Annotated in this window: 52 protein-coding genes and 5 pseudogenes; 28 read left to right on the top strand and 29 right to left on the bottom strand. The window is 70.1% G+C overall.

Features of this window, described 5'->3' with window-relative positions; all coding sequences use genetic code 11:
* The 5 genes from AC2VOR_RS05865 to AC2VOR_RS05845 all read left to right on the top strand — a co-directional run.
* Positions 1-326 (top strand): AMP-binding enzyme (locus AC2VOR_RS05865; protein WP_486963362.1); only part of this gene is annotated, 326 nt, incomplete at its 5' end.
* On the top strand, positions 326-1471 hold the full coding sequence (locus AC2VOR_RS05860; RefSeq protein ID WP_369736729.1) for an acyl-CoA dehydrogenase family protein: 1146 nt from the start codon (positions 326-328) through the stop codon (positions 1469-1471). The genes AC2VOR_RS05865 and AC2VOR_RS05860, both read left to right, overlap by 1 nt.
* Positions 1468-2409 carry an acyl-CoA dehydrogenase family protein gene (locus AC2VOR_RS05855; RefSeq protein ID WP_369736728.1) on the top strand — a complete coding sequence of 314 codons (942 nt, stop codon included), beginning with the start codon at positions 1468-1470 and terminating at the stop codon, positions 2407-2409. Before AC2VOR_RS05860 ends, AC2VOR_RS05855 begins: the two co-directional genes overlap by 4 nt.
* Positions 2410-2419: 10 nt before the next feature.
* The gene (ipdE2, locus tag AC2VOR_RS05850) at positions 2420-3352 is read left to right on the top strand and encodes an acyl-CoA dehydrogenase IpdE2 (RefSeq protein WP_486963365.1); all 933 of its coding nucleotides are present in this window, start codon (positions 2420-2422) and stop codon (positions 3350-3352) included.
* 44 nt (positions 3353-3396) lie between these two features.
* Positions 3397-4515, top strand: a complete 1119-nt coding sequence (locus tag AC2VOR_RS05845; RefSeq protein WP_486963364.1) for a pyridoxal phosphate-dependent aminotransferase — start codon at positions 3397-3399, stop codon at positions 4513-4515.
* A 109-nt stretch (positions 4516-4624) separates the two neighbouring features.
* On the opposite strand, the gene AC2VOR_RS05840 is transcribed toward AC2VOR_RS05845, so the two are convergent.
* Positions 4625-5446: an arylamine N-acetyltransferase family protein gene (locus AC2VOR_RS05840; RefSeq protein WP_369736727.1), complete on the bottom strand. Its 822-nt coding sequence runs from the start codon at positions 5444-5446 to the stop codon at positions 4625-4627.
* 85 nt (positions 5447-5531) lie between these two features.
* Between AC2VOR_RS05840 and AC2VOR_RS05835 the strand changes: the two genes are divergently transcribed.
* Positions 5532-6143 (top strand): mycothiol-dependent nitroreductase Rv2466c family protein, encoded by a 612-nt coding sequence (locus AC2VOR_RS05835; protein WP_486963361.1) that lies wholly within the window; start codon positions 5532-5534, stop codon positions 6141-6143.
* Between the two features lie 236 nt (positions 6144-6379).
* Here the strand turns inward: AC2VOR_RS05835 and AC2VOR_RS05830 are convergent, their stop codons facing one another.
* A complete protein-coding gene (locus AC2VOR_RS05830; RefSeq protein WP_369736725.1) occupies positions 6380-7183 on the bottom strand; it encodes a manganese catalase family protein in 804 nt (267 codons plus the stop codon).
* A gap of 152 nt (positions 7184-7335) precedes the next feature.
* Here AC2VOR_RS05830 and AC2VOR_RS05825 point away from each other — a divergent pair, with 152 nt between their 5' ends.
* Entirely contained in the window at positions 7336-7884 is a 549-nt protein-coding gene (locus tag AC2VOR_RS05825; RefSeq protein WP_369736724.1) for a redoxin family protein, read from the top strand.
* Complete coding sequence (locus tag AC2VOR_RS05820; protein WP_486963360.1) at positions 7881-8792, top strand: cytochrome c biogenesis CcdA family protein; 912 nt, start codon at positions 7881-7883, stop codon at positions 8790-8792. The genes AC2VOR_RS05825 and AC2VOR_RS05820 overlap by 4 nt, the downstream gene beginning before the upstream one ends.
* On the opposite strand, the gene AC2VOR_RS05815 is transcribed toward AC2VOR_RS05820, so the two are convergent.
* The 7 genes from AC2VOR_RS05815 to hsaA form a co-directional block, all read right to left on the bottom strand.
* Positions 8755-9690: a M56 family metallopeptidase gene (locus tag AC2VOR_RS05815; RefSeq protein WP_369736722.1), complete on the bottom strand. Its 936-nt coding sequence runs from the start codon at positions 9688-9690 to the stop codon at positions 8755-8757. The genes AC2VOR_RS05820 and AC2VOR_RS05815 overlap by 38 nt on opposite strands.
* On the bottom strand, positions 9687-10064 hold the full coding sequence (locus AC2VOR_RS05810) for a BlaI/MecI/CopY family transcriptional regulator (RefSeq protein ID WP_486963359.1): 378 nt from the start codon (positions 10062-10064) through the stop codon (positions 9687-9689). Before AC2VOR_RS05810 ends, AC2VOR_RS05815 begins: the two co-directional genes overlap by 4 nt.
* Before the next feature lie 11 nt (positions 10065-10075).
* The gene (locus tag AC2VOR_RS05805) at positions 10076-10567 is read right to left on the bottom strand and encodes a CHAD domain-containing protein (RefSeq protein WP_486963363.1); all 492 of its coding nucleotides are present in this window, start codon (positions 10565-10567) and stop codon (positions 10076-10078) included.
* A 147-nt stretch (positions 10568-10714) separates the two neighbouring features.
* A complete protein-coding gene (gene hsaB / locus AC2VOR_RS05800) occupies positions 10715-11278 on the bottom strand; it encodes a 3-hydroxy-9,10-secoandrosta-1,3,5(10)-triene-9,17-dione monooxygenase reductase subunit (RefSeq protein WP_486963358.1) in 564 nt (187 codons plus the stop codon).
* Between the two features lie 13 nt (positions 11279-11291).
* The gene (hsaC, locus tag AC2VOR_RS05795; protein ID WP_369736719.1) at positions 11292-12194 is read right to left on the bottom strand and encodes an iron-dependent extradiol dioxygenase HsaC; all 903 of its coding nucleotides are present in this window, start codon (positions 12192-12194) and stop codon (positions 11292-11294) included.
* Entirely contained in the window at positions 12191-13066 is an 876-nt protein-coding gene (gene hsaD, locus AC2VOR_RS05790; protein ID WP_369736718.1) for a 4,5:9,10-diseco-3-hydroxy-5,9,17-trioxoandrosta-1(10),2-diene-4-oate hydrolase, read from the bottom strand. The genes hsaC and hsaD overlap by 4 nt, the downstream gene beginning before the upstream one ends.
* Before the next feature lie 3 nt (positions 13067-13069).
* Positions 13070-14254 carry a 3-hydroxy-9,10-secoandrosta-1,3,5(10)-triene-9,17-dione monooxygenase oxygenase subunit gene (gene hsaA, locus AC2VOR_RS05785; protein WP_369736717.1) on the bottom strand — a complete coding sequence of 395 codons (1185 nt, stop codon included), beginning with the start codon at positions 14252-14254 and terminating at the stop codon, positions 13070-13072.
* Between the two features lie 156 nt (positions 14255-14410).
* Between hsaA and AC2VOR_RS05780 the strand changes: the two genes are divergently transcribed.
* Both AC2VOR_RS05780 and AC2VOR_RS05775 read left to right on the top strand, forming a co-directional pair.
* On the top strand, positions 14411-15484 hold the full coding sequence (locus AC2VOR_RS05780; RefSeq protein WP_369736716.1) for a 2Fe-2S iron-sulfur cluster-binding protein: 1074 nt from the start codon (positions 14411-14413) through the stop codon (positions 15482-15484).
* Positions 15485-15533: 49 nt separating this feature from the next.
* Complete coding sequence (locus tag AC2VOR_RS05775; RefSeq protein ID WP_369736715.1) at positions 15534-16076, top strand: hypothetical protein; 543 nt, start codon at positions 15534-15536, stop codon at positions 16074-16076.
* Positions 16077-16139: 63 nt separating this feature from the next.
* On the opposite strand, the gene AC2VOR_RS05770 is transcribed toward AC2VOR_RS05775, so the two are convergent.
* A complete protein-coding gene (locus tag AC2VOR_RS05770) occupies positions 16140-16961 on the bottom strand; it encodes a slipin family protein (RefSeq protein ID WP_369741404.1) in 822 nt (273 codons plus the stop codon).
* Between the two features lie 94 nt (positions 16962-17055).
* Positions 17056-19172, bottom strand: a pseudogene (locus tag AC2VOR_RS05765) (acyl-CoA dehydrogenase family protein).
* 324 nt (positions 19173-19496) lie between these two features.
* Here AC2VOR_RS05765 and kstR point away from each other — a divergent pair.
* Positions 19497-20099, top strand: a complete 603-nt coding sequence (gene kstR, locus AC2VOR_RS05760; RefSeq protein WP_369741403.1) for a cholesterol catabolism transcriptional regulator KstR — start codon at positions 19497-19499, stop codon at positions 20097-20099.
* Here the strand turns inward: kstR and AC2VOR_RS05755 are convergent.
* The gene (locus AC2VOR_RS05755) at positions 20096-21175 is read right to left on the bottom strand and encodes an Rv3575c family transcriptional regulator (protein WP_486963357.1); all 1080 of its coding nucleotides are present in this window, start codon (positions 21173-21175) and stop codon (positions 20096-20098) included. The two genes, kstR and AC2VOR_RS05755, sit on opposite strands and share 4 nt — an antisense overlap.
* A 161-nt stretch (positions 21176-21336) precedes the next feature.
* On the opposite strand from AC2VOR_RS05755, the gene AC2VOR_RS05750 reads away from it, so the two are divergent.
* From AC2VOR_RS05750 to AC2VOR_RS05725, 6 genes are read left to right on the top strand one after another with little or no spacing between them, the layout of a single operon-like run.
* Positions 21337-22245 (top strand): metal ABC transporter solute-binding protein, Zn/Mn family, encoded by a 909-nt coding sequence (locus AC2VOR_RS05750; protein ID WP_486963356.1) that lies wholly within the window; start codon positions 21337-21339, stop codon positions 22243-22245.
* Entirely contained in the window at positions 22242-23066 is an 825-nt protein-coding gene (locus AC2VOR_RS05745; protein WP_369736711.1) for a metal ABC transporter ATP-binding protein, read from the top strand. The genes AC2VOR_RS05750 and AC2VOR_RS05745 overlap by 4 nt, the downstream gene beginning before the upstream one ends.
* On the top strand, positions 23063-23926 hold the full coding sequence (locus tag AC2VOR_RS05740) for a metal ABC transporter permease (protein ID WP_369736710.1): 864 nt from the start codon (positions 23063-23065) through the stop codon (positions 23924-23926). The genes AC2VOR_RS05745 and AC2VOR_RS05740 overlap by 4 nt, the downstream gene beginning before the upstream one ends.
* Before the next feature lie 9 nt (positions 23927-23935).
* Entirely contained in the window at positions 23936-24694 is a 759-nt protein-coding gene (locus AC2VOR_RS05735; RefSeq protein WP_369736709.1) for a LamB/YcsF family protein, read from the top strand.
* Positions 24694-25608 (top strand): MBL fold metallo-hydrolase, encoded by a 915-nt coding sequence (locus AC2VOR_RS05730; RefSeq protein ID WP_486963355.1) that lies wholly within the window; start codon positions 24694-24696, stop codon positions 25606-25608. Before AC2VOR_RS05735 ends, AC2VOR_RS05730 begins: the two co-directional genes overlap by 1 nt.
* A 13-nt stretch (positions 25609-25621) precedes the next feature.
* A complete protein-coding gene (locus AC2VOR_RS05725) occupies positions 25622-26863 on the top strand; it encodes an SLC13 family permease (RefSeq protein ID WP_369736707.1) in 1242 nt (413 codons plus the stop codon).
* On the opposite strand, the gene AC2VOR_RS05720 is transcribed toward AC2VOR_RS05725, so the two are convergent.
* The 6 genes and pseudogenes from AC2VOR_RS05720 to carD form a co-directional block, all read right to left on the bottom strand.
* Complete coding sequence (locus AC2VOR_RS05720) at positions 26860-27798, bottom strand: glycerophosphodiester phosphodiesterase (protein ID WP_407685781.1); 939 nt, start codon at positions 27796-27798, stop codon at positions 26860-26862. The two genes, AC2VOR_RS05725 and AC2VOR_RS05720, sit on opposite strands and share 4 nt — an antisense overlap.
* Before the next feature lie 57 nt (positions 27799-27855).
* Positions 27856-28820: pseudogene (gene rlmB, locus AC2VOR_RS05715) on the bottom strand (23S rRNA (guanosine(2251)-2'-O)-methyltransferase RlmB); the annotation flags it as partial.
* Entirely contained in the window at positions 28821-30230 is a 1410-nt protein-coding gene (gene cysS, locus AC2VOR_RS05710; RefSeq protein ID WP_369736706.1) for a cysteine--tRNA ligase, read from the bottom strand. It lies immediately after the preceding pseudogene.
* 49 nt (positions 30231-30279) lie between these two features.
* A complete protein-coding gene (ispF, locus tag AC2VOR_RS05705; protein ID WP_369736705.1) occupies positions 30280-30759 on the bottom strand; it encodes a 2-C-methyl-D-erythritol 2,4-cyclodiphosphate synthase in 480 nt (159 codons plus the stop codon).
* Positions 30756-31448, bottom strand: coding sequence for a 2-C-methyl-D-erythritol 4-phosphate cytidylyltransferase (ispD, locus tag AC2VOR_RS05700; protein WP_369741401.1), 693 nt, complete (start codon positions 31446-31448; stop codon positions 30756-30758). Before ispD ends, ispF begins: the two co-directional genes overlap by 4 nt.
* The gene (gene carD / locus AC2VOR_RS05695; RefSeq protein WP_007166539.1) at positions 31445-31933 is read right to left on the bottom strand and encodes an RNA polymerase-binding transcription factor CarD; all 489 of its coding nucleotides are present in this window, start codon (positions 31931-31933) and stop codon (positions 31445-31447) included. The genes ispD and carD overlap by 4 nt, the downstream gene beginning before the upstream one ends.
* A 307-nt stretch (positions 31934-32240) precedes the next feature.
* On the opposite strand from carD, the gene AC2VOR_RS05690 reads away from it, so the two are divergent.
* From AC2VOR_RS05690 to disA, 3 genes are read left to right on the top strand one after another with little or no spacing between them, the layout of a single operon-like run.
* Entirely contained in the window at positions 32241-32774 is a 534-nt protein-coding gene (locus AC2VOR_RS05690) for a copper chaperone PCu(A)C domain-containing protein (RefSeq protein WP_369736704.1), read from the top strand.
* A gap of 59 nt (positions 32775-32833) precedes the next feature.
* On the top strand, positions 32834-34246 hold the full coding sequence (gene radA / locus AC2VOR_RS05685) for a DNA repair protein RadA (RefSeq protein WP_369736703.1): 1413 nt from the start codon (positions 32834-32836) through the stop codon (positions 34244-34246).
* A 27-nt stretch (positions 34247-34273) separates the two neighbouring features.
* On the top strand, positions 34274-35347 hold the full coding sequence (gene disA / locus AC2VOR_RS05680) for a DNA integrity scanning diadenylate cyclase DisA (RefSeq protein WP_369736702.1): 1074 nt from the start codon (positions 34274-34276) through the stop codon (positions 35345-35347).
* Between the two features lie 4 nt (positions 35348-35351).
* On the opposite strand, the gene AC2VOR_RS05675 is transcribed toward disA, so the two are convergent.
* Complete coding sequence (locus tag AC2VOR_RS05675) at positions 35352-36158, bottom strand: hypothetical protein (RefSeq protein WP_486963354.1); 807 nt, start codon at positions 36156-36158, stop codon at positions 35352-35354.
* 125 nt (positions 36159-36283) lie between these two features.
* Complete coding sequence (locus AC2VOR_RS05670; protein WP_369736700.1) at positions 36284-36901, bottom strand: carbonic anhydrase; 618 nt, start codon at positions 36899-36901, stop codon at positions 36284-36286.
* Here AC2VOR_RS05670 and AC2VOR_RS05665 point away from each other — a divergent pair.
* Positions 36900-37811, top strand: a complete 912-nt coding sequence (locus tag AC2VOR_RS05665) for an HhH-GPD family protein (protein WP_369736699.1) — start codon at positions 36900-36902, stop codon at positions 37809-37811. The two genes, AC2VOR_RS05670 and AC2VOR_RS05665, sit on opposite strands and share 2 nt — an antisense overlap.
* Before the next feature lie 3 nt (positions 37812-37814).
* Here AC2VOR_RS05665 and AC2VOR_RS05660 read toward each other — a convergent pair.
* From AC2VOR_RS05660 to AC2VOR_RS05645, 4 genes and pseudogenes are all read right to left on the bottom strand, one after another.
* Positions 37815-38108: pseudogene (locus AC2VOR_RS05660) on the bottom strand (formate hydrogenase); the annotation flags it as partial.
* 123 nt (positions 38109-38231) lie between these two features.
* Positions 38232-38432 (bottom strand): hypothetical protein, encoded by a 201-nt coding sequence (locus AC2VOR_RS05655; RefSeq protein ID WP_486963353.1) that lies wholly within the window; start codon positions 38430-38432, stop codon positions 38232-38234.
* Positions 38429-38908, bottom strand: a pseudogene (locus AC2VOR_RS05650) (NADH-quinone oxidoreductase subunit B family protein). The gene AC2VOR_RS05655 and the pseudogene AC2VOR_RS05650 overlap by 4 nt, the downstream one beginning before the upstream one ends.
* A gap of 5 nt (positions 38909-38913) precedes the next feature.
* Positions 38914-39245, bottom strand: a pseudogene (locus AC2VOR_RS05645) (ArsR/SmtB family transcription factor).
* A 58-nt stretch (positions 39246-39303) separates the two neighbouring features.
* On the opposite strand from AC2VOR_RS05645, the gene AC2VOR_RS05640 reads away from it, so the two are divergent.
* Genes AC2VOR_RS05640 through AC2VOR_RS05620 form a run of 5 tightly spaced genes read left to right on the top strand, consistent with a single transcriptional unit; the run spans position 39304 to position 45289 of the window.
* Positions 39304-40851: a proton-conducting transporter transmembrane domain-containing protein gene (locus tag AC2VOR_RS05640; protein ID WP_369736697.1), complete on the top strand. Its 1548-nt coding sequence runs from the start codon at positions 39304-39306 to the stop codon at positions 40849-40851.
* The gene (locus AC2VOR_RS05635; RefSeq protein ID WP_486963352.1) at positions 40848-43445 is read left to right on the top strand and encodes a DUF2309 domain-containing protein; all 2598 of its coding nucleotides are present in this window, start codon (positions 40848-40850) and stop codon (positions 43443-43445) included. The genes AC2VOR_RS05640 and AC2VOR_RS05635 overlap by 4 nt, the downstream gene beginning before the upstream one ends.
* Positions 43436-43759, top strand: coding sequence for a P-II family nitrogen regulator (locus AC2VOR_RS05630; protein ID WP_369736695.1), 324 nt, complete (start codon positions 43436-43438; stop codon positions 43757-43759). Before AC2VOR_RS05635 ends, AC2VOR_RS05630 begins: the two co-directional genes overlap by 10 nt.
* A 25-nt stretch (positions 43760-43784) precedes the next feature.
* Positions 43785-44417, top strand: a complete 633-nt coding sequence (locus tag AC2VOR_RS05625; protein ID WP_369736694.1) for a carbonic anhydrase — start codon at positions 43785-43787, stop codon at positions 44415-44417.
* Between the two features lie 8 nt (positions 44418-44425).
* Positions 44426-45289: a DUF6671 family protein gene (locus AC2VOR_RS05620; RefSeq protein WP_369736693.1), complete on the top strand. Its 864-nt coding sequence runs from the start codon at positions 44426-44428 to the stop codon at positions 45287-45289.
* Between the two features lie 7 nt (positions 45290-45296).
* On the opposite strand, the gene AC2VOR_RS05615 is transcribed toward AC2VOR_RS05620, so the two are convergent.
* The gene (locus tag AC2VOR_RS05615; RefSeq protein WP_369736692.1) at positions 45297-45620 is read right to left on the bottom strand and encodes a helix-turn-helix transcriptional regulator; all 324 of its coding nucleotides are present in this window, start codon (positions 45618-45620) and stop codon (positions 45297-45299) included.
* A gap of 75 nt (positions 45621-45695) precedes the next feature.
* On the bottom strand, positions 45696-46466 hold the full coding sequence (locus tag AC2VOR_RS05610) for an alpha/beta fold hydrolase (protein WP_369736691.1): 771 nt from the start codon (positions 46464-46466) through the stop codon (positions 45696-45698).
* A 61-nt stretch (positions 46467-46527) separates the two neighbouring features.
* On the opposite strand from AC2VOR_RS05610, the gene mhuD reads away from it, so the two are divergent.
* Positions 46528-46848, top strand: coding sequence for a mycobilin-forming heme oxygenase MhuD (gene mhuD, locus AC2VOR_RS05605; RefSeq protein ID WP_369736690.1), 321 nt, complete (start codon positions 46528-46530; stop codon positions 46846-46848).
* Positions 46823-48187, top strand: coding sequence for a serine hydrolase (locus AC2VOR_RS05600; RefSeq protein ID WP_369736689.1), 1365 nt, complete (start codon positions 46823-46825; stop codon positions 48185-48187). Before mhuD ends, AC2VOR_RS05600 begins: the two co-directional genes overlap by 26 nt.
* A gap of 24 nt (positions 48188-48211) precedes the next feature.
* Here the strand turns inward: AC2VOR_RS05600 and AC2VOR_RS05595 are convergent, their stop codons facing one another.
* The 3 genes from AC2VOR_RS05595 to lsr2 form a co-directional block, all read right to left on the bottom strand.
* Positions 48212-48583: a YbjQ family protein gene (locus tag AC2VOR_RS05595; protein ID WP_369736688.1), complete on the bottom strand. Its 372-nt coding sequence runs from the start codon at positions 48581-48583 to the stop codon at positions 48212-48214.
* 73 nt (positions 48584-48656) lie between these two features.
* Entirely contained in the window at positions 48657-51203 is a 2547-nt protein-coding gene (clpC1, locus tag AC2VOR_RS05590) for an ATP-dependent protease ATP-binding subunit ClpC (RefSeq protein ID WP_369736687.1), read from the bottom strand.
* Positions 51204-51489: 286 nt separating this feature from the next.
* On the bottom strand, positions 51490-51822 hold a 333-nt coding region (lsr2, locus tag AC2VOR_RS05585; protein ID WP_486963351.1), incomplete at its 5' end, for a histone-like nucleoid-structuring protein Lsr2.

The following is a 51822-nucleotide window of genomic DNA, read 5'->3' as shown; positions in this document are numbered from 1 at the left end:
ACCTGCGCATCACCGACCGGCTCAAGGACATGTACATCTGCGGCGGTTTCAACGTCTACCCCGCCGAGGTCGAGCAGGTGCTCGCCCGGCTGGACGGGGTGGCCGACGCCGCGGTGATCGGGGTTCCCGACGAGCGCCTCGGCGAGGTCGGGCGCGCATTCCTGGTGACCCGGCCCGGCGCCGGGCTCGACGAGGAATCGGTGATCGCCTACAGCCGCGCACATCTGGCGAACTTCAAGGCCCCACGATCGGTGCGGTTCGTCGACGCGCTGCCGCGCAACGCGGGGGGCAAGGTGGTCAAATCACAACTGCGGGAGCTGGCCTGATGGATCTGGACCTGGACGAACAGACACTGGCCTTCCAGGCCGAGGTGCGGGAATTCCTGTCGGACAACGCCGATTCCATCCCGACGAAGTCCTACGACAACGCCGAAGGCTTCGCCCAGCACCGGCGTTGGGACCGGGTGCTTTTCGATGCCGGCCTGTCGGTGATCACCTGGCCGCAGCAGTACGGGGGCCGCGACGCGCCACTGCTGCACTGGGTGGTGTTCGAGGAGGAGTACTTCCGCGCCGGGGCGCCCGGCCGGGCCAGCGCCAACGGCACCTCGATGCTGGCCCCGACGCTGTTCGCGCACGGAACCTCTGAGCAGCTCGACCGCATACTGCCGAAAATGGCCAGCGGCGAACAGATCTGGGCGCAGGCCTGGTCGGAACCCGAATCCGGGAGCGATCTGGCGTCGTTGCGCTCAACCGCGACCCGCACCGACGGCGGCTGGCTGCTGAACGGGCAGAAGATCTGGAGCTCGCGGGCACCATTCGCCGAGATGGGATTCGGGCTGTTCCGGTCCGACCCCGCAGCCGAGCGGCACCACGGACTGACGTACTTCATGTTCGACCTCAAGGCCAACGGCGTCACCGTGCGCCCGATCGCCCAGCTCGGAGGCGACACCGGCTTCGGCGAGATCTTCCTCGACGACGTCTTCGTGCCCGACGCCGACGTGATCGGCACCCCGAACGACGGCTGGCGCGCGGCGATGAGCACCACCAGCAACGAACGCGGGATGTCGCTGCGCAGCCCGGCGCGCTTCGTGGCGGCGGCCGAGCGGTTGGTGCGGCTCTGGCGGGATCGCGGGTCCCCGCCCGCGTTCGCCGACCGGGTCGCCGACGCGTGGATCGACGCGCAGGCCTACCGGCTACAGACGTTCGGCACGGTGACGCGGCTGGCCGCCGGCGGCGAGCTCGGCGCGGAATCCTCGGTGACCAAGGTGTTCTGGTCCGACCTCGACGTGGCCCTACACCAGACCGCGCTCGACCTGCTGGCGGCCGACGGCGAGCTCGCCGGCCCCTGGACCGACGGGCTGCTGTTCGCGCTGGGCGGCCCGATCTACGCCGGCACCAACGAGATCCAGCGCAACATCATCTCCGAGCGGCTGCTGGGCCTGCCCCGGGAGAAGTCTGGGGGCAGGAAGTGAAATTCGCGCTCGACGATCAACAGCGGGACTTCGCGGCCAGCATCGACGCGGCGCTCGGCGCGGCGGACCTGCCCGGCGCGGTGCGGGCGTGGTCCGCCGGTGACTTCGCGCCCGGGCGCAAGGTGTGGCAGCGGCTGGCCGACCTCGGCGTCACCGCGCTGGCCGTGCCGGAACGGTTCGACGGCGTGGGCGCCCACCCGGTGGACCTGGTGGTCGCGCTCGAACGCCTCGGACGCTGGTGCGTTCCCGGGCCGGTGGCCGAATCCATCGCCGTCGCACCGGTTTTACTCGCAAACGACGAACGCTGTGCCGCCCTCGCATCGGGTGAGCTGATCGCCACCGTGGCGCTGCCGCCGCACGCCCCGCGGGCAGTCGATGCCGACGCGGCCGGGCTGGTGCTGCTGGCCAGCGCCAACGGCGTCAGCGAAGCCGAGGCGGGCGAGCGCCACGAGTCCGTCGATCCCAGCCGGCACCTTCACGAGGTGACGGCGACAGGCGCGGTCTGGCAGGCAGACGTCGCGCGGGCCTGCGAGTTCGGGGCGCTGGCCACCGCCGCACAGCTGGTCGGTGCCGCCGAGGCGCTGCTGCAGGCCGCCGTCGACTACGCCAAGCAGCGGGCCCAGTTCGGCAGGGTGATCGGGTCCTATCAGGCGATCAAGCACAAGCTCGCCGACGTGCACATCGCGGTCGAACTGGCCCGCCCGCTGGTGTACGGCGCGGCCTTGTCGCTGGAGCCCCGCGACGTCAGCGCGGCCAAAGCCGCCGCCGCCGAGGCGGGCCTGCTGGCGGCGCGCTCGGCGCTGCAGACCCACGGCGCCATCGGGTTCACGCAGGAGCACGACCTGTCGTTGTGGCTGCTGCGCGTGCAGGCGCTGCGATCGGCATGGGGGGACCCCCAGGCGCACCGACGGCGAGTGCTGGAGGCCCTCAGTGAGTGAAGAACGCGAAATGCTGCGCCAGAGCGTCGCCGCCCTGGTGGCCAAGCATGCCGGCCCGGCCGCGGTGCGCGCGGCGATGGAGTCCGAGCGCGGGTACGACGAGTCGCTGTGGCGGCTGCTGTGCGAGCAGGTGGGTGCCGCCGCCTTGGTGATACCCGAGGAGTTGGGCGGTGCCGGCGGTGAATTGGCCGATGCGGCAGCGGTGTTACAGGAGCTGGGGCGGGCGCTGGTGCCCTCGCCGCTGCTGGGCACCACCCTGGCCGAGCTGGCGCTGCTGGCCGCGCCCGAACCGGACACCGACACCCTCGAACGCCTCGCCGCGGGCGACTCGATCGGAGCGGTGGCATTCGACGCCGACTACGTGGTCAACGGCGACATCGCCGACGTCGTGGTGGCCGCGGTCGACGGGCAGCTGAGCCGGTGGACGCGATTCACCGCCCAGCCCGTCGCCACCATGGACCCCACCCGCCGGCTGGCCCGGATCCGGCCCGACCAGACCGAGGGCATCGGCCCCGACCCCGGCCTCGCTGACAGCGCGGCCGTGCTGCTGGCGGCCGAGCAGGTCGGCGCGGCCGAGCGCTGCCTGGAACTCACCGTCGACTACGCCAAGAACCGGGTGCAGTTCGGCCGGCCGATCGGCAGCTTCCAGGCTCTCAAACATCGCATGGCCGACCTGTACGTCGCCGTCTCCGCGGCGAAGGCCGTGGTGTCCGAAGCGTGCGCCGACCCCACGCCCACCAACGCCGCCACCGCACGGCTGGCCGCCACCGACGCGCTGCAAGCCGTGGCCGCCGAGGGAATCCAGCTGCACGGCGGCATCGCCATCACCTGGGAACACGACATGCACCTGTATTTCAAACGCGCGCACGGCAGCGCGCACCTGCTCGCTTCGACGCGAGAGTTGCTGCGCCGACTGGAATCCGAGGTGCTGACGACCTCGTGAACGGTCACGTCTCGCTGCGCGCCGGCATCCCGCCGTTCTATGTGATGGACGTGTGGCTGGCCGCCGCCGAGCGCCAGCGCAGCCACGGCGACCTGGTGAACCTCTCGGCGGGTCAGCCCAGCGTGGGCGCTCCCGAGCCGGTGCGCGCGGCCGCGGCCGCCGCCCTGCACCTCAACCAGCTCGGCTACACCGTGGCGTTGGGCGTGCCCGAGCTGCGCGCCGCGATCGCCGCGGACTACCGGCGCCGGCACGGGATCGACGTCGAGCCCGACGCGGTCGTCGTCACCACCGGCTCCTCGGGCGGGTTTCTGCTCGCCTTCCTGTCGTGCTTCGACGTGGGCGACCGGGTGGCGCTGGCCAGTCCCGGTTATCCGTGCTACCGAAACATACTGTCCGCGTTGGGTTGTGAGGTGGTGGACATCGCCTGCGGACCGCAGACCCGCTTCCAGCCCACCGCACAGATGCTCGCCGAGCTCGACCCGCCGGTGCAGGGCGTGATCGTGGCGAGCCCGGCCAACCCGACCGGGACGGTCCTCCCGCCGGACGAACTGGCCGCCATCGCTTCCTGGTGCGAGGCCTCCGGGGCCCGGCTGATCAGCGACGAAGTCTACCACGGCCTGGTCTACGATGGGGCGCCGCAGACCAGCTGCGCGTGGCAGACATCGCGAGATGCCTTGGTGGTCAACAGCTTTTCCAAATACTTCGCGATGACGGGCTGGCGGCTCGGCTGGTTGCTGGTGCCGACCGAGCTGCGCCGCGCGGTGGACTGCCTCACCGGCAACTTCACGATCTGCCCGCCGGTGCTGTCCCAGCTCGCCGCGGTCGCCGCGTTCACCCCCGAGGCGATTGCCGAGGCCGACGGCCACCTGCGGCAGTACGCGGTCAACCGGTCGCTGCTGCTCGACGGACTGCGCCGGATCGGTCTCGACCGGCTGGCGCCCACCGACGGTGCGTTCTACGTCTACGCCGACGTCTCGGACTTCACCGCGGACTCGCTCGGGTTCTGCTCGGAGCTGTTGGCCGACACCGGCGTTGCGATCGCTCCCGGCATCGACTTCGACACCGCGCGCGGCAATTCGTTCGTCCGGCTGTCGTTCGCCGGACCCTCGAGCGACATAGAAGAGGCGCTGCGGCGCATGGGCCCCTGGCTAGCCGCGCGCTAGCCGCCGAGGAGCGTGTCGAGCCTCCGTCGAGATCGACGTTTTGCAGGGAAAGTTCGAGAAGGGCACTGCAGAAGGTCGATCTCGCGCACCGACGCGTCCGTGCCCGCTGTCAGCCGCCGAGGAGCCTGTCGATGCGCGCCTGAAGCGCGGCGCGCTCGCCCACGTGGATGCCGAACCGGTCGCCCAGGGCGTCGACGACGGCGGCCGCGTCGGGCAGGAGGCGTTTCTCGCTGCCGTCGGCCCGGTGCCAGGTGAGCTCGCGGCCGGCCAGGTTGACCCGGCCGTCGTCGGTGACCAGTGCGGCCATCAGGCCGGTCACGAAGATCGACGACGGGTGCGTCGAGACGAACCAGCTGCCCACCTGCAGGTCGACATCCGGCTCGGTCCGCGTGGTGAACTCGTAGAGCGGTTGCCATTCGCCGCGCACCATGGCCTGCAACAACAGCCCGTCGCCGCGGTCCTCCAGCCGGTAGGGCTCGTGCGTGGTCTGCTGGACGCTGCCGGTCTCGATGCGCAGGGGCGAGGGCGGCGTGAGGCCGCCGAAGCCGACATCGACCAGATAGGCCCCGCGGGCACCGGGGAACCGCACCGCCAGCAGGGTGTGCGTCCGCGTCGGGAAGGGCGCATCGGGCGGGCGCATCCAGAGCACCCGGGCGCCCAGGCGCCGCACCCGGAAGCCGAGTTCGGCCAGCACGTATCCCATCAGCCCGTTCTGCTCGTAGCAGTAGCCGCCCCGCCGCCGGCGGACCAGCTTGTCGTAGAGGGACGCCGCGCTCAGGTCGTCGACGGGCACCCCCAGCAACGGGTCGAGGTTCTCGAACGGAATCGCCCTCGCGTGGGCCGACACCAGCTCCTGCAGCACCTGCAGGCCCGGCTCGGCGGGGCCGCAATAGCCGACGCGGGCGAAATACCCGTTCAGATCCAGAGTCATACAGCCATTCTGCTGCCGGTCCCGGCCGCCGCGCGCCCGCGGAGCCGCTTCGACAGGTCATACCCGCGGGGGTATTATCGCGAACATGCCTGACGTCGACCTCTACCTGGATCCGGTGTGCCCGTTCTCCTGGGTCACCTCGCGCTGGCTGCTCGATGCCGCGCACGCCACCCACACACCGGTCACCCTGCGCCAGATGAGCCTGGCCGTTCTCAACGAGGGCAAGGAACTCGAGGGCAAGCAAAAGCGCATGATGGAACGGTCACGACGGCTGGGGCGCCTGTTCGCCGCGGTCGTCGGCAAGCACGGACAGGACGCGTTCGCGCGCCTCTACGACTCGCTGGGCGCCCAGATCCATGTGCGCGAGGACGAGCTGACCGGCGGCGAGATCAGGGAGATACTGGCCAAGTGCGGACTTCAGGAATCGCTCGCCGACGCGCTCGACGACAGCGGTTTCGACGCGGACGTCAAACGTAGCCACCAAGCCGCCCAGGACACACTCGGCGGCTCCGCCGGCAGCCCGATCATCGTGGTGGACGGCCGCGGGTTCCACGGCCCGGTCATGACACGGATCCCCGGCAACGAGGACGGCGTCCGCCTGCTCGAAGCGGTGCTCATCGCCGCGCAGACACCCGAATTCGCAACACTGCAACGGCCCGTGCAGGGGCCGCCGACGCTCGAGGAGGAGCCCCGCTGATGTGTCACCCCGTCAAATGCCGCACCTGCGGGAAAACGACATGGTCCGGGTGCGGAGCGCACGTGGAGCAGGTCCGCCGGACCGTGCCGGCGGCGCAGTGGTGCCCGGGCCATCCCAAGGAGCCCGGGCAACGCTGGTGGCAGCGCGGCCGGAGCTGACCGGAACATGCGGCGAGCGGCCCCCTCCGACGACCGCCCGCCGCATGTCGTCGCCGGGTTTTCGCGGCTTTTCGGGGGCTATTTGACCTGCTGAGCGGAGGCGTGCTGAACCGGGTCCTGGTCCAGGGTGAAGCCCCAGGAGCTGTTGGACTCGGCGTGCTCGAAGCCCTCGCGGGTTCCCCCGCCGTTGCTGCCCGACTCGCCGAACGTGCCGGAGTCGGCGACGTAGGCGTGCCCCAGCTTCTCGTCGCCGGGCAGCTTTCCGGGCGGGAAGTTGTCCTCGATGGCCGACAGCGCGGCCTCGAACATCTTCTGGTGGGCGATCTCGCGGGTCATCAGGAAGTTCAGCGTGTCCTTGGCGCCGCTGTCGTCGGTGAGCTTGATCAGCCGCTCGTAGACGATCTTCGCCCGCGCCTCCGCGGCGATGTCGGAGCGCAGATCGGTGGCCGGCGAGCCGAGGGTGTCGATGTATGCGGCGGTGAATGGCGCCCCCTGCGAATCGGTGAGCCGCGGCCCGCCCCCGCCCAGCACGTTCGCCCCGCTGTTGAGCGCGACGGTCGCGGAATCGGGCATCTTGCCGTCCAGCAGCTCACCGAGGTAGGTGCCCTCGACCTGGTCGACCAGCTCCGAGGGCGAACCCTTCAGCAGCATCGAAAGCATCTGGGCCACCATCTCGAGGTGCGAGAGCTCCTCGGTGGCGATGTCGAGCAGCATGCTGCGCCGCGGTCCGTGCGGCTCGTTCCAGCCCTGCAGGAAGTAGCGCATCGCCGCCGCGAGCTCCCCGTTGGGGCCGCCGAACTGTTCCAGCAGGAGCTTGGCGAACGCCGGGTCCGGGTCGTCGACCCGGACGGTGTACATCATCTTCGTGTTGTGCAGAAACATCGAGCACTCCTCAACAGCTCAGCGGAGACGGGTGGGTCCGATAGCCCGTGGGCTGTGAGGGCAGTACCCGATGTGGGGCGCCTCAATCCGGGCACGACACGTACTATCTACGTACGTAGGTAGTACATAGATCGGATGGGAAGGACTCCTCGATGCCACGCCTTTCGGCCGCCCCGCTCGTCGCCCTCGCCGTCGCGGCGGTCATCGCGGCATGCGGCTCCCCCGAGAAGCCGTCCGCAGCGCCGAACGCGACCGCTTCGTCCCCGCACGCTGCCGCCGGCCAGGCTACCGGGGTGCCGGCACAGCTGCAGTTTTCCGCGAAAACGCTGGCGGGACAGACTTTTTCCGGAGAAAGCCTGGCGGGCAAGCCGGCGGTGCTGTGGTTCTGGGCACCGTGGTGCCCGACGTGCCAGCAGGAGGCCCCCGTCGTCGCCAAGGTCGCGGCGGCCAACCCGCGCGTGACGTTCGTCGGGGTGGCGGCGCGCGACCAGGTGTCGTCGATGCAGTCCTTCGTCGACAAATACCACCTCGGCGGGCTCACCCAGTTGGACGACACCGACGGGGCGGTGTGGGCCAAATTCGGCATCACGCGCCAACCCGCGTGGGCGTTCGTCGGCGCCGACGGCAGCGTCGACGTCGTCAAGGGCCGGCTCACCGAATCCCAATTGACCGAGCGGATCAGCGGGTTGGGCAACCGGTGATCGACACCGCCGCGCTGAGCTTCGCGCTGGGCGCCGGGCTGGTGGCCGCGCTCAACCCCTGCGGCTTCGCCTTCCTCCCCGGCTACCTGGGGTTGGTGATCGCCGGCAGCCACGACGTCTCACGCCCGGCGGCCCTGCTGCGCGCCGCCGGGGCCACCGCCGGCATGTCGCTGGGCTTTTTGACCGTGTTCGGCACCTTCGGCCTGGTGATCTCACCCGTGATCGCCTCGGCGCAGAGGTATCTGCCGTTCGCCACCGTGGTGATCGGGCTGCTGCTCGTCGGCGTGGGAATCTGGCTGGTGGCCGGCAAGGACATCGCCGTCGTGCTTCCCAAACGCTTCGGGGGCACGCCGACGGGGCGGCTGGGATCGATGTACGGCTACGGCGTGGGCTATGCGATCGCATCGCTGTCATGCACGATCGCACCGTTTCTCGCGGTGATCAGCATGACGTTCAAACAGGGCTCGGTGCTCTCCGGCGTGCTGGCCTTCCTCGCCTATGCCGCCGGGATGAGCATCATGGTGGGGGTCGCGGCGCTGGCCGTCGCGCTGGCCGGTTCGTCGGCCACCTCGGCGTTTCGGCGCGTGCTGCCCTTCGTCGGCCGGATCGCCGGCGTGGTCGTGCTGCTCACCGGCCTGTACGTGGCCTACTACGGCTATTACGAAATCCGGTTGTATTTCAGCGATGCCGGCGCCGACGACCCGGTGGTCGGGGCCGCCGGTGACGTACAGAGCCGCCTGGCGGACTGGGTCAACGGCCTGAGCCCGTGGATGCTGCCGACCGCGGGTGTGGCGCTCGTCGCCGCCGGGGTCATCTGGCATGCCGTGGCCCGGTGGCGCACCGGCCGGCAGGACACCGGCACCGCGGTGGTCACAGCTGGCAGGCCAGCGCCACCACCGCCGGGGTGATAGAAGCGAAACATATTGCCGCGCAGAGCGTCACGCGCTCCCGCCACCGTGTGCGGCGGGGCGCCGGAATCGCCAGGCGCGCGGCGCGGGCCAGCGTCGCGGTGCCCGAAGCGCCCAACGCCGCCGAGGCCATTGCCGGTGAGTCACCGCTGAGAGCCAGCAGGCCCCGCAACACCGGCATCTTCCCGTGTAGCCGGACCGCGGTGTCGTCGGCGCACATCTCGAGCAGGCGGGCCGCGGCTTCGGCGGCCGCGGCGAACAACGCCCACCGCGGCAGGCTCGCGGCGATCGCGCGCAGCACCATCAGGACGTCATGGTGGCGCCCGGCCAGATGGGCGTTCTCGTGGGCCAGCACTGCGGCCAGCTGCACCTCGTCGAGCCGGCCGAGCGCCGCGGTGGTGACCACGACGATGGACTGCGGCCGGTCGGCCACGCAGTAGGCCGCCGGCTGCGGCGCCGCAACCACGACGACGCCGGGCCGGTCACCGGGGACCCCAACCACCCGGGCGGTCGACGCGTGCAGCCGGCTCCGCGCTCGTTGCCGCCGCACCTGGCGGCCGATACGCCAGCCGGCGACGGCGGTGACCACTACACCGGCCACCCACAGGCACACCGCGAGCGCCGAGGCGGCCGCGCGCGGCAACCCCAGTGCACCGCTGACGCCCAACACCTTCAGACACAGGGTCAGTTCCCCGTGGCGCCACATGCTTTGCGCCGCCGCGGCGCCCAGGACGGCGAGCGCGCCGAACCACGCTCCGAGCGCGGCGACCACCGCCGTCAGCCAGGATGCCAGCGCCAGGCGGGGATGCGCGCCGATGCCGGTGACCCGGCGCAGCAGCCGCGGAGCCAGCCAGGCCAGCCCGCACCCGTACCCCAGCAGCAACAGGGCGGCGTTCACGACCCGGGCCGATCGTCGATGATGCGCCGCAGGAAGTCGCGGACCCGCAGCGACTCGCCCTCGTCCATCTGTTCGAGGAAATGCGCCAGCACCAGGTCGGAGTCACCGCCGGCGGCGAAGGCGTCCCGCATCAGCGTCGCGGAATGTTCCTCGCGGGTCATGGTCGGCCAGTAACGGAAGGCCTTTCCCGCCCGTTCCCGTTGCAGCCAGCCTTTGCGGTGCAGGTTGTCCATGGTGGACATGACGGTGGTGTAGGCGATCTGCCGGTCACGAGCCAGGTCGTCGAAAATGTCGCGGACGGTGACAACCTCGGCGCGGTTCCACACGCGGTCCATGACGACCGCCTCGAGTTCGCCGAAGCGCCGAACGCGCACAGCCCCGAATCTTACCTGCGCAGCCGGCGGCAATCGTGGGCGATCCGCTCCCCGCGCGCACACAGCATGCCGAAGGTGAAGCCGTCCTCCCCCCGCAGCGTCCCCCACCGCGGCGCCCATCCCGCGCAGGGCCTGCTCGGCGAGCGCGGTGTCCTGATGCTCGCCGAGCAGGTTCTGGATGTGCTTGTAATGCCCGATGGTTCGCTTCGCACGCTTCGGCTTGCCCCGGGGCCGGCACAGTTCGGCGGCGCGGCGGCCCAGCGCCGCAGCACCGCCAGAATGTTTTGGTAGCGTTGCGATTTCATCGCCGCCGTCGCCGCTTTGCGCGCCGGGCGCTCGGCGGCGTGCAGATCCTTGCGGATCCGCGACTTGACCGGCCACAGGACCAACTTCCTGGGCAGGCCGTCGACCGCGGCGATGAACCGGTTGCGCTGGACCTGGCAGCCGCGGACCTCGCCCGGCAGCGACGCGAACCACCTCAGCTCAGCGTCCATGTCGCCGATCTCGGGGCGTCGAGCGCCGTGTCGAACACCGGAAGTGTGCTGGCACCCGCCGGATCGCCACCCGCGTGTCGTGGACGGCGTCCTCGCCGAGGTGATGGGCGTTGAAGATACACCTGCTAAACATGCGGCGTTCGCCGGCGGCTACGACTACAGCCAGGTGTCCTGGGTGGTGGTGGTCAGGAACGCTTCCAGGTCGTCACGCCATTGGGCCGGCGTCGTCTTGTCGGGTTCGATGCCGGTGTACTCGCCGCGGTAGAACAGCAGCGGCCGCGGCTTGATCTTGGGCGCCTCCGAGAGCGAACGGACCGCGCCGAACACCACGAAATGATCGCCGCCGTCGTGCACGGAGGCCACGGTGCAGTCGATGAAGGCTAGCGATCCGTCGATGATCGGTGAACCGAGTTCCGAAGGGCGCCAGTCGATCCCGGCGAATTTGTCCGGCTCTTTGGACCCGAACCGGGCCGAGACATGCCGTTGCTTCTCGGTCAGCACGTTGACGCAGAACCGGCCACTGGCCTCGATCGCCTGCCAGGATCGGGACACCTTGGTCGGGCAGAACAACACCAGCGGCGGGTCCAGTGACAGTGCGGCGAAGGACTGGCAGGCGAAGCCGACCGGGACCTCGTCGTGCACCGTGGTGATGATCGTGATCCCGGTGCAGAACTGGCCCAGCACCTGCCGGAAGGCCCGTGGATCGATGGAGTCCGCCACAATCAGCCCCGGATCAGCCGCTCATCCCGACCGTGAAGTCGTGGCCCCACAGGCTCACCGCGGTGCTTTCCCGGGCGATCCAGTCGTTGTCGTCGACTTGCCTTCCCTCACAACCGAACTCAACGTCGAAGCCGCCGGGCGTCTTCATGTAGAACGACAGCATCAGGTCGTTGACGTGACGACCCAGGGTCGCCGACATCGGCACCTTGCGGCGCAGGGCCCGGTCCAGGCACAGACCCACGTCGTCGGCGTTCTCGACCTCCATCATCAGGTGCACGATGCCGCTCGGCGTCGGCAGCGGCAGAAACGCCAGGCTGTGGTGGCGCGGGTTGCAGCCGAAGAAGCGCAGCCAGGCCGGCGCCCCGTCGGCGGGCCGGCCTACCACCTGCGGCGGCATCCGCATCGAGTCGCGCAGCGTGAAGCCGAGCACGTCGCGGTAGAAGTGCAAGGCCTCGTCGTCGTCGCGGGTGGAGAGCACCACGTGCCCCAGGCCCTGCTCGCCGGTGACGAACCGGTGGCCGTACGGGCTGACCACGCGGCGGTGCTCGAGCGCGACGCCGTGGAACACCTCCAGGCAGTTGCCGGACGGGTCAGAGAACCGGATCATCTCGGCCACCCGGCGGTCGGCCAGCTCGGCGGCCGTGGCCTCCTTGTAGGGCACCCCCTCCACGTCGAGCCGGTTGCGGATCTCCTGCAGCCCTTCGGCGTTGGCGCACTCCCAGCCGGCCTCCAGCAACCGGTCCTGCTCGGCAGGCACGATCACCAGCCGGGCCGGGAAGTCGTCCATGCGCAGGTACAGCACCCCTTCCGTGGCGCCGCTGCCCTCGACCATGCCGAGGACTTTGAGGCCGTACTCGCGCCAGGCCGCCATGTCGGTGGCCCCGATGCGCAGATAGCCCAGCGACCGGATGCTCATTTCGCGCCTCCCAGGAAATCAACGGTCAGCTTGTTGAACTCGTCGAACTTCTCCACCTGCGCCCAGTGCCCACACTGCCCGAAGACGTGTAGTTGCGCACGCGGAATCGTCTTCAGCGCCACCAGCGCGCCGTCCAGCGGGTTGACGCGGTCCTCGCGCCCCCAGATCAGCAGGACGGGCTGCCGCAGCCGGTACACCTCGCGCCACATCATGCCGAGTTCGGCGTCGGCCCCGGCGAAAGACATGCCCATCGCCCGGGTCGCCGTCAGCGACTCCGGCGTGGCGGCCAGGGCGAATCGCTCGTCGACCAGCTCGGGGGTGATCAGTTTCTGATCGTGGACCATCACCCGCAGGAACGCTTCGAGGTTCTCGCGGGTGGGCTCCATGGAGAACTTGCCCAGCCGCTTGACGCCCTCGGTCGGGTCGGGCGCGAACAGGTTGATGCTCAGCCCGCCGGGGCCCATCAACACGAGGCGGCCGGCCCGGTCGGGATAGTCCAGCGCGAACCGCACCGCCGTGCCCCCACCCAGCGAATTGCCCACCAGCGGAACGCGACCGAGGCCCAACCGGTCGAACAGCCCCTTGAGCGCTCGCGCGGCGTAGCGGTTGAACTGCCCGTGCTCGGGGCGCTTGTCGGAGAGGCCGTAGCCGGGCTGGTCGACGGCCAGCACGTGAAAATGCCGCGCCAGCACCGGAATGTTGCGCGCGAAGTTCGTCCAGCTCGCCGCGCCCGGCCCGCCGCCGTGCAGCAGCACCACGGTCTGGTCGTGGCCGGCACCGGCCTCGTGGTAGTGCAACCGCAGCGGCCCGTCGACGTCCACCTCCACGAACCGCGAGGTGGACTCGAACGTCAACTCCCCCGTGACCGTCATGGCCTAGACCATGGTGTCGCCGGGGGGCAACCCGAACTCGTGGTTGCCGAAGATCACGTACGCGCGCTCGGGGTCGTTGGCGGCGTGCACCCGCCCGGCGTGCGCGTCGCGCCAGAATCGTTGGATCGGAGCGTCACTGGCCAGCGCGGTGGCACCGGAGGCCTCGAACAGCCGGTCGATCGAGGCGATCGAGCGGCCCGTGGCCCGCACCTGGTCGCGGCGAGCCCGGGCGCGCAGCTCGAACGGGATCTCCTTGCCCGCGGCCAACAGCGCGTACTCGTCGCCCACGTTGCCGATCAATTGGCGCCACGCCGCGTCGATGTCGCTGGCCGCCTCGGCGACGCGCACCTTGGCGAACGGGTCGTCCTTGGCCTTCTCCCCAGCGAACGCCGCGCGCACCCGCTTGCCCTGATGCTCCACGTGCGCGCCATAGGCGCCGTAGGCCATCCCCACGATCGGCGCCGAGATGGTGGTGGGATGCATCGTGCCCCAAGGCATCTTGTACACCGGGGCGGTGTTCGTCCGCAGGCCCCCCGCGGTGTGGTCGTTCATCGCCTTGTAGGACAAAAACCGGTGCCGAGGCACGAAGACGTCCTCGACGACCACGGTGTTGCTGCCGGTGCCACGCAACCCGACGACATGCCACACGTCGTCGATGCGGTAGTCGCTGATCGGGATCAAGAAGCTGCCGAAGTCCACCGGCCGGCCGTCCTTGATCACCGGCCCGCCCACGAAGACCCACGTCGCGTGGTCACAACCCGACGACCAGGCCCACGAACCGTTGACCACGTACCCGTCGTCGGTGACCACGCCGGCGCCCATCGGCGCGTACGACGACGAGACCCGCACGTTGGAGTCCTCGCCCCACACGTCCTCCTGGGCCTGCTGATCGAACAGCGCCAGGTGCCAGTTGTGGACACCGATGATCGAGCTCACCCAGCCGGTCGAACCGCACGCGCTCGCCAGCCGGCGGACCGCCTCGTAGAACATGGTGGGGTCGGCTTGCAGCCCGCCCCACTGCTCGGGCTGCAACAAGGTGAAGAAGCCGATGTCCTGAAGGTCCTGCACGGTCTCGGCGGGTAACCGGCGCAGCTCCTCCGTCGCCTGCGCGCGCTCCCGGATCCGCGGCAGCAGATCATCGATGCCGGCCAACACCGACTGCGCATCGCGCTGTTGAATGGACGTCACTTAGGGTGCCTCCTGAGCCAAACTTACGCAGTGGACTTACACCAGAGACTAGAACACGTTCCGATTCGTGTCGAGCAGGGTATTCCTGCGGCTGGTAGCAATAAGGATCGGCTTTTCTGTAACATGTTCTAGTTGCGACGAGAGGGAGGATGGGTCTTGGTCGAGACGAATCTCGACGAGCCACTCGGCGGCCACGTCCTTGAGCTGCAGATCGCCGCGGTGGTCGACGAGACCGACGATGCGCGGTCGCTGGTGTTCGCGGTGCCCGAGGGCTCGAGCATCCCCGCGCAGCGGCTCCGGTATGCGCCGGGGCAGTTCCTGACGCTGCGCGTCCCCAGCGACCGCACCGGCTCGGTGGCGCGCTGCTACTCGCTGTGCAGCTCGCCGTTCACCGACGACGCGCTCGCGGTCACCGTCAAACGGACCGCCGCCGGATACGCGTCCAACTGGCTGTGCGACCACGCGCACGCCGGCATGCGGATCCACGTGCTGGCACCGTCGGGCACCTTCGTGCCCAAGACGCTCGACGATGACTTCCTGCTGCTGGCCGCCGGCAGCGGCATCACGCCGATCATGTCGATCTGCAAGTCGGCCCTGGCCGAGGGCAGCGGGCAGGTGACGCTGCTCTACGCCAACCGCGACGACCGCTCGGTGATCTTCGCCGACACCCTGCGCGAGCTGGCCGGCAAATATCCCGACCGGCTCACGGTCGTGCACTGGCTGGAGACGCTGCAGGGCCTGCCGGACGCGACCGCGCTGGCGAAGCTGGCCGCCCCCTGCGCCGACCGGCCCGCGTTCATCTGCGGACCCGGCCCGTTCATGGACGCGGCGCGGCAGGCCCTCGAGGCGCTGCATGTGCCGGCGCAGCAGATCCACATCGAGGTGTTCAAGTCGCTGGACTCCGACCCGTTCGCGGCGGTCGCACTCGACGATGCCGGCGAGGGCGACGAGCCGCCAGCCACCGCGGTGGTGGAACTCGACGGCGAAACGCACACGGTGTCCTGGCCGCGCAACGCCAAGCTGCTCGACGTGCTGCTCGCCAAAGGTCTGGACGCCCCGTTCTCCTGCCGGGAGGGCCACTGCGGCGCGTGCGCGTGCACCCTGCGCGGCGGCAAGGTCACCATGGAGGTCAACGACGTCCTCGAGCAGCAGGATCTCGATGAGGGCCTGATCCTGGCCTGTCAATCCCTCCCGGAATCTGATTCGGTGGAAGTCACCTACGACGAATAGGCGCGGGATTACATTCACCGTGAAATCGGTCAACCCGGGAAGGGGCATCATGAAGCGGCTGATGACGGGATTCGCAGTCATCGCAACCGCGCTGGCGTTCCTGCCCGCTCCCCTCGCACCGATGGCCCGGGCGGCGGCCAACACCGCCACGACCCTGTTCCCGCTCGACGGCCCCAACCAGCTCGAGACGCACACCTTCCTCAACTGTTTCTCCTCCGATGGGCACTGCGACTTCACCGCCGGCGCCGACATGCGCACGCCCGACGGCGTCACCGGCTTCCCGCCCGGACTGTGGGCCCGCCAGACCACCGAGATCCGGTCCCCGAACCGGATGGCTTACCTCGACGCGCACGCCGACGGCGAGCACGAGCGGGTCATGAAGGCCATGGGCACCGACGAGATCACCGACGTCTATTTCGGTGAGGGGCCGCCGGACAAGTACCAGACGACCGGCCGCATCGACTCCACCGACTGGTCGACCGGCCGGCCCAAAACCGACGTCAGCGTGATCGTCTGCACCCACATGCAGGTCGTCTACCCCGGCGTCAACATCACCTCGCCCAGCACCTGCGCGCAGACGACGTTCTCCTAGGAGTTCTTTTCCGGATTACCCCGGTGCGGCGCCTCGGCCGCGGGCCGACCTACCCGCTTCGGGTCAGCGCGCGGCGGTGGCGTGTAGCCGCTCTCCCGGAAACCCCTCGGGTTCAACCGGCTTGGCCGCGCCCAACTCCCGCGTCAGGAAGCCGGTGAGTTCTCCGATCGCGCTCATCAACGGGGCCGGGAACACGATGGTGGTGTTCTTCTCCACGCCGAGTTCGAGCAAGGTCTGCAGGTTGCGCAGCTGCAGCGCCAGCGGGTGCCGCATCATCGTGTCGGAGGCGTCGCCGAGCGCGGCGGCGGCGCGCGCCTCTCCTTCGGCGGCAATTATTTTGGCCCGCTTCTCCCGCTCGGCCTCGGCCTCGCGAGCCATCGCGCGCTTCATGCTGTCGGGCAGCTGGATGTCCTTGAGCTCCACCAGGGTGACCTCCACGCCCCACTCGACGGTGGTGGTGTCGAGGATCTGGCGGATGCTGCCGTTGATCTTCTCCGTCTGGGCCAGCACCTCGTCGAGGGAGTGCTGCCCGACGACGTTACGCAGCGTGGTCTGAGCGATCTGATCGATCGCGGCGCGGACGTTTTCGATGACCACGACGGACTTGCGGGCATCGATCACCCGGAAGTAGGCGACCGCGGCGATGTCGACGCTGACGTTGTCCCGGGTGATGATGCCCTGGGACTGGATCGGCATCGTCACGATGCGCATCGAGACCCGCCACAGCCGGTCGATGACCGGAACGATGAACCGCAACCCGGGTTCGCGGACACCGATCACCCGGCCGAGACGGAAGTGCACGCCCCGCTCGTACTGCTGCACCACCCGGACCGACGCGGCGAGCAACAGCATGCCCACGAAGACGACGATCGCGGTGGCGACCATTGCGTCATAGCTCACAAGCATCAACGCTAGAAGCTCCGCCGCCGGCCGTCAGCAGCCACAAGTCCCGAGCCGCATGGCCGAAAGGCCCTCGCCGTCAGCGGGGCAGCCCGAGCAGCCGCTCGGCGGCGACGGTGAGCAGGATCTGCTCGGTACCGCCGGCGATCGTCAGGCAGCGGGTGTTGAGGAAGTCGAACACCGCCTGGTTGTGGACCAGCCCGCCGCCCTCGCTCACGTCCATCATGTATTCGGCCAGCGCCTGCCTGTAGCGCACCCCGATGAGCTTGCGCACGCTGGACTGAGCCCCGGGGTCCTGGCCGCCCACGGCGAGCTGCGCGATGCGCTGGTCCAGCAGCGCGCCCGTCTGGGCCAGGACGATGAGCCGCGCCAGCCGGTCCTGCTGGGCCGCGTCGAGATCGAGCCGGGCCAGCACCTCGAGCAGCTCTTCCATCGGGTTGCCCAGGGCGGTACCGGTGGCCATGGCCACGCGCTCGTTGGCCAGCGTGGTGCGCGCCAGCCGCCAGCCGTCGTTCACGGCGCCGACCACCATCTCGTCGGGCACGAACACGTTGTCCAGGAACACCTCGTTGAACAGTGAGTCGCCGGTGATCTCGCGCAACGGCCGGATCTCGATGCCGGGCGATTTCATATCGACCAGGAAGTAGGTGATGCCCTTGTGTTTCGGGGCGTCCGGGTCGGTGCGCGCCAGGCACACGCCCCAGCGCGCCTTGTGCGCAGCCGAGGTCCACACCTTCTGCCCGGTCAGCAGCCAGCCGCCCTCGCCCCTTACCGCCTTGGTGCGCAGCGAGGCCAGGTCGGAGCCGGCGCCCGGCTCGGAAAACAGTTGACACCAGAGGAATTCGCCGCGCAGCGTGCCCGGCACGAAACGTTCGATCTGCTCCGGCGTGCCGTGTTCGAGGATGGTCGGCGCCGCCCACCAGCCGATCACCAGGTCGGGACGCGCCACGCCGGCCGCCGCCAACTCCTGGTCGATCAGCAGCTGTTCGGCCGGCGAGGCGCCGCGCCCGTAGGGCGGCGGCCAGTGCGGCGCCTGCAGGCCGGCCTCGGCCAGCGCCACCTGACGCTTCTCCTCGGGCAGCGCGGCGACGTCGGCGACGGCCGCGGCGATCTCGGGCCGCAAACCCTCGACGTCGGTGAGGTCGATGCCCAGGCGGCGGCGCACACCGCCCTGGGTCAGCGCGCTGATGCGGCGCAGCCAGCGTTCGGTGCCGCCGAGGAACCGGCCGCTGCTGTGCGCCCGGCGCAGGTACAGGTGCGCGTCGTGCTCCCAGGTGCAGCCGATGCCGCCGAGCACCTGGATGCAGTCCTTGACGTTGGCCTTCGCGGCGGTGATACACGTGCTCGCGGCCAGGGCCGCCGCGATCGCGAACTGGGCCGCATCAGGGTCCCCGGCGGCGCACGCGGCGTCGGCGGCGGCCACCTCGGCCTGCTCGGCGCGGCACAGCATCTCCGCGCATAGGTGCTTGACGGCCTGGAAGCTGCCGATCGGCTTGCCGAACTGCTCGCGCACCTTGGCGTAGGCGACCGCGGTGTCCAGCGACCACCGGGTCACGCCGGCCAATTCGGCGGCCAGCACCGTCGCGGCCAGTTCCTCGACGCGACCCTCCGGCACCTCGAGCACGGTGACGGGCGCCGACGTCAGCACCACCCTGGCCAGCGGCCGGGAGAAGTCGGCGGCCCGCAGCGGGTCGAGCCGCACGCCCTCGCCGGCGGCGTCGATCAACAGCCACTTCCCGTCGGCCGGGGCCAGCAGCAGGCCGCCCGACGCGGCGCCGGACACCAGCGGCAGGATTCCCGACGCCGTCACGCCGTCGAAGCGCAGATCGCCTTCGAGCGCCAGGCCGGCGAAGCGCTCGCCGGAGGCGAGCTCCGCCAGCACTTCGGGCTCGGGCACGACCAGCGTGGCCAGCGCGGTGGTCGCGACCGGCCCGGGCACCAGCGCCTTGGCCGCCTCTTCGACCATCGCGCACAGGTCCTCGATGCTGCCGCCCGCTCCCCCGCATTCCTCGGCGACGGCCACGCCGAAGATGCCGAGGTCGGCCAGGCCCGCGAACACCGGCCGCCAGGCGTCGGCGCTGCCCTGCCGACGGCGCGGATCGCCGCGGTCCCGCCCGGCCCCGAACTCGAATTGCGGGCCCAGTCGCGCACCAACTCCCGCGCCGCGAACTGCTCGTCGGTGACGGTCGCTACCACGTGTGAGCCCTCCGTGTCATGTTCCGGGGTGACGAATCCGGCGTTGACCGACGGTCCGCATTGTCCGATTCCTCCGCGGGTTGCTGCGCAACCCGCATCGTCATCAGACTAGAACGTGTTCTAATAGTGCCAGCGATCGACCGTCAAGTAAAACTGCATTACAGCAGCACACGTGGCTGTCCCGGCGGTACGGAGGTGGGAAATTCACACTCAGCGTGCGTATCGTTTGCAAGCGAACCGCCCACGGGAGGAGCGATCCGTCAGATGCCAGCCAACACGAACTCGGGCCGAGTGTCCGACTCGCAGCCGCGCGAGGTCATGAACGTGGCGGTCCTGGCCGAGTCCGAACTCGGTTCGGAGGCGCAGCGGGAGCGCCGCAAGCGCATCCTCGACGCCACGATGGCCATCGCGTCCAAGGGCGGCTACGAGGCGGTCCAGATGCGGGCGGTCGCGGACCGCGCCGACGTCGCGGTGGGGACGCTGTACCGGTACTTCCCCTCGAAGGTGCACCTGCTGGTGTCGGCGCTGGGCCGGGAATTCAGCCGCATCGACGCCAAGACCGACCGCTCCGCGGTGGCCGGGGCCAGTCCGTTCCAGCGGCTGAACTTCATGATCGGCAAGCTCAACCGGGCGATGCAGCGCAACCCGCTGCTCACCGAGGCTATGACCCGCGCCTACGTCTTCGCCGACGCGTCCGCCGCCAGCGAGGTCGACCAGGTTGAGAAGCTCATCGACTCGATGTTCGCCCGGGCCATGGCCGACGGCGAACCCACCGAGGACCAGTACCACATCGCCCGGGTGATCTCGGACGTGTGGCTGTCGAACCTGCTGGCGTGGCTCACCCGGCGCGCTTCGGCGACCGACGTCAGCAAGCGCCTCGACCTGGCGGTGCGACTGCTGATCGGCGACACCGAACGGGCCCCTTAGCCGGGAGGTCCGACGGTCCGGCCCCGGATCAGCTCGGTGTCCAGCAGGTCGATGACCGGCAGCCCCGTGCGCGGTGGCCGCAGCAGGAGTTCACCGGCGCGACGGCCCTTGCGCAGGCTCGGCTGCACCATCGTGGTCAGGCCCCGGCTGATCGCCTCGGGCACCCCGTCGAACCCGGTGACGCTGATCTGGCCGGGCACGTAGATGCCGCGCGCCCGAAGGTAATCCATGGCTGACAGGGCCAAGACGTCCGCGGTGCACATCAGCGCGGTGATCCGCGGATTGGCCTCGAGCGCCACCCGCGCGGCGTCGCCGCCCGACTCGGGCAGGTGCTCGTAGCTTTCCACCACGGTCAGCGACTCCGGGTCCACACCGGCGTCGCTCATGGCCTCCCACACGCCGAGGATGCGTTCGCGCTGCACGTCGAAGGCCGGTGAGCGCAGCCGGTCGGCGTCTACCAGGCCCTGCCGGCGGTCCCGGCTCAGCCGCATGGTCAGCAACCCGATCTCGCGGTGACCCAGCCCCACCACGTACTCGGCGAGCTCGCGCATCGCCGCCCGGTCGTCGATGCCCACCCGGGACACCCCCGACAAACCCTTGGGCTGGTCGACCACCACCACGGGCAGGCGGCGCTGCAGCACCACCTGCAGGTAGGGATCGGCGTCGCAGACCGAATACACCACGAAGCCGTCCACACCGGCGGCCAGCACCGCGGCGGTGCCGTCCTGCAGGCTGCGGGTGGGGCCGACGGCCACCAGCAGCAGGCCCTGCCCCAGCTCCTCGCACGACTGCGCGACTCCCGCGACCAGGTCCCGCGCCGCCGGGTCGCTGAAGAAGTACGTCAGCGGTTCGGCCATTACCAGGCCGACGGCGCCGGCCTTGCGCGTGCGCAACGATCGCGCGACCGGGTCGGGTCCCGGGTAGCCCAGCCGCTTCGCCGCGGCCAGCACGCGTTCGCGCAGGTCGGCGGAGAGCTGATCCGGCCGGTTGAAGGCGTTGGAGACGGTTGTGCGCGAGACCTTGAGGTCGTCCGCCACCGAGGCCAGAGTGGCGCGCCGGCGCGGGGTGGGGCTCACGCTCGGTGAGGCTACAGCGGATCGCCGTCGGCGCCTACGAGGCTCCGCGACGCCACTTTGAAGTGGAAACGATTTTCATTAGTATTATGGGTCGGCCGATCAGGCCACGAAGAACGCCCGGGACGCCCAGCGCCGACGGGACACACACGGCAGGAGTTCACGTGCGCCGTCGCTGGCGATCGGTCTTGTCGATCGCCCTCGCCGGCGCCACGGCCCTCACCGGCTGCGCGTCTCCCGGGCACCCGCACGCGCACACGGTGGTTGCGTCCACCGACGTATGGGGCAGCGTGGCGCAGGCGGTCGCGGGCCGCCATGTCGCCGTCACGTCCCTCCTGAGCGGCGCCGACGCCGATCCCCACGCGTACCGGTTGACCCCCTCGGACGCCGCCGCAATCGCCGACGCCGCCCTGGTCGTCTACAACGGCGGCGGTTACGACCCCTGGGTGAACCCGGCGCTGGCCGGGCGTCCGCGCGTCGCGGCCGTCGACGCCTATTCGTTCGCGGCGTCCCCGGCGCCGGACCGGCAACCACCCGACGAGCACGTCTTCTACGACATGGATGTCGCCAGGTCGGTCGCCGTGTCCATCGCCGACCGGCTGGCGGCCATCGACCCGCCAAACGCCGCCGACTACCGCGCCAACGCCGCCCGGTTCTGCCGCGCGGCCGACGACATCGCCATCTCCGAGCACGCCATCGCTAGCGCGTACCCCGGTGCCGCGGTCGTCGCGACCGAACCGGTGGTGCATTACCTGCTGACCGCCTCGGGCCTGGTGGATCGGACCCCCGCCGCGTTCACCGCGGCCAACGAGGCCGAAACCGATCCCACGCCGGCCGACATGGCATCGGTCCTCGGCCTCATCGAGCACCGGGAGGTCTCGGCGCTGCTGATCAACCCGCAGACGTCGACGCCCGCGGTCGACGGCCTGCGACAGGCCGCACGGCGGGCGGGCGTGCCGGTCACCGAGGTGACCGAGACCCTGCCGGAGCACACCGACTACCTGACCTGGCAGCGTGACACGGTCAACCAGCTGCTCGCCGCCCTGCGCACCAACCGGCGGGCGCAGCCGTGAGCGTGCAAGCGGCCCCAGCCGTCGGCCACCCCGTGCCCACGGTCCGCATGATCGGCGCCCGGCTGGCGTTCGGTGACCGCACGCTGTGGGACCGCCTGGACCTGTCGGTGTCCAAGGGTGAGTTCATCGCGGTGCTGGGCCCCAACGGCAGCGGGAAAACGTCGCTACTCAAGGTGCTGCTCGGGCAGCTGCCGCTCAGTGGCGGCACGGTGCTGGTGGACGGCAGGCCCGTCACCGCCGGCAGCGACCGGGTCGGATACGTGCCGCAACATCGTCCGCTCGACCGTGACGTGATGCTGCGCGGTCGCGACCTGGTCCGGCTGGGCGCCGACGGGCGCCGCTGGGGCGTCGCCCCGCTGCGGTCGGCCGGGCGGGCCCGTCGCCGTGCGGCCGTCCGACGCGCGCTGCGCCAGGTCAACGGCGAGCATCTGGCCGACGCCCGCGTCGGCGTGCTCTCGGGCGGTGAACTACAACGGCTGCGGATCGCGCAGGCGCTGGTCAGCGACCCAGCGTTGCTGCTGTGCGACGAACCGCTGCTCACCCTGGACCCGGCCAACGCCAAACTGGTGGCGGCGCTGATTGACCGCCGCCGCCGGGACGCCGCGACCACCGTCATCGTCGTCACCCACGAGGTCAATCCGATCCTGCCGTACGTGGACCGGGTCCTGTACCTGGTCGACGGCCGCTTCGGGATCGGCAGCGTCGAGCAGGTTATGACCACCGAGACGCTGTCGGCGCTGTACCGGGCCGACATCGAGGTGGTGCAGGTCAAAGGAGGCTACGTGGTGGTGGGCGAGCCGATCGACGGGCACCTCCGGTGAACCACCGCCTCGCCGACGTGCTGGGCCACCTGTTCTCCTTCGACGTCACCGCCCACCTGCTCAGCCACGACTTCGTCCGGCAGGCGCTGCTGGCGGCCGCCCTGCTGGGACTGGTGGCCGGACTGATCGGACCGTTCGTCGTCATGCGCCAGATGTCGTTCGCGGTGCACGGATCCAGCGAACTGTCGCTGACGGGCGCCGCGTTCGCGCTGCTGGTCGGCGCCCCCGTGAGCGTGGGCGCGCTGGCCGGCAGCGCTTTGGCCGCCGCGCTGTTCGGGATCCTCGGCCAGCGCGTCCGGGAACGCGACTCGGTGATCGGGGTGGTGCTGGCGTTCGGGATGGGGCTGGCGGTGCTGTTCGTCTACCTTTACCCGGGCCGGAGCGGCACCAGCTTCGCGTTGCTGACCGGCCAGATCGTCGGCGTCGGCTACACCGGCCTGGCCATGCTGGCACTGGTGTGCCTGCTGGTCGCCGCGGTGCTGGCGGCGTGCTACCGCCCGTTGTTGTTCGCCACCGTCGACCCGGAGGTGGCGGCCGCGCGGGGCGTGCCGGTCCGCGCGCTGGGCGTCGTGTTCGCCGCCCTGGTCGGCGTGGTGGCGGCCCAGGCGGTGCAGATCGTCGGGGCGCTGCTGGTGATGGCGCTGCTCATCACCCCGGCGGCCGCGGCGGTCCGGGTGGTCGCCTCGCCGGCCGCCGCGATCGCGGTCTCGGTGGTCTTCGCCGAGATTTCCGCCGTCGGGGGCATCGTGCTCTCGCTGGCGCCCGGCGTCCCCGTCTCGGTCTTCGTCGCAACCATCTCGTTCGTGATCTACCTGCTGTGCCGGCTACTCGGGCGACGCCGCTATCCGTCGCTTCCCTAAGCTGGGCACGTGGCCCGAATCGACCTGAACGCCGACCTGGGCGAGGGTTTCGGTGTCTGGCGTCTCGGCGACGACGAGGCGATGCTCGAGATCGTCACGAGCGCCAACGTGGCGTGCGGATTCCATGCGGGCGATCCCGCCGGCCTGTTGCAGGTGTGCCGGTCGGCCGCCGAGCGCGGGGTGCGCATCGGGGCCCAGGTGAGCTACCGCGACCTCGCCGGGTTCGGCAGGCGTTTCATCGACGTCGACGCCGAGGAACTGCTCGCCGACGTGGTCTACCAGATCGGCGGGTTGCAGGCGATCGCCCAGGCGTGCGGTTCGACGGTGTCCTACGTCAAACCCCATGGCGCGCTGTACAACACGATCGTCGCCAATCGTGAGCAGGCTGCCGCCGTGGCGGCGGCGGTACACCTGGTGGACGCCGGCCTGCCGGTGCTGGGCATGGCCGGTTCGGCCTTCTTCGAGGAGGCGGCCCGCCTCGGCCTGCGCACGGTCGCCGAGGCTTTCGCCGACCGCGCCTACCACCCGGACGGCAGCCTGGTCTCCCGTCGGGAACGCGGTGCCGTGCTCGACGACCCGGCGGCGATCGCCGAGCGCGTCGCGACCATGGTGACCTCGGGCCACGTCACCGCGATCGACGGCGCCCGTGTCGCCGTCGACGTGGAATCGGTTTGCGTGCACGGGGATTCGCCCGGCGCGGTGCGGATCGCCACCGCGGTGCGTGACCGGCTGCGGGCCGCCGGCTCCGACATCAGGTCGTTCTGCTGATGCGGCTGCGGCTCGGCCGGCCCGATATCGCGCGGTATGCGGACCGCTTCGACGTGCCCGCCGCCGAATCCGGGCTCTCGGTGACCTGGCTGGGCGTGTCGACGCTGCTGGTCGACGACGAGTCGTCCGCGCTGATGACCGACGGGTACTTCTCCCGGCCTCCCCTGGCGCGGGTCGCCGCGGGCACCGTGGCACCGGCACCGGCGCGCGTCGACGGCTGCCTCGCCCGCGCCAGGGTGTCCCGGCTCGCGGCGGTCATCCCGGTGCACACCCACATCGACCACGTCCTGGACTCCGCCCTGGTCGCCGACCGCACCGGCGCGCAGCTGGTCGGCGGGCGATCGGCGGCCAATGTCGGGCGGGGGTACGGCCTGGCACCGAACCGGCTGGTCGTCGCGGTCGACGGCGAACCGATCCGGTTGGGCGCCTACGACGTCACGCTGGTCCGGTCGCGGCACTGCCCGCCCGACCGGTTTCCCGGGGTGATCGATGCGCCGCTGACCCCGCCGGTGCGCGCGTCGGCCTACCGCTGCGGAGAGGCATGGTCGGCGCTGGTGCACCACCTGCCGTCTGGCCGGCGGCTGCTGATCCAGGGCAGCGCCGGCTTCGTCGAGGGCGCGCTGGCCGGCCAGAGCGCGGACGCGGTCTACCTCAGCGTCGGCCAGCTCGGCCTTCAGCCTCGGTCCTACCTCGTCGACTACTGGACGCAGACCGTGCGCGCGGTGGGCGCGCGCAGGGCGATCCTGGTCCACTGGGACGACTTCTTCCGCCCACTGTCCAAGCCGTTGCGCGCCCTGCCCTATGCGGGCGACGACCTGGACGTATCCATCCGAATTCTCGACGAACTGGCCGCACGGGACGGCGTCGCGCTGCACCTGCCCACGGTGTGGCGGCGCGAGAACCCGTGGGCGTGAGACGGATCGAATCGTGATGCTGGCCCTTTCGCTGTTGCTGCTCGCTGTCGTCCTCGGGTTCGCCGTGCTGCGCCCGTCGGGTTGGCCGGAGGCTTTCGCGGCGGTCCCAGCGGCCGCCATCCTCGTCGGGGCCGGCGCGATCTCGGTGCACCAGGCGGTGCGGCAGGTCGCCGACCTGTCCGGTGTGGTGGCGTTCCTGGGGGCGGTGCTGGTGCTCGCCAAACTGTGCGACGACGAGGGCCTGTTCGAGGCCGCGGGTGCGGCGATCGCGCGGGTACGCGTCGGGTCGCACGGGCTGCTGCGCCAGGTGTTCGTCATTGCCTCGACCATCACCGCCGTGCTGAGCCTGGACGCCACCGTGGTGCTGCTGACGCCGGTGGTGCTAGCCAGCGTGCGCCTGCTGCGCACGCCGGTGCGCCCCTACGCCTACGCCACCGCTTCCCTGGCCAACGCCGCGTCGTTGCTGCTGCCGGTGTCGAACCTGACCAATCTGCTGGCCTTCCACGTGGCGGACATCTCGTTCACCAGGTTCGCCCTGGTGATGGCGTTGCCCTGGCTGGTCACCATCGCCGTGGTGTACGCGGTCTTCCGCTGGTTCTTCGCGGCGGACCTGCGCGTCACACCCCAACCCGAGGAACGCGATCCGGCGCCGCGCCCGCCGGTTTTCGTATTGGTGGTGGTGGGGCTGACGCTGGCCGGGTTCGCGGTCGGCCAGTCGGTCGGGGTGGCCCCGGCGTGGGTGGCGCTGGCCGGCGCCTCGGTGCTGGCGATGCGCAGCCTCGGTCGCGGGCACACCTCGGTGGTCGAGATCGTGGGCTCGGCGAGCGTGTCGTTCCTGGTGTTCGTGCTGGGGCTCGGCGTGGTGGTGCACGCGGTCATGCTCAACGGGATGGATGCCGCCATGTCCCATGTGCTGCCGTCCGGTTCGGGTCTCGCTGCGCTGCTGGCGATCGCCGCGGTGGCCGCGGTGCTGGCCAACATCGTCAACAACCTGCCGGCGACGCTGGTGTTGTTGCCGCTGGTGGCGCCCGCCGGGCCGGTCGCCGTGCTCGCGGTGCTGCTCGGGGTCAACATCGGCCCCAATCTGACCTACGTCGGCTCGCTGTCGAACCTGTTGTGGCGCGGCGTGTTGCGCCGTCACGATGTCGAATTCGGGGTCGGGGAGTACAACCGCCTCGGGCTGTGCACCGTTCCGGTGAGCCTGGTGGCGGCCGTGGTCGCCCTGTGGGCGAGTGCGCGGCTGCTGGGCCTCTAGTTCCGGTGGTAGGCCGGCGGCAGCGGCATACCGAGCCCGGCCATTACGCTGCGCGCCAGCGTCGGGTAGTCGGTGATCAGCCCGTCGACCCCGTCGGCGATCTGATCGCGCATGTCGGCGGCGTCGTCGACGGTCCACGGAATGACCCTGAGCCCCAACGCGTGCGCGCGGTCCACGAAGGCTTTGTCCACCAGCGTGTAGTCCGGCGAGGCGGTGTCTGCACCGACCAGCCTCGCCCCGACGAGAGGATCCCCGACGAAGGCTGGGTCGACGCCGTTCAACCACGGCGAATCCGGTACCCACGTCGTGTGGTCCCACAACGCCGCCAGGGGAATCAACGGGTCGGCCCGGCGCACCAGCGGTAGCGTCCGCCAGTCGAAGCTCTGTATCTCCACGCGATCGGCCTTGCCCGCCGCCCGGACCGCGGCCAGTATCACGTCGACGAACTGCTGGGGGTCGGCCGAATCCGCGGGCCGGTCGGCCTCCACCTTGGTCTCGATGTTGTAGCGGATGTCGGCGCGGTAGGAATCGGCGAGCGCGAACACCTCCGGCAGGACCGCTATCCTGTTGCCCCGCAAAACTTCCGCGTCGGGAAAATCGGGGAGCCGCTTGCCGCAGTCCAGGGTGCGGATCTGCGCCAGCGTCAGGTCGTGCACCAGCTTGCCGACGTAGGGGTACCGGGGGTCGTGCGGGAACGCGGCCGCGGTGTCCGAGCACTTCTCGGGCTCGATCGTCGCGTCGTGCCACACCAGCGGCTGCCCGTCTTCGGTGAGGACGATGTCGAATTCGAGGGTGGTGACGCCTAATTCGATCGACTTGGCGAACGCCCGCAGCGATTCCTCGGTGGTCTCGCCGCGCCCGCCGCGGTGCGCCTGCAGATCGAAGCCGGGCGGTTGCGCGGAGGCCGTTGGGGCCAGGAGCGTCACTGCCGCCAGCAGCGCACCCCATGTGCGCGAGCAGACGCAGAATCGCCGGGAAACTGCCCGTTTTGGGCGATTCTGCGTCTGCTCGGCCAAAGAGGCTAGCTCCTGCGCTGGCGGGCTATCTCGGCGAGCACCACCCCGGCGGCCACCGAGGCGTTCAGTGACTCGGTATCGCCGGCCATCGGGATCGACACCACCTCGTCACAGTTCTGCCGCACCAGCCGCGAAAGTCCCTTGCCTTCCGAGCCGACGACCACCACCAGCGGGTCGGTGCCGTCCAGGCCGTCGAGCGCGGTGTCGCCACCGGCGTCCAGGCCGACGACTCGCAGTCCCTTGTCGGCCCAATCCTTCAGCGTCCTGGTGAGATTGGTGGCCCGCGCCACCGGAATGCGGGCCGCCGCGCCGGCGCTGGTGCGCCAGGCCACCGCCGTCACCGACGCCGATCGCCGCTGCGGGATCAGCACGCCGTGGCCGCCGAACGCCGCCACCGAACGCACGATGGCGCCCAGGTTGCGCGGATCGGAGATGTTGTCCAGCGCGACCAGCAGCGCCGGCGGCGAGCCGAGGGCGTCGGCGAGCAGGTCGGCGGGGTGGGCGTAGTCGTACGGCGGCACCTGCAACGCGATGCCCTGGTGCAGGTGGTTGGCGGTCATGCGGTCCAGGTCCGAGCGCGGCACCTCGAGGATCGAGATCCCCGAATCCGCGGCCCGCGCAACCGATTCGGTAAGCCGCTCGTCGGCTTCGACGCCCAGGGCGACGTAGAGCGCGGTCGCCGGCACACCGGCGCGCAGACACTCCAGCACCGGGTTGCGGCCGAGCACCGTCTCGGTCTCGTCGGCTTTACCCCGCGCGGGCCTGCGCGGCTGGGCCTGCTGCGTGCGCTTGGCGGCGGGATGATTGGGCCGCATGTGCGCCGGCGGTGTGGGCCCGCGTCCCTCGAGCGCGCGGCGACGCTGGCCGCCCGACCCGACCGTCGGCCCCTTCTTGGTTCCCGACTTGCGCACCGCGCCGCGGCGCCGCGAGTTGCCGGCCATTTACCTGCTCCCGTCGCCGCGCAGCGACCACTGCGGCCCGTCCGCGGTGTCGGTGACCTCGACACCGGCCTCGTTGAGCCGATCGCGGATCTCGTCGGCCAGGGCCCAGTCGCGCTCCTGACGGGCCCGTTGCCGGTGCTCCAGTTCGGCGCGCACCAGCACGTCGACGGCGGCCAGCGCCGCCGAGGTCTCGTCGCGGGTTTCCCAGCGTTCGTCGAGCGGGTCGCAGCCCAGGATGCCCATCATCGCGCGGATCGCGCCGGCGTGCTCGAGCGCACCTTCGTGATCGCCGGCATCGAGCGCCCGGTTGCCTTCCGCGCGGGCGTGATGGATTTCGGCCAGGGCGACGGGAACCGCCAGGTCGTCGTCGAGTGCCGCGGCGAACCGTGGGGTCCATTCGCCCGGCTCGACGGCACCGACCCGGGCGCGGACGCGGTGCAGGAACTCCTCGACCCCGACATAGGCTTTGACCGCGTCCTGCAGGGCGGTCTCGGAGAACTCCAGCATCGACCGGTAGTGCGCGCTGCCCAGGTAGTAGCGCAGTTCGGCCGGGCGGACCCGCTGCAGCATCGCCGGTATCGACAACACGTTGCCCAGCGACTTGCTCATCTTCTCCCCACCCATCGTCACCCAGCCGTTGTGCAGCCAGTAGCGGGCGAACCCGTCGCCGGCCGCGCGGCTCTGCGCGATCTCGTTCTCGTGGTGGGGAAAAACCAGATCCATTCCGCCGCAGTGGATGTCAAATTCCGCGCCGAGGTAGGTATGCGCCATCGCCGAGCATTCCAGGTGCCAGCCCGGGCGGCCGCGGCCCCAGGGCGTGGGCCACGACGGCTCGCCGGGCTTGGCGCCCTTCCAGAGGGTGAAGTCGCGCGGGTCCCGCTTGCCGGTGGCCGCGCCCTCACCCTGGTGGACGTCGTCGATCCGGTGCCCGGACAGCTGCCCGTACTCGGGGTAGCTGAGCACGTCGAAGTAGACGTCCCCGCAGGCGGCGTAGGCGTGCCCCGTCTCGATCAGGCGCTGCATCAGCTCGACCATCTGGGTGATGTGCCCGGTCGCCCGGGGCTCCGCGGACGGCGGCAAGACGTCCAGCGCGTCGTAGGCCGCGGTGAACGCGCGCTCGTAGGTGGCCGCCCATTCCCACCACGGCCGGCCAGCCGCGGCGGCCTTGTTGAGGATCTTGTCGTCGATGTCGGTCACGTTGCGGATGAACGCCACGTCGTAGCCGCGGGCGATCAGCCAGCGGCGCAGGATGTCGAAGGCCACCCCGCTGCGCACGTGCCCGATGTGCGGCTGACCCTGGACGGTGGCGCCGCACAGGTAGATCGAAACGTGGCCCGCGCGCAACGGAACAAAGTCACGCACGGCGCCGGCCGCCGTGTCGTGTAGCCGCATGCGGGCGCGATCGGTCACGACGTGCCAGCTTACCTGCTGGTTACGGCCGCCCCGCCCGCAGCGGGCGCTACCCGATCGGGACCACCAACGCGGTGGCGACGGCGGCCAGACCCTCGCCGCGGCCGGTCAGGCCCAGCCCGTCGGTGGTCGTCGCCGACACCGACACCGGCGCCCGCAGCAGACCCGACAGCACCTGCTGCGCCTCGGCGCGGCGCGGGCCGATCTTCGGCCGGTTGCCGATCACCTGCACCGCGGCGTTGCCCACCCGGAAGCCGTGGCGCGAGATCAGGTCGGCGACGTGGGTTAGCATGTCGGCGCCGCTGACATCCTTCCAGCGCGGATCGTCGACACCGAACACGGCGCCGATGTCGCCCAGCCCCGCCGCCGACAGCACCGCGTCGCAGAGCGCGTGCGCCCCGACGTCGCCGTCGGAGTGGCCGGCGCAGCCGTCGGCGTCCGGGAACAACAGCCCGACCAGCCAGCAGGGGCGCCCGGGCTGGATCGGGTGGACGTCGGTCCCCAGACCGACACGGGGCAGCTGGGTCATCGGCGCACGATCGCCTCGGCCAGCAACAGATCGAGCTGGGTGGTGATCTTGAACGCCAGCGGGTCACCGTCGACCACCTGAACCTGGCCGCCGACATGCTCGACGAGGGACGCGTCGTCGGTGAAGCCGCCGGCGCCCCCGCTACCCCGAACGGCCCGATAGGCGCGCAACAGCAGGTCGGTGGCGAACCCCTGCGGCGTCTGCACGGCTCGCAGCCCGGCCCGCTCCGGGGTGCCCAGTACCACCCCGTTGGCGTCCACGGCCTTGATGGTGTCGTGCAAAGGCAGCGCCGGCACGACCGCGGGATGGCCGGCGCGCAGCGCCTCGACCACGCGCACGATCAGTGTGGGCGGTGTGAGCGCGCGGGCGGCGTCGTGCACCAGCACGTAGTCCGGGTGATCCGACTCGTCGAGGGCCGACAGCGCCAAGCGCACCGACTCGTAGCGGTCGGCTCCGCCGGCCACGACGGTGGCCCGCCCGGCCAGCGACTGTCCGGCCTGGTCGACACGGTCGGGGGGGACGGCCGCGACCACCCGGTCGACGACCCCCGACTCCAGCAGGCCGGTGACGGCGCGTTCCAGCAGGGTGCGCCCGTCGACCTCACAGAATGCCTTCGCAATGCCGGCGGCCAACCGTTGGCCGGAGCCCGCCGCCGGGACAACCGCGACCACCACAGCCACGGCCTTCAGGAAGCGGCGGCAAGAACCTCGTCGAGGATGGTCTCGGCCTTGGCGTCGTCGGTGCTCTCCGCGAGCGCCAGTTCGCCGACCAGAATCTGCCGAGCCTTGGCCAGCATGCGCTTCTCGCCGGCGGACAGCCCGCGCTCCTGGTCGCGCCGCCACAGGTCGCGCACCACCTCGGCGACCTTGTTGACGTCGCCGGAGGCGAGCTTCTCGAGGTTGGCCTTGTACCGGCGGGACCAGTTGGTCGGCTCCTCGGTGTGGGGGGCCCGCAGCACCTGGAAGACCTTGTCGAGGCCTTCCTGTCCGACGACATCGCGGACGCCGACGTACTCGGCGTTATCCGCGGGAACTCGAACTGTCAGGTCGCCCTGCGCCACTTTCAAGACGAGATACTCTTTTTGTTCCCCTTTGATGGTCCGGGTTTCGATCGCCTCGACTAACGCAGCACCGTGGTGGGGGTAGACAACGGTGTCGCCGACCTTGAAGATCATCTGATTCGAGCCCCTTTCGTTACTTCATCCTAACACGGCGGCCCAACACGCGCGAAGCAACAGTGCAGGTCAGAGGCACAACACGCGTAGGTTAGGGGTTGACAGGAGGAGCAAGACGTGCAATGGGACACACATCCATCTCCTCGTTTTTACCCTTTAGGTAGTCTACCGGAGGCCCGTTACGCAGGTCACCCCGCCCGTCCTGCGCCCCGCGCTACCGCGGTCGGCGGGTTCCTACTACTCTGCATAGTTGCAAAGGCGAATGCGCATCGTTGCCAAGTCGAACCGGCCCGCCAGGAGGCACCGAGTGAACCGTTCCAAGATCCGCCTCCCCCTTGCCGTCATCGCCGTTCTGGGCTTGGCCGCCCTGCTCAGCGGCTGCGGAGCCGGCCAGGTTTCGCAGACGGCGCTCCAGGATCCGGCCATCAACGGGAACAAGGTGACGATCCAGCACGTGGCGCTGCGGAACATCCGCATCCAAGCCGTTCAGCGCGGCGACTTCCTGCAGCCGGGCCGCACGGTGGACCTGGCGCTGGTGGCCGTCAACGAGTCCCCGGACACCACCGACAACCTCGTGGGCATCACCAGCGAGATCGGCACGGTGACCGTGTCCGGCGACACCCGCATCCCCGCCGGCGGAATGTTGTTCATCGGCGAACCGGAGGGCAAGTACGTCGCCCCGGGCCCGATCGACTCCGACACCGCGGCCAGGGCGACCATCACCCTGGCCAAGCCGATCACCAACGGCCTCAACTACCACTTCACCTTCAATTTCGAGAAGGCCGGGCAGGCCAGCGTGCTCGTGCCGATCTCAGCCCCGGTGACCTCTCCGGAGGTCTGACCCGGGCGTTCCCGGCCTGTCACGCCGGGCTTGTCGGACCCGCCCGATACGTTCATGGCGTGGCAAACACGCGCTCCCAATACCGCTGCTCGGAATGCCGCCACGTCACCGCCAAGTGGGTGGGCCGCTGTCTGGAATGCGGCACCTGGGGCACGGTCGACGAGGTCGCGGTGCTCAGCGCGGTCGGTGGCGCCCGCCGGGGGCCGCCCGCGTCCCGGGCCGTTCCGATCACCTCCGTGCAACCCGACGCCAGCCGGCACCGCTCGACCGGTGTCGACGAACTGGACCGGGTGCTCGGGGGCGGTGTGGTGCCCGGATCGGTCACGCTGCTGGCCGGCGACCCCGGCGCGGGCAAGTCGACGCTGCTGCTCGAGGTCGCCCATCGGTGTGCGCAGTCGGGCCGGCGCGCGCTCTACGTCTCCGGTGAGGAGTCCGCCGGCCAGATCAGGCTGCGCGCCGACCGCACCGGATGCGGCGGTGACCAGCTCTACCTGGCCGCCGAATCGGACGTGCACGCGGTGCTGGAGCACATCGCGACGGTGAAACCCGCGCTAGTCGTCGTGGACTCGGTACAGACCATGTCCACGACCGAGGCCGACGGCGTCGCCGGCGGCGTCACGCAGGTGCGCGCGGTCACCGCCGCCCTGACCGCGGCCGCGAAGGCCGGCGGCTTCGCGCTGATCCTGGTCGGCCACGTCACCAAGGACGGGGCGATAGCCGGGCCGCGGTCACTGGAACACCTCGTCGACGTCGTGCTGCATTTCGAGGGCGACCGCAACGGTCCGCTGCGCATGGTCCGTGGCGTGAAGAACCGCTTCGGCGCGGCCGACGAGGTCGGCTGTTTCATGTTGCACGACAACGGCATCGAGGGTGTCGCCGACCCATCGAACCTGTTCCTGGACCAGCGGCCGGCGCCGGTCCCGGGGACCGCGATCACCGTGGCACTGGACGGGAAGCGGCCGCTGATCGGCGAGGTCCAGGCGTTGCTGGCGACGCCTTCCGGCGGGTCACCACGGCGCGCCGTCAGCGGAATCGACCACTCCCGCGCCGCGATGATCGGCGCCGTGCTGGAGAAGCACGCCAGGTTGAACATCGCCGTCAACGACGTCTACCTGTCGACCGTGGGCGGCATGCGGTTGACCGACCCGTCCTCGGATCTGGCCGTCGCGCTGGCGCTCGCGTCGGCATACGCCGACCTGCCGCTGCCGACGACGGCGGTGATGATCGGCGAGGTCGGCCTCGCGGGCGACCTGCGCCGGGTCGGCGGGATGGAGCGGCGGCTGGGCGAGGCCGCACGCCAGGGATTCACCATCGCCCTGATTCCCGACGGGGACAACCCCCGACGCGAGATCGTGCCGCGCGGCATGCGGGCGCTGCGGGCACCGACCATCGTCGCGGCGCTCGAGCACATGATCGACATCGCCGATCACCGCAGCGCCACGCCCCCGGGACCGCGGCGGCTGGACGCATAACGCGATGTGGCCGCAGAATGACACGCTGTGACCGGTCCGAGTCTGCGTGAGACTGTCGCCCGCCTGGCCCCGGGGACCGGGCTCCGGGACGGCCTGGAGCGCATCCTGCGGGGCCGCACCGGCGCACTGATCGTGCTCGGCAACGACGAGAACGTCGAGGCCATCTGCGACGGCGGCTTCGCGCTCGACGTCCGGTACGCGCCCACGCGGCTGCGCGAACTGGCGAAGATGGACGGGGCCGTCGTACTGTCCACCGACGGCAGCCGGATCGTGCGGGCCAACGTGCAGTTGGTCCCGGACCCGTCGATACCCACCGACGAATCGGGAACCCGCCACCGCTCCGCGGAGCGGGCCGCGATCCAGACCGGCTACCCGGTGATCTCGGTCAGCCACTCGATGAACATCGTCACCGTCTACGTCGGCGGGGAACGCCACGTGGTGGCCGATTCGGCGACCATCCTCTCGCGCGCCAACCAGGCGATCGCCACGCTGGAACGGTACAAGGCGCGGCTGGACGAGGTCAGCAGGCAGCTGTCACGGGCCGAGATCGAGGACTTCGTGACGCTGCGCGACGTCATGACGGTCGTGCAGCGGCTCGAACTGGTGCGCCGGATCGGCCTGGCGATCGACAGCGACGTCGTCGAGCTGGGCACCGACGGGCGCCAGCTGCGGCTGCAGCTCGAGGAGCTACTCGGCGGCAACGACGTCGCCCGCGAACTGATCGTGCGGGACTATCACGCCAGCCCGGAGCCGCTGCCTGGAGCGCAGATGACCGCCACCCTGGACGAGCTGGACGCGCTGTCGGATGCCGAGCTGCTCGATTTCACTTCTCTGGCAAAGGTCTTCGGATATCCCACGACAGCCGAGGCTCAGGATTCGGCGCTGAGCCCGCGCGGCTACCGCGCGATGGCCGGCATTCCCCGGCTGCAGTTCGCCCACGTCGATCTGCTGGTCCGCTCGTTCGGGACGCTGCAGGGGCTGCTGGCGGCCAGCGCAAACGACCTGCAGTCAGTGGAGGGCATCGGCGCGATGTGGGCCCGCCACGTGCGGGAGGGGCTGTCGCAATTGGCGGAGTCGACGATCGCCGACCCCCTCAGCTGAGATCTCAGCCCGTGCGGGCCGGGGCGACCTGCGGGCCCTCCGGCGGGGCCGCGGCGGCCGGACCCGGCGCGGGCACCGGACCCGGTGGGGGCGGCGGGGGGTTCAGGATGAACGGAACCGCCTGCGAGCGCAGATTGCCCAGCTGCACGACGAGGTTGTAGGTGCCGGGCCCGATGGCCGGCCGCGGCAGCGGGCAGTGCGGCGCCGACCCCATGCCGGTCCACGTCACCGCCGTCGTCACCTGCTCGCCCGGCGTGAAGGTCTTGATCAGGGTCTCGTTGGACGGCGCGCAGTCCAGGTTGGACCACAACCGCTTGTTGTCCAGAGAGTAGACATATGCGGCCAGCACCGCGGCACCGACGTCCCGCTTGCACGCCACCAGGCCGATGTTGGTCACGACCATGGTGAACTTCGGCTGGTCGCCGATGAAGTACTGCGGCTGGTTGGTCAGCCCCTTGACAGCCAGCGTCGAATCGGGGCAGTCGTCGCCCTCCTTCAGCACCGGCGGCGGCTGCACCGCCGCAGTGGGGGTGGGCATTTCCAGGTTCTGTCCCGGACCCGGCGCCGCCGGGCTGTTGCCGTCCTGCCCTGGGGCCGCCGGCGGGGCCTGCGGCGCGGGCGAGCCCGGCTTGCCCTGAGCGGAGTTGGGTTTGTCGGCACTGGCGGGTTTGGCGCCCTCGCTGCCGCCCATGAAGCCGACGACGATCGCGACCACGATTCCGACCACGATGATCGCTATGCCCAGCGCCAGGCCCCTGCGCCGCCAATAGATCTCCGTGGGTAGCGGGCCACGCGGTTCCAGATCCAACACATTCACACCGTAGGCCCAGGTCATCCGGTTTTGCCCGACCCGCCTCGGCGTGTCGCGGAGTTAGCCGGCCAACCGCCGTGTTAGTGGGGCGCTCGTCGCCCGTCCGTCAGCCGGCTATGCCCCGCCTATTCGCCGATGTCGCCGACGTGGCCGCGCAACGCCGCGCGCCCGTCGGCGAGGTGGTAGGTGACCCCCGCTAGCGCCAGCGTGCCCGCGGCGACGCGCTCGGAAATGGCCGACGAGCGCGACATGAGCTGCGCCACCGTCTCGCGCACGTGCCGTTCCTCGAACTCGTCGACGCGGCTCAGGCCTTCGCGGCGGCCCATCAGGATCGAGGGGGTGACCCGCTCCACCACATCGCGCACGAAGCCGCTCGGTATCGCACCGTCGTCGATCGCGCTCAGCGCCGCCTTGACGGCGCCGCAGCTGTCGTGGCCGAGCACGACGATGAGCGGCACGTCGAGGACCGTGACCGCGAACTCGATGGAACCCAGCACCGCCGCGTCGATGGCCTGGCCGGCGGTGCGCACCACGAACATGTCGCCCAGGCCCTGGTCGAAGATGAGCTCGGCCGCCACTCGGCTGTCCGCGCAGCCGAACACGACGGCGGTCGGCTTCTGCCCCGCGGCCAGGCTGGCCCGGTGCTCGACGCTCTGGCTGGGATGCTGTTGCTTGCCGGCGACGAACCTCTCGTTACCCTCTTTGAGTGCTTTCCACGCGGTTACCGGACTGGTGTTAGGCATGGTCCACATCATGCCCCACCCGCCGGTGAACGGAAGCCCAACTGTGCGTGCCGACGAGTTGCTGCCGTGGTATGACCGGTCCCGGCGCGACCTGCCGTGGCGCGAGCCGGGCGTCAGCGCGTGGCAGATATTGGTCAGCGAGTTCATGCTGCAGCAGACGCCGGTGTCCCGGGTGCTGCCGGTCTGGTCCGAATGGGTGCGTCGCTGGCCAACCCCGTCGGCCACCGCCGCCGCCAGCGCGGCGGACGTCCTGCGCGCCTGGGGCAAGCTGGGCTATCCCCGGCGGGCCAAGCGACTGCACGAGTGCGCCACCGTCATCGCCCGCGACCACGACGACGTGGTCCCCGACGACGTCGAGACGTTGCTGACCCTGCCCGGCGTCGGCAGCTACACCGCGCGTGCAGTGGCCTGCTTCGCCTACCAAAGGCCGGTGCCGGTGGTGGACACCAACGTGCGCCGCGTGGTGGCCCGGGCCGTGCACGGCCGGGCCGACGCCGCCGTACCGTCGCCGGCCCGCGACCATGCCGACGTCGCGGCGCTGCTGCCCGCCGACGACACCGCGCCCCGGTTCTCGGTGGCCCTGATGGAACTGGGTGCGACGGTCTGCACCGCGCGCACCCCGCGATGCGGGCTGTGCCCGCTCGGCGAGTGCGGGTGGCGCCGCGCCGGTTACCCCGAGGCGCAGGGGCCGCCGCGCCGCGCGCAGACCTACGCCGGCACCGACCGTCAGGTCCGGGGGCGGTTGCTCGATGTCCTGCGCACCAGCGATTCTCCGGTGACCCGCGCCGAACTCGAGGTGGCGTGGCGGGCCGATCACCTCCAGCGTGAGCGGGCGCTGAACTCCCTACTCGCCGACGGCCTGGTCACCCGGACCGCGGACGGCCGGTTCGCGCTGGCCGGCGAGGGGTAGGGCTCAAAGGTCGTTACCGGCGTAGGACTGGTTGGAACTCTTGTTGGCCAACGGGAAGTCGGGGACGATGGTGTCGGCCATCGCGACGGGCAGTGCGGGCCAGTTGAACCAGGACGGGTCCACGATCTCGGCGCGGTACACGACGGTGCCGCGCCAGCCCTCGACGGTGCCGACACCGCTGCCGGGGACGCGCGCCGCGTCGAGGATGTGACGGTTTGGGCCGCAGTGGTTTTCGATCAAAAGGCAGGCCAGCTCCGTCGCCGCGGCGAACTCGTCCCGGCGCACCGTGTAGCGGGCGGCACCAGGCCGCCCTTCGGCCCGAACCCGGCCAGCGTCAACAGGAACACCGCGGTGCGCGCGCCCGGGGGAGCTCGCGCAACCCGGTGAACCGGTCCGCGCCGCCGGCCGCCGGCCGCACCATCAGGGCGACCAGGATCGCCGCGAACCCCACCTGGGTCTGACCGCGTACAGCAGGGCGGCGGAGCCTACATCGGGCCGGTAGTGCTCGGCCAGCGCCAGCACCAACGAGGCGACCGCCATCGCCTCCCTGGCCACCAGGGTCAGCGCGCCCGTGCACAGGGACCGGTAATAACTGCGCCACAACGCTTTCAGCGCGGTCACTTGCCGGTCACCGATCGCAGCGCTTCGACAATCCGGCTCGGCGTCGGCGGGCACCCGGGGATTCCGACGTCGACGGCAACCACCTCGCCGACCGCGCCGACCACACCGTCACCGTCGCCGGACACCCCTCCGTTGAGCGCGCAGTCCCCGCAAGCGATCACCCGCCGCGGTCGCGGTGTGGCGTCGACGGTGTCGCGCAGCGGATCGGCCATGTTGCGCGTCACCACACCGGTCACCAGGGCCGCGTCCGCGTGGCGCGGGGAGCCACCAGCCGGGCGCCGAACCGCTCGGCGTCGTACACCGGCCCGAACGCGCCCGGGCTCTCCACCTCGCTCCCGTTGCAGGAGCCGGCGTCGACGTGCCGGATCTTGCAGCGAACCACGCACTGCGGCAACGAGATTCGTCGCAGGCTGCGGCGCCGGCCCGGCGGGCTCGGCGACCCGCCCGACCCGGAAAGCTTTGCCGATCCAGCCCATGGCAGCTACTCCGCGCCGGCCCGCAGGTCTTCCAGGACCGCGATGCTGTCGTTGAGTACCCCGGTGAGAACCTTGCGCACCACCGTCAGCAGTTCGGCGATGTCCGGCGAGGCGATCGAGTAGATCATCGTGTTGCCGTCCCGGTGCGCCTCGACCACACCCGCGCGGCGCAGGACGCCCAGCCGCTGGGACAGGTTCGACGATTCCAGCCCGACCTCCGCCAGCAGTTCGGCGACCGACTTGTCCCCGACGAGCGCAATGCGAGGACACGGATTCGCGCCGGATGTCCCAGCGTCTTGAAGAACTCGGCCTTGATCTGGTACGACGGCGTCGTCATACGAGCTTTATTTCCGGATTATTGACACGTGTATTGTGTCTCGCGTACCGTTCTGCACATGTACACCGCTCCTGCGATACTCGTCGGTGTTGTCGCACTGCCCCTCTTCGCTTCGCTGACCGCTCCGCTGGCCGGTTCGCGCTCTCCCCGCATCGTGGGAAGAATCGGAGCCTCGGCCGCCGGTGCGGGATTCCTCGGCGCAGCCCTGCTCGGACTCGCCGTGACGATCGACGGCCCCGTGTCGGCCACGTTGCGCACGCAGCACGGCACCCAGCTCGTCGAGCTGGAAGCCGACAGGCTGAGCGCACTGCTGCTGGTGCTGGTCTACGGGGTGAGCGCGGTGGTCCAGGCATTCGCGCTGCGATACCTCGCAGGCGACGGACGGGCGCACTGGTTCACCGCCGGCGCCGGCCTGCTCACCACCGCCTCCGCCGGCCTGATGACCGCCGGAACCCTCGTCGGACTCGCCATCAGCTGGACGTCGGCCGGCGCCGCGCTGTGCCTGCTGCTGGCCACCTACTGGGAGCTGCCGGCTGCCCGGGAAGGGGTGCGGCGCACCGCCACCGCGTTCGTGCTGGGCGACCTTGCCCTGTGGCTGGCGGTCGGCCTGGTCACCGCACACGGGGGCAACGTCAGGCTCTCGACATCGAGCAACAACGGAATCGAGCAATCGCCACTCCTGCCGGCGGCCGCCGCCCTGATCGTCGTGGCGGCTCTGTCGCGATCGGCCCAGATCCCTTTCCAGAGCTGGCTTCCCGCGACGCTGGCCGCACCGACTCCCGTCTCGGCGCTCCTGCACGCCGGTGTGGTCAATGCCGGCGGTGTGCTGCTGGTCCGGCTCAGCCCCATAGTCACCGGCTCTGCCGTCGCCATGGCCCTGGCGTTCGGCGCCGGCATGCTGAGCATGGTCTACGGCGGCGTCGTGATGCTCACCAGAGCCGACATCAAGGGGGCATTGGTGTACTCGACGATGGCCCAGATGGGTTTCATGATCCTGACCTGCGGCCTGGGGCTGTCCGCCGCCGCGGTCTTCCACCTGGTGGGCCACGGCTTCTACAAGGCCACGTTGTTCCTGTCGTCCGGCTCGGCGATAGCACGGCGTCGCCAAAAGGCCTCCAGGCCGGCCGCTCCGAACCTGACCGCGCCACGGCGGACGGCGATCCGGCTCGCGGCGATGCTCGTGTCCGCCGCCGCGCTGTACGCCGCTGCCGCCATCGTGCGCGTGCCCGCGGCCGAGCACGGCTCGGCAACAGCGCTGCTGATCTTCACCTGGGCGACCGTAGCGGCGGCGTTGGCGGGCTGGCTGTCACGTATCTCGGGCGCAAGGGCCGCCCTGGCCGGTGGCGCGGCGCTGCTGACGGCGGCAGTCGGGTACGTGGCGCTGATGCGCGCCGTGACCGGGTTCCTGGCTCCGGACCTGCCCGCGGCCACCGTGCCGGCCGCCGCGACGCCCGCCCTCGCCGCGGTGGCTGTCGTCCTGGGCGCGCTGGCCCTGGCGCGCCAGGCGCCGCCCAACGGCCGCACCGGCCGGCTGCAACGCGCCGTGTACACGAAAGCACTGGTAGCAGGACAGATTCCGATGACAACGACAGGAGCGTTCCGGTGACCACGGTGGCTGACCACATCTCGATCGAAACCCGCCGCGCGCTGCTGCGCAGCGAGGTCAACCTGGCCGCCCGCGTGATACCGACCCACTACCCGCTGGAGACGTTCATCGCGGTCAACCCGCTGGCCGGGCTGGAGTCGATGCCCTTCGAGCAGGCCGCCCGGCGCGCCGGTGATCTCTACGGCATCCGCGGCATGCTCGACGAGACCACCTACCGCGACCTCTACCGCCGCGGACGGATCACCGACGCCGACCTGGAAACGGTGCTGCGGCAGCGCTACCCGGCGCTGCTGGACGGCGCGCCCGTCCGGATGAGGGACCGCTCGGTGACGCCCGCGGAATTGCTGCGCGCCGACCTCCTGTACAGCGAGCCCGCGCCGGCACCCAAGCGGCGCAACATGACCCGCAGCGAAAAGGCGGAACCGCGGGTAGCCCAACAGGTCGACGACCAGGCCGCCAGATGGTGTGCGGCGTACTTCGGCTCGCCTGCGGCGGCCTGGCAAATGCCCGGTCAGCACGACGGCTTCTACCACGCTTGGCGGGAACTGGCGGCCGGGGACCAGACGCTGAGCAGGAGTGTCCGGGCCGCGCTGAAGCAGGTGCCCAACCGATCCGACGATGCCGCGCTGCAGGCCCTGGAGCAGTTGGCTGTCGGCGCCGACGAACGAATCACCTACCTGCAGGCGCACTTGACCCGCCTGCCGGGCTGGGCCGCCCACGTCCGGTGGTCCGCGGGGCGCGTCACCGGTGTGAACCTGCTGGACTACCTCGCCATGCGGCTGACCTACGAAGCGGTGTTGTTGTCGCACAGTGATTCTGCGCCACCGCCCAGGTCGTCCGGGACCGGCGATCAGCCCGTTCCCTCGGCCCGCGAACGGGCGGCCGCGCTGGCCCGGGCCTGGGAGCTGGACGAGGTGCAGGACGGCGACCTGGGTGCGGCCGCACGGGTGTTGTCGGCGCTGCCCGTCACCGCCCGGCCCATGGTGTGGCAGCAGGCCTACGAGGCGAACTACCGCGACGCGCTGCTGCGGTCGTTGGCGCGGAGCGAGCCGGCACCGAGCGGTGGGCGACCGGCAGCCCAACTCGTGTGCTGCATCGACACCCGGTCCGAGGGGCTGCGTCGCCACATCGAATCCCTGGGCGCATACCAGACATTCGGTTTCGCCGGCTTCTTCGCCGTCGCGATCCGGTTCACCAGCCTGCTCGGCGGAACCCCCGACGATCTTTGCCCGGTGTTGATCAGCCCCGAACACGAGGTCAGCGAGGCCCCGGCACCGTCGGCCGCCGCCGCCGCGCGGCGCCTGCGCGCCGGCAGCGAGACGATGGCCGGAGCCGAGTCGGCGTTCAGCGCAGCCAAACAAGCGCTGCTCGCCCCGTTCGCGTTGGCCGAGGCCGCGGGCTGGGCCGCCGGTCCGTGGGCAGCGGCCAAAACGCTGAGCCCGAAAGCATCTGGCGCACTGCGCCGGCGGCTGCGCGACCGGCTGGCACCCCCCGCGCCCACCGTGCTGTCGATCAACGACACGTCCGACCTGGCCCGTCGCGTCCTCTACGCGCAGGTGGCGCTCGCCACCATGGGACTCACCGAGGCATTCGCCCGCCTCGTCGTCTTGTGCGGGCACGGCAGCGTCACCGAAAACAACCCATATCAGGCGGCGCTGGACTGCGGGGCTTGCGGCGGGCAGGCGGGCGGCCCGAACGCCCGCACCGCTGCGGCCATACTCAACAACGCCGACGTGCGCGGCGAATTGCGCAACGCGGGCATCGCGATCCCGCACGACACCTGGTTCGTCGCCGCTCAGCATGACACCGCGACCGACCGCATCACCATCTTGGACGAGCATCTGGTTCCGGCCACCCATCGTCACGACGTGCGCAGGCTCGGCACGGACCTGGGCATCGCCGGCGCCGAACTGGCCGCCGAGCGCTGCCCGGGTCTCCCCGGCGGCCCCGCCGCGGCCGGCCCGGCGCGCGCCGCACGCCACGTCGCGAGACGATCCGTCGACTGGGCCCAGGTGTTCCCCGAGTGGGGCCTGGCCGGCAACGCGGCGTTCATCGTGGCGCCCCGCGCACTCACCCACGGAATCGACCTGCACCGGCGGGTTTTCCTGCACTCCTACGAAGCCGACGTCGACCCCGAGGGCAGCGCACTGGAAACCATTATGACCGCGCCGATGGTGGTCGCTCAATGGATCAACTGCCAGTACTACTTCTCGACGGTGGCTCCGGAGGTCTTCGGAGCGGGAACCAAGACCATCCACAACGTCGTCGGCGGCGTGGGTGTGCTGGCGGGCTACGGCGGCGACCTCAAGCTGGGGTTGCCCCGGCAGTCGCTCGCCGATGGCCAGACTTTCGGGCACGAACCCATGCGGTTGTTGACCATCGTCCAGGCACCGCTGCAGCGCATCGACACGATCATTCAGCGAAACCCATTGCTGCAGAACTTGTTCGGCAACGACTGGGTCTGCCTGGCCGCCCGGGAGCACACACACCAAGCCTGGCAACGCTGGACCCGCGGCGGCTGGCGGCCATGGGAGTCGACCGCCGCCGCCGACCCCCACCACCCAACCGAGCAGGAGGCAATCCCATGTCGGTAGACGGGCTGACCAAGATGACCAAGATCGAAGTCGTCGTTCCCGGTGAAAACGTACCCGCGGTTCGCGAGCAGTTCCGCAGCGCCGGGGCAACGGGTTTCACCAGCGTGTCCGGCGTGTCGGGACTCGGACACAACGGCTACCACCAGGGCCGGCTGCTTTTCAATCAACAGTCCGCCCTCGAGTTGCTCATCTCCGTTGTCCCGGAGGCGAAGTCCGCGGCGTTGATCGTCGGCCTCCGCCGCCTGCTCGACGAATCGCCCGGGGTCATGTTCGTCACCGACACCTATGTGAGCCGGCCCGAATATTTCGGCTGAAAATCCCACCAGGAAAGGAAAAACCATGTCCGACCGCTCAACCGCGTCCAGCCCCTCGGCCGCCTGGCGGCGCCTCCAAGCCGGCAACAAGCGTTTCGACGCGGCGTTGCATCACACGCCGGAAGACATCACCGAGCGGCAGGCGCCGCTGGCGGCGGTGTTCCGCTGTGCGGACTCCCACCTGCCGAGCGAGGCCGTCTTCGGCCAGAGCCGCGGCGCACTCATCGACATCAGCACCTGGGGCCACGTCATCGACACCGGCGTGTTGGCCTGCGTCGAGTACGCCGTCGGGACGCTCAGAACACCACTGATCGCCGTCCTCGGTCATCCGGACTGCGCCGCGATGCGCACCGCGCTCGACGCCTGGAAAAAGGTCACCTTCCCCGAGGGAGCTGCCCGCGTGGTCGTCGAACAGGCGATCTCGTCGCTCAGCCGGCTCAACGCCACTGTCGGCGCCGCCGACGAACTGTCCGCCGCGCACGTGGTGCAGACCGGCGCCACGCTGTTGCACAAGTCGCCGGTCCTCGCCAAGGCCGTCGACAACGGACAGGCCGCGATCGTATGCCTCGTCAGCGGTCGCAACGACGGCCGACTGCGCGTCTGCGCGACGTTCGGAGACATTTCCGAACGTGAGTCGCCGCTTTTGGAGTGCGTGTGAGGGTCGGCATGGAAGGAGATGTGGCCCGCACGTCGCACGGCTACGCCGGGACGGTGATCGCGATGGGGACCATGCACGGCAAGGAGCATCAGGTGGCACCGCCGTTCGCCGACGTGCTCCACGCGCGGGTCGTCGCGCCGGCCGGGATCGACACCGATCAGTTCGGCACCTTCACCGGAGAGGTCACCAGGACCTCGACGCCGTCGGACACCGCCACCGCCAAAGCCCGCCTGGCAATGCGGGCCGCCGGGGTGCCCTACGGCCTGGCCAGCGAAGCCACCTACGGCAGCTGGTTGGGCATGCTGGCCGTACACGAAGAAACCCTGGTCTTCGTGGATGACGTCCGCGGCATCCGGGTCGTCGAGGGTGTCAACACCCCCGGCGCACCCGGACCGCCGCGATCGGTCGGCGGCGCCGACGAGGCCGTCGACGCGGCGCGCAGTTTCGGGTTTCCCCGCCAAGGTGCCGCGGTCAAGGCCGCCGTCGGCGATCGGGTGCCGGTGTTCGGCAAAGGTATCACCGACACCGGCACACTCACCGAGGTCGTCGGCGCGGCACTGGCGCTCGCCGATGACAAGCGGGCCTGGGTCGAACCCGACCTGCGCGCGCATCACAATCCCAGCCGACGCGATGTCCTGGTCGCCCTGGCGGGCCGGCTCGCACGCCGGCTCGCGACGCCCTGCCCCGGCTGCGGATGTCCCGGCTACGGCAGGGTCGCGAGCCGCGACGGGCTGCCGTGTCAGGCCTGCGGCTGTCCGACCACCCTCATCGCCGCCGACGTCCATGGGTGCCCGGCATGCACACACAACAGCACCGTTAAACGCAGCACGGCCGGCGCAGCCCCTCGCTTCTGCCCGGCGTGCAATCCCTGAAGGACCGTCACGACAATGCCGCGACGAGTTCACCCACGGAATGACTGGCTTCCAGCGGGTGGCGCAGCTTCCCCTCCGGATTGAGCTCGTATACGTTGCGGCGTCCGACCTTCGACTTGATCAGGTATCCCTCGTCGGTCAAATCGGTCAGAATCGCCTGCACAGAGCGCTCGGTGATGCCGATGCGCAAAGCCAGCTCGCGCGCCGTCAGCGGTTCGCCAGTGGCTACGCACAACAACACATGACCGTGGTTGGTCAGGAATGTCCACCTGCGATCAGAACCCTCGGCAGCGGGTCGCGCTACCGCCCTCCCTTTCGAAGCAACGTCCACGCAGCAATCTTACTATGCGATGATTTCGCGTAAAAGAATTCGCCAATCGATCAGCGCAGCTAATTCGTGGCGCACTCAGCCGCCCGGGGGCAGTTCCGCGAAGAAGGACTCGACGGCGGCGCGGTAGGCGTGCGGCGCCTCGTCGTGCACCAGGTGACCGGCCTCGGCTACGGCCAGAAATGTCGTCGGGCAGTCCGACTCCGCCATCGCACGCATCTGACCGGGCGGCGTCACCGAGTTGCCGGCCTCGATGAGCAGCGCCGGCGCCCGCACGGCCGCCCACTGCGCCCAGTAGTCGCGGGTGCCCCATTCCGCGGCGATCTCGATCCAACGCGCGGTGTGGCCATGCAGCCGCCAGCCGCCGGGGGTGCGGTCGAAGGCATCCATGAAGTAACGCCCGGCGACCGGCCCGAATTCGCCCAAAAGCTTTTCGGCGGAGCCGAATTCGACCGGAAGCGCGTGCAGCCACGGCTCCCAGGGCCCAGTGGTGCGCCCGCGGAAATCCGGCGCCATGTCCTCGATCACCAGCGCCGAAACCAGGTTGGGGCGTTCGGCGGCCAGGCACCACGAATGCAGGGCGCCCATCGAATGCCCGACCAGTCGGGCCGGCGCCCCCAGCTCACCCACCGCGTCGGCCAGGTCGGCCACGAACCGTTCGGTGCTGATCGGGTGCGGGTCCTCGACGTCACGGCCGCGGTGCCACGGCGCGTCGTAGGTGTACACGGTCCCCAGCCGGGCCAGCCACGGCAGCTGCCGCGACCAGGTGGAACCGCGCCCCATCAGGCCGTGCACCAGCACCAAAGGTTCGCCCCGTCCGCCGTGACGGGTCAGCAGGTTGCCGGGCACCCCACCATCTTGCGCGACCCGCACCGCAGACGGGCAGGGCGGGCCGCGGTAGCCTAGCGGGATGCCGCCAGTGGTGAAGATCAACGCAATCGAAGTGCCGGCCGACGCCGGTCCCGAGCTGGAGAAGCGGTTCGCCCACCGCGCCCACGCGGTCGACAACCAGCCCGGTTTCCTCGGGTTTCAGCTGCTGCGCCCGGTCAAGGGGGAGAACCGCTACTTCGTGGTGACGCAGTGGGAGTCCGAGGAGGCGTTCCAGGCGTGGGCGAAGGGTCCCGCCATCGAAGCCCACGCCGGCGAGCGGGCCAACCCGGTGGCAACCGGGGCGTCGCTGCTGGAATTCGAGGTTGTGATGGACGTTGTCGGGAAAGACCACACCAAGTAGCAGGCGTCGGGCACTGCATCGTCTGCTGGCGCTGGGCGCCTCCGCCACCCTGATCCTGGCCGTGGCACCCGGCTGCTCCCCCGCCCCGCCGCCGCGGGCGAGCGCGTCGGATTCCGGGCGAGCGATCGACACCCGGACCCCCCCGGGGCTGCGCGCCCAACAGACCCTGGACATGCTCAACTCGGACTGGCCGATCGGCCCGGTTGGCGTGCGCACCCTCGCCGCGCCCGACGACGTCAAGCCGGTCGAAACGACCATGGAAAAGCTGTGGTGGGATCGGCCCTTCGCCCTCGACGGCGTCGACATCAGCGCCATCGCCGCCACGTTGCACCTGACCTCGTCCTACGGTGCGCGCCAGGACATCCGCATCCACACCGACGACGAGGGCCGGGTCGATCACTTCGACGTCGACACCCGCGCGCCGACCGTCAAGTCGTTCCACGACGTCGACGCGGTGTTGAGCAAGACCGGGGCCCGCTACTCCTACCAGGTCGCCAAGGTCGACGACGGCCACTGCGACCCGGTGGCGGGCACCAACACCACCGAACCCCTGCCGCTGGCGTCGATTTTCAAGCTCTACGTCCTGCACGCCCTGGCCGGTGCGGTGCAGAACGGGACGGTGGCCTGGGACGACCAGCTGACCGTCACCGACAAGAGCCGGGCGGTGGGTTCGTCCGGGCTGGAACTGTCCGCGGGAGAACATGTTTCGGTTCGCACCGCCGCCGAGAAGATGATCGCGACCAGTGACAACATGGCCACCGACCTGCTGATCGGGCGGCTCGGCACGCACGCCATCGAGCAGGCGCTCGCCACGGCCGGCCATCACGATCCGGCCAGCATGACCCCCTTCCCCACGATGTACGAGCTGTTCTCCGTCGGCTGGGGCAAGCCGGACCTGCGCGCCCAGTGGGAGCACGGTTCCCCGCAAGTGCGCGCCCGGCTGCTGGCGCAGGCCAATTCGACGCCGTACCAGCCGGATCCGACTCGCGCGCACACCCCGGCCTCAAGTTATGGGGCGGAGTGGTACGGCACCGCCGAAGACATCTGCCGCGTCCATGCGGCGCTGCAGGCCGACGCGGTCGGCGCGGCGGCGCCGGTCCGGCAGATTCTGTCCGCGGTGTCGGGCATCCAGCTGGACCGCAACGTCTGGCCGTACATCGGCGCGAAAGCCGGCGGCCTGCCCGGCGACCTGACCTTCAGCTGGTACGCCGTCGACAAGACGAGGCAGCCGTGGGTGGTCAGCTTCCAGCTGAACTGGCCCCGCGACCACGGGCCGAGCGCGACCAGTTGGATGCTGAAAATCGCCAAACAGGTCTTTGCGCTGATCGCGCCGAGCTGACCGGTTGGACCGCCCCGTTCAGTCCTACCCGGGGCCGTTGTGGCGGAATTGGCTGGCCATGTGTTTGGCCGCCTCGGTGACCGGGGTGGCCTGGACCGCCGTGCCGTAAGCGCAGATTTCGGTCCACACGTCACCGATCTCGATGGTGTCGAACCGCATGGCGACGACCGCGTTGGCCCCGCGGTGATGCACCTCGGCCATCAGCCGCTCCATCGTCTGGTTGCGGCTCTCGGCCAGGTTCTTGGTCATTCCCTGCAGTTCACTGCCGAAGATGGATTTGATCCCCGCGCCGAATTGGGAGATCACGTTCCGCGAACGCACGGTCAGCCCGAACACCTCGCCGCGCACCCGTTGGATCTCCCAGCCCGGAATGTCGTTGGTGGTGACGATCAGCACCGGCCGGCCCCCTGACCACAGCTAAACGGGCGGTTACTCCCGTCAGAAAGTAACCGCCCGTTTGCGGCAATCCCTAGTGCGCGTCCGGTCCGTTCCCGCCCGCACTGTGGGCCCCGGCCTTGGCCAGATCCGGCTCAGCGGGTGGCTTGCGGGTCCCGGTGAACGTGAACACCGCGTCCTCGCCGGCGCCCTCGCCATCCCAGTTGTCGACGTCGACGGTGACGAGTTGGCCGGGTCCGACCTCCTCGAACAGGATCTTCTCCGACAGCTGGTCCTCGATCTCGCGCTGGATGGTGCGCCGCAACGGTCGGGCGCCCAGCACCGGGTCGAAGCCGCGCTTGGCCAGCAACGACTTGGCCTGCTCCGTCAGCTCCAGAGCCATGTCCTTGGCCTTGAGCTGGGTGGCCACCCGGCTGATCATGAGGTCGACCATCCGAATGATCTCGTCCTTGGCCAGCTGGTGGAAGACGATGATGTCGTCGATGCGGTTGAGGAACTCCGGCCGGAAGTGCTTCTTGAGCTCATCGTTGACCTTCTGCTTCATCCGCTCGTAGTCGTTCGCGCCACCGCCCTGGGTGAACCCGAGGCCGACCGGCTTGGAGATGTCGGAGGTACCCAGGTTGGACGTGAAGATCAGCACGGTGTTCTTGAAGTCCACTGTGCGGCCCTGGCCGTCGGTGAGGCGGCCGTCCTCGAGGACCTGCAACAGGCTGTTGTAGATCTCCTGGTGCGCCTTCTCGATCTCGTCGAACAGCACCACGCTGAAAGGCTTGCGGCGCACCTTCTCGGTGAGCTGGCCACCCTCCTCGTAGCCGACGTATCCGGGTGGGGCGCCGAACAGCCGCGACGCGGTGAACCGGTCGTGGAACTCGCCCATGTCGATCTGGATGAGCGCGTCGTCGTCGCCGAACAGAAAGTTGGCCAGCGCCTTGGACAGCTCGGTCTTACCGACACCGGACGGACCGGCGAAGATGAACGAGCCCGACGGGCGCTTGGGGTCTTTCAACCCGGCGCGGGTGCGGCGGATCGCCTTCGAGACGGCCTTGACGGCGTCCTCCTGGCCGATGATCCGCTTGTGCAGCTCGTCTTCCATGCGCAGCAGCCGGGTCGTCTCGGCCTCGGTGAGCTTGAACACCGGGATGCCCGTCCAGTTGCCCAGCACCTCGGCGATCTGCTCGTCGTCGACCTCGGCGACCACGTCGAGATCACCTGAGCGCCACTGCTTTTCGCGCTCGGCGCGCTGGGCCACCAGCTGCTTCTCCCGATCGCGCAGGCTGGCCGCCTTCTCGAAGTCCTGCGCGTCGATCGCCGACTCCTTCTCTCGGCGCGCGTCGGCGATCTTCTCGTCGAACTCGCGCAAGTCCGGCGGCGCGGTCATCCGGCGGATCCGCATCCGGGCGCCCGCCTCGTCGATCAGGTCGATCGCCTTGTCCGGCAGGAACCGGTCGTTGATGTAACGGTCGGCCAGCGTCGCCGCGGCCACCATCGCCGAGTCGGTGATCGACACCCGGTGGTGGGCCTCGTAGCGGTCGCGCAGACCCTTGAGGATCTCGATGGTGTGTTCCACCGTCGGCTCCCCGACCTGCACCGGCTGGAAACGGCGCTCCAGGGCGGCGTCCTTCTCGATGTACTTGCGGTACTCGTCGAGGGTGGTGGCGCCGATGGTCTGCAGCTCGCCGCGGGCCAGCTTGGGCTTGAGGATGCTCGCGGCGTCGATCGCGCCCTCGGCGGCGCCCGCCCCGACCAGCGTGTGCAGCTCGTCGATGAACAGGATGATGTCGCCGCGGGTGTTGATCTCCTTGAGCACCTTCTTCAGGCGCTCCTCGAAGTCACCGCGGTAGCGCGAGCCCGCGACCAACGACCCCAGGTCGAGGGTGTAGAGCTGCTTGTCCTTCAGCGTCTCGGGAACCTGGCCGTGCACGATGGCCTGCGCCAGGCCCTCGACGACGGCGGTCTTACCGACGCCGGGCTCCCCGATCAGCACCGGGTTGTTCTTGGTGCGCCGGCTCAGCACCTGCATCACCCGCTCGATTTCCTTCTCGCGGCCGATGACGGGGTCCAGCTTGCCCTCCGTCGCGGCCGCCGTCAGGTTGCGCCCGAACTGGTCGAGCACCAACGACGTCGACGGGGACCCGGACTCGCCACCCCGGCCGCCGGTGCCGGCCTCCGCGGCCTCCTTGCCCTGGTAGCCGCTCAGCAGCTGGATCACCTGCTGGCGCACCCGGGTCAGCTCGGCGCCGAGCTTGACCAGCACCTGGGCCGCCACGCCCTCACCCTCGCGGATCAGCCCCAGCAGGATGTGCTCGGTGCCGATGTAGTTGTGGCCGAGTTGCAGCGCCTCGCGCAGGCTCAGCTCGAGGACCTTCTTGGCGCGCGGCGTGAACGGGATGTGTCCCGACGGGGCCTGCTGCCCCTGGCCGATGATCTCCTCGACCTGGCTGCGGACGCCCTCCAGGGAGATGCCCAGCGACTCCAGCGACTTCGCTGCGACCCCTTCGCCCTCGTGAATCAAACCCAGCAGGATGTGCTCGGTGCCGATGTAGTTGTGGTTGAGCATCCGGGCCTCTTCTTGCGCCAGGACGACGACCCTGCGGGCACGGTCGGTAAATCGTTCAAACATCGGTGGTTACCTGCTCTCCCTCACCATCGGTACAACCTCACTAGCGGTCCAGTGGGGCTCGGAATCGCGTACCTGCCATCCACTGTAATGGTCGGCCTGCCAGGCGGCCTAACCTTGCGGTTGTCGTACCCGACGGGGATCCGCCCGGGCACCAGCGCCACAACTGAGGAAACGAGATGAACACCCGATTCGTTTCCTGCGGCCACCCCGGGCCGTTTCGCCGCCAGCGAAAGCACCAAACGACCGACGCCCGGGCGGCGCGGCCCGGGCGTCGGTGCGCGGTTTGTCAGGTCGCCGCGTGGAACGCATCGATGACGTCAGCCGGGATACGCCCGCGCGTCGACACGTTGTGCCCGTTGCGGCGGGCCCATTCACGGATCGCGGCGCTCTGTTCGCGGTCGATCGCGCCGCGTCCACGCACGGAGCCGGAACGCCCGCGACGCCGACCGCCGACGCGGCGGCCCGCCGCGACCCATTGTTTTAGATCGCCGCGCAGTTTCGCGGCATTCTTAGACGAAAGATCGATCTCATAGGTCACCCCGTCAAGCCCGAATTCGACCGTTTCGTCGGCTGCGCCCGCACCGTCGAAATCATCGACCAAGGTGACGGTCACTTTTTT

Source organism: Mycobacterium sp. TH-M103 (assembly GCF_057473785.1).
This window is presented reverse-complemented; position numbering and strand designations above follow the sequence as displayed.

Coding starts and splice junctions, on each gene's coding strand:
- AC2VOR_RS05860 (WP_369736729.1), top strand. CDS start 326: ATGGATCTGGACCTGGACGAACAGACACTGGCCTTCCAGGCCGAGGTG.
- ipdE2 (WP_486963365.1), top strand. CDS start 2,420: ATGCTGCGCCAGAGCGTCGCCGCCCTGGTGGCCAAGCATGCCGGCCCG.
- AC2VOR_RS05845 (WP_486963364.1), top strand. CDS start 3,397: ATGGACGTGTGGCTGGCCGCCGCCGAGCGCCAGCGCAGCCACGGCGAC.
- AC2VOR_RS05840 (WP_369736727.1), bottom strand. CDS start 5,446: ATGACTCTGGATCTGAACGGGTATTTCGCCCGCGTCGGCTATTGCGGC.
- AC2VOR_RS05835 (WP_486963361.1), top strand. CDS start 5,532: ATGCCTGACGTCGACCTCTACCTGGATCCGGTGTGCCCGTTCTCCTGG.
- AC2VOR_RS05830 (WP_369736725.1), bottom strand. CDS start 7,183: ATGTTTCTGCACAACACGAAGATGATGTACACCGTCCGGGTCGACGAC.
- AC2VOR_RS05825 (WP_369736724.1), top strand. CDS start 7,336: ATGCCACGCCTTTCGGCCGCCCCGCTCGTCGCCCTCGCCGTCGCGGCG.
- hsaC (WP_369736719.1), bottom strand. CDS start 12,194: ATGAGCATCCGGTCGCTGGGCTATCTGCGCATCGGGGCCACCGACATG.
- hsaD (WP_369736718.1), bottom strand. CDS start 13,066: ATGACGGTCACGGGGGAGTTGACGTTCGAGTCCACCTCGCGGTTCGTG.
- AC2VOR_RS05775 (WP_369736715.1), top strand. CDS start 15,534: ATGAAGCGGCTGATGACGGGATTCGCAGTCATCGCAACCGCGCTGGCG.
- AC2VOR_RS05770 (WP_369741404.1), bottom strand. CDS start 16,961: ATGGTCGCCACCGCGATCGTCGTCTTCGTGGGCATGCTGTTGCTCGCC.
- AC2VOR_RS05730 (WP_486963355.1), top strand. CDS start 24,694: ATGCGGCTGCGGCTCGGCCGGCCCGATATCGCGCGGTATGCGGACCGC.
- ispF (WP_369736705.1), bottom strand. CDS start 30,759: ATGACCCAGCTGCCCCGTGTCGGTCTGGGGACCGACGTCCACCCGATC.
- carD (WP_007166539.1), bottom strand. CDS start 31,933: ATGATCTTCAAGGTCGGCGACACCGTTGTCTACCCCCACCACGGTGCT.
- AC2VOR_RS05665 (WP_369736699.1), top strand. CDS start 36,900: ATGGTCCACATCATGCCCCACCCGCCGGTGAACGGAAGCCCAACTGTG.
- AC2VOR_RS05670 (WP_369736700.1), bottom strand. CDS start 36,901: ATGCCTAACACCAGTCCGGTAACCGCGTGGAAAGCACTCAAAGAGGGT.
- AC2VOR_RS05640 (WP_369736697.1), top strand. CDS start 39,304: ATGTACACCGCTCCTGCGATACTCGTCGGTGTTGTCGCACTGCCCCTC.
- AC2VOR_RS05630 (WP_369736695.1), top strand. CDS start 43,436: ATGTCGGTAGACGGGCTGACCAAGATGACCAAGATCGAAGTCGTCGTT.
- AC2VOR_RS05625 (WP_369736694.1), top strand. CDS start 43,785: ATGTCCGACCGCTCAACCGCGTCCAGCCCCTCGGCCGCCTGGCGGCGC.
- AC2VOR_RS05620 (WP_369736693.1), top strand. CDS start 44,426: ATGGAAGGAGATGTGGCCCGCACGTCGCACGGCTACGCCGGGACGGTG.
- mhuD (WP_369736690.1), top strand. CDS start 46,528: ATGCCGCCAGTGGTGAAGATCAACGCAATCGAAGTGCCGGCCGACGCC.
- clpC1 (WP_369736687.1), bottom strand. CDS start 51,203: ATGTTTGAACGATTTACCGACCGTGCCCGCAGGGTCGTCGTCCTGGCG.